Source organism: Arthrobacter sp. B3I4, from assembly GCF_030816855.1.
In the GTDB taxonomy this organism is placed as follows: Bacteria; Actinomycetota; Actinomycetes; order Actinomycetales; family Micrococcaceae; genus Arthrobacter.
In genome coordinates, this window is sequence record NZ_JAUSYK010000001.1 from 339,158 (window position 1) to 395,228 (window position 56,071).

The window sequence follows — 56,071 nt, forward strand, 5'->3', positions numbered from 1 at the left end:
CCACGATGAAGCCGCGGATGCCGCCGTCGGCCTCGTCCCGGGCCCAGACCAGCATGTAGTCACAGAACGTGCCGTTGCCGATCCAGCGCTTGGCGCCATTGAGTACCCAGTAGTCACCATCCGGACCGCCGGCGATCCGGCGCGCGGAAGTTTCCATGCCGCCGGCGACATCCGAGCCGTGGTCCGGTTCGGTCAGGGCAAACGCCCCGGTGGTGCGCAACGCCGCGGCGTCCGCCAGCAGCCGGGCCTTCTGCTCCTCCGACCCGAACCCGTGAAGCGACTCGACGAACAGGTCGTGGTGGACCAGGAAGAAGGTCGCCAGCGAGGTGTCCACCCGGGTGATTTCGGCGATGACAAGACCGGCAAAGAGGTTGCTGTAGCCGCGCTGGGCGGGGGTGCTGAGCTCCAGCGCCGCCAGTTTCGGCAGGATGTGAGCCGGGAACTCCGCCCGGTTCCACCATTCGGTGGCGAACGGCGCCACCTCCCGGGCCAGAAATTCGCGTAGCTCGGCCAGTTTTGCCTGTTCGGCGTCGCTGAGCAGGGATTCGAAAGCGAAGAGGTCTGCGCCCGGCAGGCCGTCGTCCGCTGGCCCTGCCGGAGTGGAACCTGCGTCCGCAGGCCCTGCGGGAGCGGCCCCGGCGGGAACCGGACCGGCAGGAGTGGAACCTGCGGCAGTGTCCACAGCGAGGGTCACTTCGGCCCCATCCGGATGGCGCCGTCCAGCCGGATGGTTTCGCCGTTGAGCATGGCGTTGTCGACAATGTGGGCGGCAAGGTTCGCGTATTCGGCCGGGCGGCCCAGCCGGGAGGGGTGCGGCACCTGCTGGCCCAGCGAGTCCTGAGCTTCCTGCGGCAGCCCGGCCATCATGGGCGTTTCGAAGATGCCCGGCGCAATCGTGACCACCCGGATCAGCGAGCGCGCCAGTTCACGGGCGATCGGCAGCGTCATCGCGGCGACGGCCCCCTTGGAGGCGGCGTAGGCGGGCTGCCCGATCTGCCCGTCGAAGGCCGCGACAGAGGCGGTGTTGATGATGACGCCGCGCTCGGGGCCACCCAGCTCGGTGGCGGCAGGTTCGGCGGCGGCCATCGCGGCGGCGGCCAGTCGGATGACGTTGAAGGTGCCGACGAGGTTGATCTGGATGACGCGGTTGAACGCCTCCAACGGCAGCACGCCGTCACGGCCCAGCACCTTGCCCGGGGTGCCGATGCCGGCGCAGTTCACCACGATCCGCAGCGGTCCGAGGGCGACGGCGGCGTCGACGGCGGCCTGCACCTGATCTTCGCTGGTCACGTCCGCCGGGACAAAGACGGCGCGGTTGGCCGGCTCCGTTGCCCGTGCGTTCAGCTCAGCGGCAAGGGCGTCCCCGGCCGAGCCCGGCAGATCCACCAGCACCACGGACGCGCCGGCCCCAAACAGGCGCCGCGCCGTCGCGGCCCCCAGCCCGGAAGCGCCGCCGGTGATCAACGCGACAGTACCCAAGACGTCCATGCATCCTCCTTGATGTGGAACCACGACCCTGGCGGAGAACCGCGCACAGCCCGCCGGCGCCGGGAACATTAGTTAGTACACGTTAACTGGAATCTGCCCGTAGCGCACGCCGTGCCCGGAAATCCGCCTCCGCGCCCCCGCCGCCACTACGCTTGTCCCATGACCGCAGCCGCCGCCCCTTCCCCTGCCCCGAACTGGCCTTTCCGCGCCGACGAAGCGGCGCGGTCGGTGACCCGGCTGTACGGGCAGCGCCTCTTCTTCCTGCCCGGAACCCACATCGCCGCCATTGCCCGCCCCTCCGGCGGGTTCAAGAACCTGCTCCGGCCATGGCACTACTGGTGGCAAGCACACTACGTCGACTGCCTCGTGGACACCGGGCGCCGGGAACTCGGCGGCGAGGGCCACACGCCCGCACGGTTCGACGGCGACAACCTCCCCAGCGCCGGCAACCTGGCTTCCCGGCTGGTGACCGGCATCCGGCTGCGGAACTTCGCCACCGTCGTCAACAACTATTACGACGACATGGCCTGGCTGGCCCTGGCCACGCTGCGGCTGGAGAAGCTCGCCGAAGACACCCGCAAGACGGCCGGCCGGCGACGCAACGCCAAGGTCCTGCAAAGCCTCACACTGCAGTTTGATTCGGCCTCGACCGACGACCTGGGCGGCGGCATCTTCTGGAGCAAGAAGCGGGACTTCAAGAACACTCCGGCCACGGCACCGGTGGCGCTGTACTACGCCCGGACCGGGCAGGCGGCCAAGGCCCAGGCCCTGCTCGACTGGCTCGACGGCAAGCTCTACGACCCGGAACAGGGCCTCTACCGGGATGGCCTTCGGATCTCCCCCGGCGGCGAACCGGTGCTGGAAAGTGCCATCTACACATACAACCAGGGCCCGGTGCTGGGCGCCCTGCTGGAAGTCGGCGGTGAGGCCAACCTGGCACGGGCTGCCTCGCTCGTGGCGGCCTCCGCCCGCAGCCTCACCGTCTCCGCACCGTTGCTGGGCCGTAAAGGCACGGTGCTGCGCTCCGAGGGGACCGGCGACGGCGGATTGTTCACCGGCATCCTGGTCCGCTACCTGGCGCTCGCCGCCGTCGACGAGCGGCTGCCGGCTGAGACGCGGGCCACCGCCGCCGCGCTGGTCACTGATACTGCCGAGGCGTTCTGGGAGGGCCGGCGCTTGATCGCCGCACGGGAACCCCTGGCGCGCCGGGGCGCCAGGGTCGTTTTCTCCGCCCGCCCCGAACTACCGGCCCGCCGGAGCTACCCGGCAGGTGCCGCCGTCGACCTCTCCACCCAGTTGCAGGCTTGGATGGTGCTTGAAGCCGCGGCTTCTATCGCCGCGAAACTGCCCCTGGTCGGGCCGCGCGCCGGGGCCGAAGCCGGCGGGGCCGTGGACGGCGCAGAAGGCGGGGAGCCGAGCTAGACGACGGCGCGGAAACGGCCCCGGGCACCCTCACCGGCAATTAGGTCACGCAATACTTTCCTAATTCGTGTGATCTCGCTCACATAAGGCGCTCTCGGCTTGGTTGCTTAGGTTTGGCTAACCTACAGTTTTTCGTAGTGAGCATGCCCTAACTTCCCGCTCACGGAAGCTAGGGACCTACGACCTTTTTCCTTGCAGAAAGCAGCCTCATGAAGATCCGCAACAATGCGCTGGCGAGCATCGCCCTCGCCGCCACTGCCGCGCTCAGCCTCGCAGCCTGTGGCTCGGGAGCCTCCCCTTCCGGAAGCACCGGCAGCACCGGCGCCGACGGCAAGCCGTCCGGCGAGATCACCGTCTACAACGCCCAGCACGAATCCCTAACCAAGGAATGGGTCGACGCGTTCACCGCGGAAACCGGCGTCAAGGTCACCTTGCGCCAGGGCTCGGACACCGAAATGTCCAACCAGATCGTCCAGGAAGGCGCAGCCTCCCCCGCCGATGTCTTCCTCACCGAGAACTCCCCCGCCATGGCGCAGGTAGAGAACGCCGGCCTCTTCGCGGACGTTGACCAGGCCACCGTCGGCCAGGTGCCGGCCGACTTCCGTCCCTCCACCAACAAGTGGACAGGCATCGCCGCCCGTTCCACCGTGCTGGTTTACGACAAGGCGAAACTGACCGAGGACAAGCTCCCCAAGTCCATGCTTGATTTGGCCAAGCCCGAATGGAAGGGCAAGTGGGCGGCCTCGCCGTCCGGCGCCGACTTCCAGGCGATTGTCTCGGCCCTGCTCGAACTCAAGGGTGAGGCCGCCACCGAGGAATGGCTCAAGGGCATGAAGGAGAACTACAAGTCCTACAAGGGCAACAGCACTGCCATGAAGGCTGTCAACGCCGGCGAGGTGGACGCTGCCCTGATCTACCACTACTACTACTACGGCGACCAGGCCAAGACGGGTGAGAACTCCAAGAACGTCACGCCGTACTACTTCAAAAACCAGGACCCGGGCGCCTTCGTGTCCGTCTCCGGCGGCGGTGTGCTCAAGTCCTCGAAGAACGCGGCAGCGGCGCAGGCCTTCCTGAAATTCATCACCGGCAAGAAGGGCCAGGAGGTGCTGCAGAAGGGCACGTCCTTCGAATACGCCATCGGTTCCGGCGTTCCGGCCAACGACAAGCTGGTCCCGCTCGCCGAACTGCAGGCCCCCAAGGTCGACCCGGCCAAGCTCAACTCCGCCAAGGTCACCGAGCTGATGACCAAGGCAGGACTGCTCTAACCAGTGACCAAAACGCTGGCGGCTCCCGGAACCACCGGAAGTACGACGACGGCGGGCCGGGGCAAGCGCCCCCGCCCGCCTTTCGGCGTCTCTGTGGTGGCCATCCTGGCGGTCCTGATCGCACTGTTCTCCCTCCTGCCGCTCGGCTACGTCGCCGTCATGACGGTCGCCACCGGCTGGGACACCGCCGTCGGCCTGATCTTCCGCGCCCGGGTGGGCGAGCTGCTGCTCAACACCGTGCTCCTAATGCTGATCACCGTGCCGCTCTGCCTGGTCCTGGGCGTCGGCGGAGCCTGGCTGGTGGAACGTACCAACCTCAAGGGCCACAAGTGGTGGGCCGTGCTGCTCGCCGCGCCGCTAGCGATTCCCGCGTTCGTCAACAGCTACGCCTGGGTCTCCGCGGTGCCTTCGCTGGGCGGGCTCTGGTCCGGGGTGCTGATCGCCACGCTGTCCTACTTCCCGCTGGTGTACATCCCGGCTGCCGCGACGCTGAGCCGGCTTGACCCGGCCATCGAGCAGTCCGCCGCCTCGCTCGGGCTCGGGGCCTGGCGGGCGTTCTTCCGGGTGGTGCTGCCGCAGCTGCGGATCGCCATGACCGGCGGTGCGCTGCTGGTCTCGCTGCACCTGCTGGCCGAATACGGCGCCTTCGCGATGATCCGCTTTGACACGTTCACCACCGCGATCATGGTCCAGTACCAGTCCACCTTTAACGGCACCGCCGGCAACATGCTCGCCAGCGTGCTCGTCTTCTTCTGTCTGATCCTCCTGGTGGTGGAGGTCCGCGGCCGCGGCACCGCCCGCTACGCCCGCGTCGGCTCCGGCGCCCAGGCCCGCGCGCTGCGTCTGCCGTTGCGCGCCTACCAGTTCCCCGCCCAGCTGTTCCTGCTGGCCCTCACCGCACTGGCCTTCGGGCTTCCGCTGACCTTCGTGCTGCGCTGGATCGTCGCGGGCGGGACGGACATCTGGGCTGCCGACGAGTTCGTTCCCGCGCTGCTGCAAACCCTCGGCTACGGCCTGGTCGGTGCGGCGGCCACCACCGTCGTCGCCTTCCCGATGGCGTACCTGGCGGTGCGGCGGCCCAGCTGGTTCAGCAAGGCCCTGGAGCTTTCCAACTACGTCACCAGCTCCATGCCCGGGATCGTCGTCGGCCTGGCGTTCGTCACCGTGAGCATCCGGCTCGCGCCGAACCTCTACCAGACCACCGCCCTGCTGATCGCCGCCTACGTGCTGTTGTTCCTGCCCCGGGCCCTGGTAAACCTGCGGTCCGGGCTCTCTCAGGCGCCCAAGGAACTTGACGAGGCCGCGCAGGCCCTCGGCAAACCTCCGCTGCTGGCGTTCCTCCGCGTCACCCTGCGCTTGACTGCGCCGGCAGCGGCAGGCGGCGCGGCGCTGGTGTTCCTCGCGATTGTGAATGAGCTGACGGCCACGTTGCTACTCTCGCCCAATGGGACCCGCACCCTGGCAACCGAGTTCTGGAGCAAGAGCAGCGAAATCGACTACGCCGGTGCCGCCCCCTACGCGTTGCTGATGATCCTGCTCTCGGCACCGATGACTTATCTCCTCTTCCAGCAGTCCAAGAAAGCAGCAGGACAGTGACCGAACAGAACCCCTCCCGGCTTCCGGAGCCCCGGATCGCCCCGTCCGTGGCACCCAGCACCAACAGCCACCTGGAGGTCGAGGCCGTCACCAAGAACTTCGGCTCCCAGTCGGTCCTCAAAGGCGTCAATCTCTCGGTCGCCAAGGGCGGGACGACGGCGATTGTGGGGCCGTCGGGTTCCGGCAAGACCACGCTCCTGCGGCTCATCGCCGGCTTCGAACACCCGGATACCGGCAGCATCTCGCTCAGCGGGAACAAGGTGGCCGGTGACGGCGTCTGGGTCCCGGCGCACAAGCGGCAGGTGGGCTACGTCGCCCAGGACGGCGCGCTCTTCCCGCACCTGAGCGTCGGCCAGAACATTTCCTTCGGCCTGGACGCCGGCAAACTCCCCGGCGGCCACCGCGGGATCAAGGCCCGGGTCGCCGAGCTGCTCGAGATGGTCGCCTTGGACCCGGCCATGGCCAGGCGCCGGCCCCACCAGCTCTCCGGCGGGCAGCAGCAGCGCGTTGCCCTAGCCCGCGCCCTTGCCCGCGAACCGGAACTGATGCTGCTGGATGAACCCTTCTCCGCGCTTGACGCCGGGCTCCGCGTCGCCACCCGCCGCGCCGTCGGCAAGGTGCTCCAGGACGCCGGGGTGACCACCATCCTGGTCACCCACGACCAGGCCGAGGCACTTTCCTTCGCGGACCAGGTGGCGGTCATGCGCGGCGGAAAGCTCGCCCAGATCGGCAACCCCTTTGTGGTCTACACCCGGCCGGCGGACCGGGCCACCGCGGAATTCCTGGGCGACGCCGTCATCCTTGACGCCTGGATGGAAGGCTCACTGGCCACCTGTTCACTGGGCGGCATACCGGTCCGCCGGCCCCCGGCGCAAGGCCGCGTGCAGCTCATGCTCCGGCCCGAGCAGATCCGGATCGCCGAGGACGGCCCGATCCGCGGCACCGTGGTGGACACCGACTATTTCGGCCCCGAAACTACCGTCAGGCTGCAACTGCCCGTACCGCCGGTCCTTGCCGAAGGTGACGTAGCCGACCACCGCTACCCGGGCGGCGGCGAAATCATCACCATCCGGCACTGGAACGCGTCCATCGCCCGGCCCGGCACCGAACTGCGGCTGCGCGTGGTAGGTGAGGCCGTGGCCTTCCCGATGGAGGACGCTGCCGAGGCCTGAGCCGCGCCGGCCGATCCGGGAGGCCACGGCACAGAAGGCCCCAGCAGGGAACGGCGCGGCACGGAACGGCGCGGCGGGCTGGGCCTAGGTCAGGCCCAGCGCCCGGCATAGGGTGGGCGCATGACAGTTCAGCCAGCCCTTCACCGCCAGCACTGTTCCGTGGCAGCCCCCACCCAGCTCTGGCTGGACGCTGACGGCCGTCTGGGTGGTGACGCGGCCGGCCCGTCCGGGAGCGGAGCCAGTCCGTCCGGCGGGCCGGATACCGGCGCCGGCGGGTGGTTCACCGGCCTGCTGCACGGCGATACCCGGATGCTGTGCCGCGCCGACGTGACAGTCAACGGGTTTGCGCCGGAACCGGCCACGGTCGAGGCTGCCGCGGGCGGCGTCCTCTATGTCCGCGGGCTGGTCCGCGGCATCGAGGGTCCCACCGAGGATCCCGCCGTCGAACTTCTGCAGACCTGGACCGTCACGCCCGGAACGGTCCGCGTCACCCTGCGGCTCAGCACCTCGCTCGATGCCCTGGACGCCGATATCGAAGTGCGGCTCGCCGCGGATTTCACCGACATGGCCGCCATCCGGCTCGGCCGCTTCCGCGAGCCGATGCGGCCCTCCGCGGCGGACGACTCGTCGTTGCGCTGGAGCGAGGGCGGCAGGACGCTGACCGTGGCCGCTCCCGGCCGGGTGGGCTCCGGGGAACGGCTGGTCTGGCGGGGAACGGTCCGCCGCGGCCGGCCGCTTGAGGTGGAATGGCAGGCCGCCGTCACCGACAGCGAGGACGCCGTCGTGGCAGCACACCTGCCCGCCGCCCGCCGTGTCCGTGCCCAGCCGGGCGGCCCGCTGGGCGCCCTTTTAGACAACTCGCTCGACGAACTCGACGGGCTCCGGCTGGCAACCCGCCAGGCGCAGGACGCGCCCTTCCTGGCCGCCGGGGCGCCCTGGTACTTCACGCTATTCGGCCGGGATTCGCTCTGGGCCGCACGGATGCTGCTGCCGCTCGACGCTGCGCTCGCCGCCGGTACCCTCCGCGCCCTCGCCGCCCATCAGGGCACCAAGACGGATGCCGCCGCCGCGGAGGAACCCGGCAAGATCCTGCACGAACTGCGGGCCAAGGAACTGGTGCTGGAGAGCCAGTCGCTGCGCCTGCCGCCGGTCTACTTCGGCGCCGTGGACTCCACCCCGCTCTGGTTGTGCCTGCTGGGCGAACTGGGACGTGCCGGCACGGACGACGCGGCAGTCCGGGCCCTGCTGCCCAACGCGGTCCGCGCTGCCGACTGGCTGCTCGCGGCCGGGGCGTCCGGCGGCTCCGCCGGCAACGGCGGCTTCCTCAGCTACCAGGACACCTCGGGACACGGCCTGAGTAACCAGGGCTGGAAGGATTCCCGCGACGCGATGCAGTTCCGGGACGGCCGCCAGGCGGACGGACCGATCGCGCTAGCAGAGGTGCAGGGCTACGCCTATCAGGCGGCCGTGGAGACGGCGGATCTTTTTGACGCCTACGGCGAACCGGGAGCCCGGGAGCTTCGCGACTTCGCGGAGGCCCTGAAGGGGAACTTCCGGGAGCGCTTCTGGGTACAGGACGACGGCGGCCGGTTCCCGGCGATGGCCTTGGACGGCCACGGCGAACCGCTGGACATCCCGGGTTCGAACATGGGCCACCTGCTGGGCACCGGGATCCTGAACGCCGGGGAGGCACTGCTCGTGGCGGACCGGCTGCTCAGCCCGGAGCTGTTCTCCGGCTACGGACTGCACACCCTGTCCCGGCGCGCGGCCGGTTTCTGGCCGTTCAGCTACCACTGCGGATCGGTCTGGAGCCACGACACGGCCATTGCGGCCCGCGGCCTGCTCAGCGAAGGATTCACCGCCGAGGCGCGGGTCCTTGCCGAGGGTCTGCTGGCGGCCTCCGCCGCGTTCGGGCACCGGCTCCCGGAACTGTTCGCCGGTGTCCCCGCGGCGGAGTCGGGCCGCGCGGTGCCGTACCCCGCTTCCTGCCACCCGCAGGCGTGGTCCTCAGCCTCCGCGGTGGTTCTCGCCCAGGCGCTCGGGGTGGCTTTCTAAGGCTTGCCGCGCGGTCCGGAGACCGTCTACCAGGACCACGATCCCGACCACGGCGACGGCCAGGCCCAGGGAGGCCACCACATCTGTCAACCAGTGGTAGCCAAGGTAGATCCGGCTGAAGGCAACCAGCAGCGTCCCGAGGACCGCTCCCGAGAAAGCCAGCACCGCCGTCGCACGTCGTACCGGGCGCGCCGCGGAACCGGGCCGGGCACTGCAGAGCAGTAGGTACACCAGCGCCAGCAGGAAGACGCCGGCGCCGAACGTGTGGCCGGAAGGGAAGGATAAAGCATCGTCAGGGCCCATCAGGAAATCGGCCGCTGAAGGCCTGGCCCGGGCGACCTCGTGCTTGATGAGCGTGGAAATCCCGAAGGTCGCCACCATCGCGCCGAGGAGCAGGGCCGGCCGCCAGATTTCCCGTTTCCGAAGCGCCCAGCCAAGCGCCAGCAGAACGCCGATGACGGTCAGCCACGTCGGGGAGGTCACCGTGCTGACTGCGGCCAGGACGGCCGTTGCCAAGGACGAGCGGTCCTCCACCAGGGCACCGTGGACTCCGCCGTCAAGGAGGGCGAGACCGGAGTTCGTTTGCACGGCGGCCAGCATCAGCCAGAACAGCGCCTCACCCGCCACCAGCAGGAACGCGGCGGCGAAGAAGACCGCGCGCTGCGACGGGCGGCGGAGCGAACCCCCGGACCGCTGGCGCTCAAGAATAGGCATTGGGTTACTGTGCCATATGTAACTGTCCGGAACCGGAACGCTTACTGGGAGTCCGCTGGAGGTCTGGGCTTTCTCTTTTGTGGATGCGGCGTCTCGTAGCGGGCGAGCATGTCCACGAAACCGGCGATTTTCCGCTCCCGTGTGGCGGCCTGCTTGACGGCGTTGGTCCGGTAGATCAGCGCGTACCGGTTCACCGAACTCAGGACCTCGAACATCGCCTGCGCCCGCGGCTCGGCGACGATGGCCGCCGCGAGGTCGGCCGGAACTTCCGCGTCCGCCTGCCCGGAGTAAGCGGCCTCCCACCGGCCGTCCGCTTTAGCGCTTTCGACGGCGGCCTGTCCGGCAGGTGCCATCCGGCCGGCGGCCTCAAGCCGGCCGATGCGCTCCACATTCCGGGCCGACCAGACACTTTTCGGCCCGCGGCGGGTCATCCGCTGATAGGAGGTCTCCTCGTCCCGGCGCCTTCCCTGGCCGTCGATCCAGCCGAAGCACAGCGCCTCCTGCAGTGCTGCCTCGTAATCGAGTTCCGTCACCGAGCCGCCCTTCTTGTGCAGCACCAGCCACACTCCGGGGCTCTCCGCGTGATGCGCTTCCAGCCAGGCGCGCCATTCCGCAGCGTCTTTCACCAGCAGTTCCCTCAGCTCAGCAGCCATGGCACCATTGTGCTCCCAGCCCCAGCCACGAGGGAGACCCCCATGTTGCGTGTCCGCCCCATCCATTTCACCTCCCATCTGGACCAGTGGGACCGTCTGCTGACCGATCTGGGCATGGTCAAGACCGTCGACGAGGCCACCTGGCGGGAGTTCGACGCCGGCGCGGGACGGCTGGCGCTGCACTTTTCCGAGCAAGGCGCCCCCGAGGACGGGACCACAGCTTTCGGGGTCGAGGTCGGCGACCTGGCCGAGTTTGCCCGCCGGACCAGCGAAGCCGGCGCCCAGACCGCCACCCCGGGCACCGCCGGTACCGCCGCGGAGCTCATCGACGCGGAGCACGGCCCCTCGTGCCGGATCACCGCGCCGGACGGGTTCACCTTCCTGGCCGACCCCGCCACGCGCGCGTCCGACGGCAGCTGGGCGACGGCGGCAGAGGCGGAACCGGCCCTCGCCGTCGTCGGCATCTGGTTCGCGCAGGACCCGGCGGCCGCGACGAGGGCCCTGCGTGACATCGGCGCGCAGCCCCGACCGGTACCCGGCGCGGACGATGCCGACACGTACGGGGAGGAAACCGAGACGTTCACCGCAAAAAACGGCGGCATCCTGATGGTCGGTGCCGCTGCCGGCGCCGCATCAGGAACCGGCAGCGCCGGCCTTGGCTTCGAATACGCCGGGAACCTTGACGGGCTGCGGCAGCGGCTCGCCGAGGCCGGGCACGAGGCAGCGCTGCTGGAGGACGGCCCCGTGCCGCTGCTGCACGTGGGCAACCCGGACGCTGGCGGCGCCGCCAGCCCCCGGACCCTTTGGATCTCCGCGGCTCCGACGGCGGGCTGAGCCGGTGAACCACGCCCGCCGTACCCGAATGGGGTAGAACTTAACCATGAACGTTCGCACCCCCGACCCCAATCCCGGCTGGCTCTCCGAAGAGGATCTGTTCGAAGCGCGGGGCCGGCTACCCATGGTCTACGTCGAGGCCGTGCCGGTCCGGCTGGATCCGCTCGGGTTTGTGAATGAGGTCGGCACACTGCTCCAGGCTGACGAGGACGGGACCATGATCCGGTCCCTGGTTTCCGGCCGGGTGCTCTACCGCGAGACCATCCGTGCCGCTCTGCTGCGCCACATGGAAAAGGACCTCGGCCCGCTCGCTTTTCCGCAGCTGCCGATCAGCCCGGTCCCCTTCACGGTGGCCGAATACTTCCCCTCGCCGTCGCACACCGGCTTCACCGACGACCGCCAGCACGCCGTGGCGCTGGCCTACGTCATCCCCGTCACCGGGGACTGCTCCCCTCGGCAGGACGCGCTGGAACTGACCTGGATGACGCCCGACGAGGTGATGGGCTCGGACGTGCAACTGGAGTTCAGCGGCGGCCGCGGTGCCTTGATCCGCCAGGCCCTGGCGTACGCCGGAGTGGGCCATTAGGCATCGCAGCACCGGAGCGACCGGGCCGCGCGGGGACGCCCCGGGCCGCCCGGCGTCCCCGACTTGGCGCACCTGTCTTTGTAGACTGGTGGGCGGACCGAAAAGACTTTAAGGACTCCAGATGACCCACCCCACAGCTTCCCTGAACTACAGCGAACGGCAGGCGGGATCACTGCGGACCGGGGATCTGCTACTCCTGCCTGACGCGACGCGCACCGCCGAAATCCAGCGCGTAGATATCGACAACGACGACTTCGGAACCCCCGCGCTGGTGCGGGCAACCCTCACCGGCGGCGGTGTGCTGCGGATTGCGGCGGGCTCCGTGGTCCTGATCCGGGACGCGGATAGCGAATTCCCGGCCGATGCATCGGAGCCTTCCGCCGGTACGCCGGACGACGGCGGCGCGGAGCGTGCGTCTTCCGTGCCCGCCGGGGACCCCAGCGCGCCGGCAGCACCCGCCGTCGTCGTTCCTCCCCCGCCCTCGGCGCCGCCGGCGGCCAGCGGACCCAGCGAAGCCGACCTTGCCCTCATCCCCGCCGCGGAGGGTACCCCGGAGTCGGTGGTGGAGGCCGCGGCCGGGGCGCACCCCGATGCAGCCGGCGTGCTGCTGCTCAGCGACCGGCTCACTAAAGGCATCAACACCAAGTCCGGCAGCTGCCTCAAGGACCTCAGCGACTTGGCCCACGAACTGTTTGTCGTCCTCGATGACGCCGACCATGCCCTCGCCGTCGCGGATCTGCTCAACGTGCTTCCTTTCGACGGAAACCCGGGCCGCTGGGCCTCGGTCGAAGCGTCGCTTGCCCTGTCCAGCTACATCTGCCGCCAGCGCAGGGAAGAAGACCGCGCCGCCGTCTACGAGAAGTTCTTGCGGGCACCGGATGCCATGGAGACGGACCCCTTCAAGGCCAGGATCAACGCGAAGGTGCGTCAGCGCTCGCTCAACGAGCCGAACCTGTACGACAAGGAAATCTTCCGCGCAATCGACAATTCCAACTCCGACGCCGAGCGGGAGTGGCGGCTGCTGCGGCTGGAGGCGCTCCTTTTCCTCCGCGCCCATGGCGGTTCGCAGACCATCGGCGGCGCAGAGCTGGAGCGCCGGATCGCAAACGAACTCGAGTCCGTCCGGCGCTGACCTGCGGGTGACCTGCAGGGTGTGACGCAGGTTCTCCCCCGGCGCCGGCTACGGCCCTTGCGGGCGCCGGTTGCGGCCCTGCCGGGCACTTGGCCCTACCCCGCCGTGGCCGGGCAGAGTAAATTCGCCCCATGACGAACAACCTGAGCGTGGTGGTCAACTCCGACGCGCAACAAGTCTGGACCATGCTGCGCGAGCCGGCGAAGGTGGCCCAGTGGCATGGCTGGGACGCCGAGGACCAGGCGGCGGAGATCAACGCGATCTACTTCAGTCCGAATGTGGTCGAGAGCGCGGACCATACCTCCCTGGTGGTCGACGGCGGCGATATTTTCACACTGAAGCCCGTGCCCACCGGCACTGAGGTTAGCGTGACGCGCGCCGCGGTGGACCACGACTCGGAGTGGGCCGCCTGGGATGAAGACATCACCCAGGGCTGGCTCACTTTCCTGCACCAGCTCCGCTTCGCCCTGGAACGGCACCCGCACGGCAAACGCCGGACGTTCTTCTTTTCCGTGCCCGGCACCGAAGGCTCGGCCATCGACAAGCTGGGCCTCGCCGACGTTCCGGCGGCGGGGGAACCGTATGACCTCACCCTCGCCACCGGAGAGGAAATCTCCGGCAAGGTCTGGTTCCGCAGCAACCATCAGGTGGGCCTGACCGTCCACACTTACGCCGAACACGGCGACGGCCTGGTGATCGTCGCGGACCAGCCTGCCATCGCCGAGGCCCGGCCACATGGCGGCTCCCTGGCCATCATCTCCACCTACGGCCTCGGCGCCCAGCAGCTGGAGACGATCCGCAGCTCCTGGGACCACTGGCGGGCTGAGAACTACCCCACATCCGAGCCGCTGCACTAAGGGTTGAGCCGTGTTAGCTGGCACACTTGAACGGTGCCAGCGAATCCTGAACCCACGTCTTTGCCCACGGCGGCCACCCTGCCGCCCGCCCGGCAATCCGAGTTTTCCTTCCGGGTGGGCAAACGCCTGAACGAAACCTGCGCGCCGTCGGCACAGCGGGTGGCGCAGAACGGCGGGGAGTTCCTGGGCCGGACCGGTACCATCACCACCCCGCACGGTGAGATCCAGACGCCCGCGTTCATCGCGGTGGGGACCAAGGCCACCGTCAAGTCGGTGTTGCCTGAGTCTGTCGCCGAGCTGGGGGCGCAGGCCGTGCTCGCCAATGCCTACCACCTGTACCTGCAGCCGGGCGCCGACGTACTGGACGAGGCCGGCGGCCTGGGTGCCTTCATGAACTGGCGGGGACCCACGTTCACCGACTCCGGCGGCTTCCAGGTGATGAGCCTGGGCTCCGGCTTCAAGAAGGTCATCGACATGAAATCGGTGGACCATTCGGGGCCGGACGACGCCGTCGCGCCCGGCAAGGAACGCCTGGCCCACGTGGACGAGGAGGGCGTGTGGTTCAAGAGCCACCTCAACGGCGACCGCCACCGCTTCAGCCCCGAGATCTCGATGAACGTCCAGCACAAGATCGGCGCGGACATCATGTTCGCCTTCGACGAGCTGACGACCCTGCAGAATTCCCGCGGCTACCAGGAGGAGTCCCTGGAACGCACCCGGCGCTGGGCCGAACGCTGCATCACCGAGCACTTCCGGTTGACCGACGAGCGCACCGGCAAGCCGTACCAGGCGTTGTTCGGCGTGATCCAGGGCGCCCAGTACGAGGATCTCCGCCGCAAGGCCTGCCGGGACCTGGGTGCAATGAACTTCGACGGCTTCGGCATTGGTGGAGCGCTGGAGAAGGAGAACCTGGGCACGATCGTGCGCTGGTGCAACGAGGAACTCCCGGAGAACAAACCGCGGCACCTGCTGGGTATCTCCGAACCGGACGACATCTTCACCGCGATTGAAAACGGCGCGGACACTTTCGATTGTGTCTCCCCCACCCGGGTGGCCCGGAACTCGGCGTTTTACCACCCCACCGGGCGGTACAACCTCTCCGGCGCCAAGTACAAGCGTGACTTTGGCCCGCTGCAGGAAGGCTGCGATTGCTACGCCTGCCAGAACTACTCCCGTGCCTACATCCACCACCTGTTCAAGGCGAAGGAAATGGTCTCGGCCACCCTCATCTCAATCCACAACGAGCGTTTCGTGGTGAAGATGGTCGACGACGCCCGCCTCGCCATCGAAGCCGGCACCTTCTTTGAGTTCAAGGACGAGACCCTCGCTCGGTACTACTCCTGAGTAGTGCTCCTAGGTGCGTCGGCTATCCTGACCGGATGTTCATCGAGATTCCTGCCGCTGACGGCACAGCCGAGGCCCTGATAGCCCGCCCCACGACCGGCGAGGGCCCGTTCCCGGGCGTCATCTTCTACATGGACGCCTTCGGCCTCCGCCCGCGCATCCAGGAGATGGCGCAGCGGATCGCGGACTGGGGGTACGTGGTCCTGGCCCCCAACGTCTTCTACCGCGAGGGAACGGCAGCGGAACTGGCACCGGCCGGGGACATGAGCACGACGGAGGGCCGTGAGGCAGCCGGCGCCGCAGCGTTCCCCCGCGTCGGGCGGCTCACCAGCGACAAGGCGCTGCCGGACATCGACGCCTGGCTGCGTGATCTTCGTGATCTCGACGGCGTCGCGGACGGCCCCGTCGGCGTCACCGGGTACTGCATGGGCGCGCGGCTCGCGGTCCGCACCGCCACCGCCCACCCCGAGGCTGTCGCGGCCTGCGGCGGGTTCCACGGCGGCGGGCTCGCCACCGACGAACCCGACAGCCCCCATCTGGCGCTCGGCGATGCCCGCGCCAGGTTCGTGTTCGGCCACGCCGACCACGACCGGAGCATGGGCCCCGACGCCGTCGCCCGGCTGGGCGAGGCGCTGGACGCTGCGGGCCTGAAGGCTTCCAATGAGGTTTACGACGGCGCCCCGCACGGCTACTCGATGGCGGACACCTCGGCGTTCCACCCGGAGGCCACCGAACGCCACTTCCGCGAGCTCCGCGAACTCCTCGACTCCACCCTCAAGGCCTGACCCACCGGCCCGTTGCTTCCGGCCAGCCGCGCCGTGCTGCTCGCGGGTTTCGTCCCGGCTCGACGTTTGCAAGCAGCGAGCGGGGCCGGAACCCGCGAGCCCGGGCGCCGGAACCGTGCTGTAACCGGCGAAGCGGGGCTACACGCCGTAGCTGGGTTCGCACTTCTTAACCCAGCCGATGACGAGCGAGGTCAGCGGCACAAACGCGAACTCCACCAAGGTTTTATAGACGAAACCCACCAGGACATAGTTCACGAACATCCCGGCGTCGCTGATTCCGATCACGGAGGCGGCGATGCTGCAGAAGATCAGCGTATCGACGAACTCGCCCACGCCGGAGGAGCCCATCAGGCGCGCCCACAGCGACTTCTCCCCGGTCCGGGCCTTCATCTTGACGAGGATCCAGGAGTTGATCGTCTGGCCGGCGAAGAAAGCCAGCAGCGACGCGAGCACGATCTGCGGGACCGGCCCGAGCGCGCCCTCCAGCGCCGACTGCTTGGCGGCCCCGTACTCGTCGTCGAAGCCGGGGAGGGCGATGATGATCCAGTAGCTCAGGGACGCGAACACGGATAGCGCGAAGCTGGTCATAATGGCCTTCCGCGCCACCTTGAAGCCGTACACCTCGCTGATGACGTCGCCCAGGATGTAGGCCAGCGGGAAGAGGAAGAATCCGCCGTCGGTAATGATCGGGCCGATCGCCACACCCTTGGACGCTCCGATGTTGGACAGGATCAGCACCACGGCCATCACAGCCAGCATGATGCCGAAGTACGGCGAGCCGATGGACGCGAACTTTGGCGGGGCAGCAGCGGGGACGGTCTTGGCGGAAGTCATGAGGAATCCATTCGTAGTGGTTCGCTCGGCGGGCCGGGACAGTTCTTGGCCCCGGTTGGCCGGCTGTATTAGCACTGAGGGCTCCGGCGGAACGCGCCGGGAGCCTCTCCATTCTCGCACCCGCGCGATCCACCCCGGACCCCGCCCGCGGGAACGGCACGCCCCCGACGTTAACGACGACGGCGGGCCGCCGGCTCCGGAACCGAAGTCCCCGAGCCGGCAGCCCGCCGTCGTCCGTCCTGCGCCGCTTAGCGGCGCGTGGCGTCCACAAGGTCCCGGCCGTCGTCCTCACCCCGGCCGTCGCCGCCCTCGCCGGCGGCGACGCCAGCGCCCGCACCGGCGGATACCGGGTGCCAGGCGTGGCCCTGCTCGTGGTCCAGGTGGGTGGACTTTTTGTTCTTCAGCGCGAAGATGTACACCACCAGCGAGATCGCAATGGCGACCGTGACGTAGGTGAAGAACAGGTCCTCGCGGCCTTCCTTCTGCAGCGCCGCGCCGATCAGCGGAACCGTGCCGCCGAAGAGCGAGTTCGCGATCGCGTAGCCGAGCCCGACGCCGAGGGCACGGATGGAGGCGGGGAACAACTCGGCCTTCACGAGGGCGTTGATCGAGGTGTAGCCGCCGACGATCAGCAGGCCGCCCATCATCAGCAGGAACGCCGTGAACGGGTCTTTGGTGCCGGCCAGCGCGGAGAGCAGCGGCCAGGTGAAGAGCACGCCGGTGATGCCGAACCAGAGCAGCAGCGGCTTGCGGCCCACCTTGTCGGAGATGATGCCGTAGACCGGCTGGAGCAGCATGAAGATGAACAGCGCCCAGAAGTTGATCACCGAGGTGTCGGTCTTGGCGATACCGGAAGTGTCATTCATGAACTTCAGGATGAAGTTGGTGTACGTGTAGAACGCGACTGTGCCGCCGAGGGTGATGCCGATGCAAATCAGCAGCGGCTTCCAGTAGCTGGTGAACAGCAGCTTCATGGTGCCGGGCTGGGCCTGGCCGGAAACGGCCGGAGCCTTGGCGGCTTCGATTTGTTCGGCCGAGACGGTTTCTTCCATCGACCGGCGCAGCCACAGCACCACGAGGGCCGCGACGCCGCCGATGGCGAACGGAATGCGCCAGCCCCACTCGCCCAGGTCCGACTTCGGCATCACGTTCTGCAGGACGACCAGGACCAGCAGGGCCAACATTTGGCCGCCGATCAGCGTGACGTACTGGAAGCTGGAGAAGAAGCCGCGGCGCTTGCTGGTCGCTGCCTCGGACATGTAGGTGGCGCTGGTGCCGTACTCGCCGCCGACGGAGAAACCTTGGATCACGCGGATCAGGACCAGCAGGATCAGGGCCCACAGGCCGATCTGCTGCTGGGTGGGCAGGACAGCGATCGCGAACGAACCGGCGGACATCATCGTCACGCTCAGCGTCAGCGCCGCTTTGCGGCCCTTGCGGTCGGCGTAGCGGCCGAAGAACCAGGCACCGATCGGGCGCATCAGGAACGACGTCGAGAAGACGGCCATCGCTTCGAGCCCCGCCTGCAGGTCGTCCTTGGAATTGAAGAAGTGCGACTGGAAATACGCCGCGAATACTGTGTAGACGTAGAGGTCGTACCACTCCACGAGGTTGCCGGCAGATCCTTTGAGGATATTGCCGACGGCTCGTCTGGTCTGTGCCGCTTCGGACAGCTGGGTGCTCATCAATGAACCTTCCTGGATCCGGCGCCGCAAGCAAGCAACACCGTCCGCCACCTTAGTCTCGGTGATCCAGAGCACTTGGGTTTTGGTCATATTGGTCACGGACGCCATCCGGGCGGCTTTCCCGGGGTGGCAGGATAGGCACATGACTTCTTACGCCGTGGACAACGTGACCTCCGACGCGAACCCCTACCCCGCCGTGGCCCTGACCATCGCAGGCTCCGAGGCGACCGGCGGTGCCGGAGCGCAGGCGGACCTGAAGACGTTCCAGGAGCTGGGCGTCTTCGGCATCGTCAACCTCACCTGCATCGTCTCCTTCGATCCGAAAGACAACTGGAACCACCGTTTCGTTCCGGTGGACCAGCAGGTCATCGCGGACCAGTTGGAGGCAACGACGGCGGCGTACGGTGCCGCGTCCGGCGCACCGTCCGTGCTGGACACGGTGAAGATCGGGATGCTGGGCAGCCCCGCAACCATTTCCACTGTGGCGTCGGCGCTGGCCGAGTCTGCGTTCCGGAACGTCGTGCTGGATCCGGTGCTGATCTGCAAGGGGCAGGAACCGGGCCATGCGCTGGACACCGACCAGGCGCTCAAGGCCCAGATCCTGCCGTTGGCCACCTTCGTCACACCCAACCACTTCGAGTCCGAGTCGCTCTCCGGGCTGGAAATCACCGACGTCGAGTCGCTCAAGGCCGCGGCCGTCCGGATCCATGAGCTCAGCGGCGCTGCCGTGCTCGCTAAGGGCGGGGTCCGGCTGGCCGGCCCGGACGCCGTCGACGTCTACTACGACGGCGAGACGCTGGAGGTCCTGTCCGCCCCGAAGGTAGGCGAGGTTGCGGTCTCCGGTGCCGGCTGCTCGCTGGCGGCGGCTGTAACCGCCGAGCTGGCCAAGGGCGCGACGCCGCTGGAGGCCGCCCGCACCGCGAAGGACTTCGTCACCGCCGGCATCCGCAACCGTGTGGCCTCGGGAGCCCCGTTCGACGCCCTCTGGCAGGGCGGCCCGCGCTAAACCTCACCCATCCCCAGGGCGCTCCCTCCGGGCGCGGGCGCTCCCTCACGTCCGCTGACGCTCCCTCACGTCCGGCAACTCCCCCACATAATGCGGGGCGGGACTAGCGCCGTGGGATGTTCCGCATGTTGCTCCTAGCCATGCTCACGGCCTCGCCGGCGCCACGGTTCAGCACCACCTTCGACATGGCCGTCGCGAAGCCCAGAACCTGGGCGCCCTTGATCTTCGGCGGCAGGGAGAGCGCCTGCGGGTCCGTCATCAGCTCCACCAGCGCCGGGCCGGGATGCGCAAACGCCTCCCGGTACGCTGCCTCGATGCGTGACGGGTCGGTGACCCGGACGGCGTGGAAGCCCAGGGCCCGGGCCACCGCTGCGTAGTTCGCGTCCGGGACGTCCACGCCGAAGTCGGGCAACCCGTCCACCAGCATCTCAAGCTTCACCATGCCCAACGTCGAGTTGTTGAAGACCACCACCTTGACCGGAAGCCGGTGCGCCGCGACCGTGATCAGATCCCCCAGCAGCATTGACAGGCCGCCGTCGCCGGATACCGACACCACCTGCCGTCCCGGGTAGGCCAGCTGCGCGCCGATGGCATGCGGCAGTGCATTGGCCATGGAGCCGTGCAGGTAGGAACCGATCAGCCGCCGGGTGCCCAGTGGGTTGATATACCGGGCGGTCCAGACGTTGCACATGCCCGTGTCAGCGGTGAAGATCGCGTCCTCAGCCGCCACCTGGTCCAGCAGCGACGCTGCATACTCAGGGTGGATCGGCGTCGTCTTCTCAACCTTGCGGGTATACGCGCCGACGGCCTTGTTCATCAGCCGGTCGTGCTTCTTGAGCATCGCGTCCAGGAAGCGGCGGCTCTTCTTCGGCTTCAGCAACGGCAGCAGGGCAGCCAGGGTCGGCAGCACGTCCCCGTGCACGGCGACGTCGACGTCGGTCCTGCGGCCCAGGTTCTGCGCCGCGCGGTCCACCTGCGCGGTGCGCGTCCCGGGTAGGAACTGATCGTAGGGGAAGTCCGTACCGAGCAGGATCAGCAGGTCAGCGTCCTCGATCCCCTCCGCCGCGGCGCCGTAGCCCAGCAGGCCGGTCATGCCGATGTCGTACGGGTTGTCGTACTGCATGAAGTCCTTGCCGCGGAGCGAGTGCCCGATCGGCGCGTTGACTGTTTCGGCCAGGGCAATGACCTCATCGTGCGCCCCCTCGACGCCGGCGCCGGCAAAGATGGCGACCTTCCCGGCGTCGTTGATGGCGTCGGCGAGTTCCTGCACGCTTTCGGGGGCGGGCACCAGCACGGCGGGCCGAAAGGCCGCCGGAGCCGGGGTCTCGGCGGCCACCTCCAGGCCGGCGATGTCACCGGGAAGGGTCACGACGGCGACGCCGCGGAGCGCGACGGCGTGCTGGATGGCGCTGTGCATCACGCGGGGCGCCTGTTCGGCGGTGCTGACCAGTTCGGAGTAGACCGAGCATTCGTTGAAGAGCCGGTCGGGGTGGGTTTCCTGGAAGAAGCTGCTACCGATCTGCTTGCTGGGGATATGCGAGGCGATGGCCAGCACCGGGGCGCCGGAACGGTTCGCGTCGTAGAGGCCGTTGATCAGGTGCAGGTTGCCCGGGCCGCAGGAGCCGGCGCAGACGGCGAGCCTGCCGGTCAGCTGGGCTTCGGCGGCGGCGGCGAACGCCGCGGCCTCCTCATGCCGGACGTGGATCCAGTCGATGCCGCCCTTGATGGCGCCTCCGGTTTTCCGGACGGCGTCAACGATGGGGTTAAGGCTGTCGCCGACGATCCCGTAGATCCGCTGCACACCGGCAGCCTGGAGTTGTTCGACAAGCTGGGTGGCTAATTCCTTGGCCATAGTGCACGCTCCCGCATGGTTGATCGATGAGCTGACACTGGCCACACTAGTCGGCCCGCCTTGGCGGCGGTTCCAAGTTGGGGAGCAACCGCGTTCTGGGATGGAGCGGCGAGGCCCTTTTTCCACATACGGCTGGCCGCCGTTGAGGCCCCGGGTTCCCCGCTCGTAGCGTTTTCATAGGTAGTCAATCGATTGCTGTTCGAACCGAAAGGATCGATTTTGGCCAAGAAATCCCGCCGTCAGCCAGCGCGTCAAAGCGCCCCCGTGCGCCGGGCCGGGAAGCCCCACGTCAGGCCCGTTTCCGTCGCGTTGCACCGAGATCAGGAAATGGGTTCACTGGTCGCACTCGTGCCCTGGCATCGCGAACACGGGGCCGTGCCAGAACTTTCCGTCCTGATACTGCTGACCGCGTTCTTCCCGGTTTACGCCGAATTCTCAGGCGGCGCCCCCGTGACCGCAATGGACCCCGGACCGATAGCCGCAATAGTCGAGGAGCTCAACAAACGTGATGCCGCCGTTGGCTCCTTTTTCTGCGCCTGCCTTTTTGAATATGTGCACTTTCTGCGGCACACGGGCCGCTGGTCCGGCGGCGAGGAACGCTACCGGAATTTGCTCCGCGTCCTGCATCGAGGGGTGTTCCAGGAGAACATTTCGCCGTAGAGCAACCGCGCACGGGACCTGCGCCCCGTGAGGGTCAGCTGCCGGAGTGGGCCTGCAGGAAGGAATAGACCTCGGTCTCGTCCACGCCGGGGAAGGCGCCGGGCGGCATGGCTGCCAGCAGGTGCGAGTGCGCGCGGGCCGAGGGCCACGCGTTGCCGGCCCATTCGGAAGCCAGGGCGACAGGCGGCCGCTTGCAGCAGCTCTCGTCCGGGCACGTCGACTTGGACCGCTCCGTGGTGTCCCGGCCGCGGAACCACTTCACCTGTGCGTAGGGCACCCCCACGGAGAGCGAGAATTCGCCGTTCGCGGAGCGCTCCGTCCGGGCGGTGCACCAGTAGGTCCCGGCCGGCGTGTCCGTGTATTGGTTGTAGGCGCTGAACTTGTCCGGCACGTCGAAGACCACCCGGGAGGTCCAGTTCTTGCAGGACGGCTGGCCCTCGATGGCGCCGGTGTGGTCCTGCGGGAACGTCACGCCGTCGTTTTCGTAGGCCTTGTAGATGATGCCGCTCTTGTGCGTCTTCTGGAAGTGCGTGCGCAAGTCCAGGTGCTGGGTGGCGAGGTTGGTGAAGCGGTGCGCGGCGGTCTCATAGGACACCGCGAAGGCGTCCCGGATGTCCTCCACCGCGATTTCCTTGGCCTGTTTGGCCTTCTGCAGGAATTCCACGGTGGCCTGTTCGGGCAGCAGCAGCGCAGCGGCAAAGTAGTTTGTGGCGACCCGCTGCATCAGGAAGTCGCCGTAATTGGTGGGCGTCTGGTGTCCCAGAACATAGTGTCCCAGGGCTTGCAGCAGCACCGACCGTGGGTCGTGGTCACTGCGGGCGTTCTGCGTGAGATAAATTCGGCGGTTCTTCAGGTCCGTCACCGAACGGGTGGAATGCGGCAAATCGCCCACGTGGTGCAGGCTGAAACCGAGGTGCCCGGCGATGTCCGCGATGACGTGGTGGGAAAGCGGGCCGGACGTGTGGCCCACCGACGCGAGGACCTTCTGCGCCTCGGCCTCGTACTCGGGGAAGTAGTTGTTCCGCTCCCGCATCATGGCCCGCAGTTCACCGTTGGCGCGGCGGGCTTCCTCGGGAGTGGCGACCTGTTCATTCAGCCGGCGTTCCAGCTCATGCTGCAGCCCCACCATGGACTCAAGCACATCCATCGGCAGCCGCGAACTGATGCGGATCTTTGGCAGGTTCAGGGACTCGTAAATCGGGCTGCGCTGGTACCGTTCCAACTCGATTTCCAGGGCCGCGCGGCGGTTCGGCGGTTCGGCGCCGAGCAGCTCATCAATGCTGACGCCCAGCGCCGCGGCGAGCTGCTGCAGCAGCCCAAGTTTGGGTTCGCGCTTGCCGTTTTCGATCAAGCTCAGCTGGCTCGGCGCGGTCCCGACGGCGGCACTCAGATCATCGAGCGTCAGGCCGGCCGCCTTGCGCAGATGTCGGACCCGGCGGCCCATGCTGATGACGTCGACCTCGGGTTCGGCCGGGAGGGAGGGCGTCGCGGTCTGTCGGTTCCAGCTGCTCGGATGCATTTATTGAGAATACGGGAAGAACTGCATTTCTTTCCAGACATTTCCTCTAGAAACCCCCTTGAAAGTCCAGAAAAGTAGATCTCACAGAAACATTCACCGCTCCGGATCATCCGGCGGGACCCCGCGAAGAGGCGTCCCCGCCGGCCCGGGCCACCAAAGGAGATCAGCAATGACCGCAGCATTTGAGCCCACCCAGCAGACGCCCGCAGAGCAGGCCGCCGCCCTGGAGCTCGAGTGGGCTGCCAGCCCGCGCTGGGAAGGTGTCACTCGGGACTACAACGCCTCCGACGTCGTCCGCCTTCGCGGCCGGGTCTCCGAGGAACACACGCTGGCCCGCCGGGGTTCCGAGAAGCTGTGGAAGCAGCTGACCGAGGAGCACAAGGAAGGCAAGTACACCAACGCTCTCGGCGCCCTCACCGGCAACCAGGCCGTGCAGCAGGTCAAGGCCGGCCTGCGCGCCATCTACCTGTCCGGCTGGCAGGTCGCCGCCGACGCCAACAACTCCGGCCACACCTACCCGGACCAGTCGCTCTACCCGGCCAACTCGGTTCCCACCGTGGTCCGCCGCATCAACAACGCCCTGCTCCGCGCCGACCAGATCGAGTTCTCCGAGGGCATCCAGACCGTCGAGGACTGGATGGTGCCGATCGTCGCCGACGCCGAGGCTGGCTTCGGCGGCCCGCTGAACGCCTACGAGCTGATGAAGTCCATGATCCAGGCCGGCGCCGCCGGCGTGCACTGGGAAGACCAGCTCGCTTCGGAAAAGAAGTGCGGCCACCTCGGCGGCAAGGTGCTGATCCCCACCCAGCAGCACGTCCGCACCCTCAACGCCGCCCGCCTCGCGGCCGACGTCGCCGGCACCCCGTCGGTCATCATCGCCCGCACCGACGCCGAGGCAGCCACCCTGATCACCTCCGACGTCGACGAGCGCGATCAGGAATTCATCACCGGCGAGCGCACCGCTGAAGGCTTCTACAAGGTCCGCAACGGGATCGAACCGTGCATCGCCCGTGCCAAGGCCTACGCCCCGTACTCGGACCTGATCTGGATGGAGACCGGTACCCCGGACCTCGAACTGGCCCGCAAGTTCGCCGAAGCCGTCAAGGCCGAGTTCCCGGACCAGATGCTCTCCTACAACTGCTCGCCGTCGTTCAACTGGCGCAAGCACCTCGACGACGCCACGATCGCGAAGTTCCAGCGCGAACTCGGCGCCATGGGCTTCACCTTCCAGTTCATCACCCTGGCCGGTTTCCACGCCCTGAACTACTCTATGTTCGACCTCGCCCACGGCTACGCCCGGGAAGGCATGAGCGCCTACGTTGAGCTGCAGGAGAAGGAATTCGCCTCCGAGGCACGCGGCTACACCGCCACGAAGCACCAGCGCGAAGTCGGCACCGGCTACTTCGACGACATCGCCACCGCGCTCAACCCGAACGCATCCACCCTGGCCCTGGTGGGATCCACCGAAGAAGGCCAGTTCCACTAACCTTTCGCCTTTCCCGCCCGTTGCTCTATCACTTTTGGTCCCCAACGGCCTCCCTTGGAGACCACAAGTGATAGGCAACAGCGGACATTTAAGGAGCAACTCCCATGAACAGCTTCACTGACAATTTCACTATCAACGGGGTTACGTTGACCGCACAACCGATTTGCCGGCAGAGCGAGGTTCTTACTCCGGACGCGCTGGCTTTCGTTGCCAAGCTGCACCGCGCGACGGCGGAGCGCCGGCAGGAACTGCTGCGGTCCCGGCAGGAACGCCGGCAGCAGATCAGCAAGGGCCAGGACCCCCGGTTCCTCCCGGAGACCGAGTCCGTCCGCAACGATCCGCAGTGGCGGGTGGCTCCCCCTGCTCCGGGCCTGGAAGACCGCCGCGTGGAAATCACCGGCCCCGTGGACAAGAAGATGACCATCAACGCGCTGAACTCCGGCGCCAAGGTCTGGCTCGCCGACATGGAAGACTCCTCCACCCCGTCGTGGCGCAACGTCATCCAGGGCCAGCTGAACCTCACCGACGCGCTGGAGCGCCGGATCGACTTCACCTCCCCGGAGGGCAAGGAGTACAAGCTCCGCGCCGCGGAGGACCTGCCCACGATCGTCGTCCGTCCCCGTGGCTGGCACCTGCCCGAGAAGCACATGCTCATCGACGGCACTCCGGTGGCCGGCGGCATCGTCGACTTCGGGCTGTACTTCTTCCACAACGCCCGCCGGTTGATCGCACAGGGCAAGGGCCCGTACTTCTACCTGCCGAAAATCGAGAACCACCTCGAGGCCCGGCTGTGGAACGACATCTTCGTCCTGGCCCAGGACCTGCTCGGCATCCCGCAGGGCACCATCCGCGCCACCGTGCTGATCGAAACCATCACCGCCGCGTTCGAGATGGAGGAGATCCTCTACGAACTGCGAGAGCACGCCGCCGGCCTGAACGCCGGCCGCTGGGACTACATCTTCTCGCTGATCAAGAACTTCCGCACCCGCGGCCCGCGCTTCGTCCTGCCGGACCGCGGCCAGGTCACCATGACGCAGCCGTTCATGCGCGCCTACACCGAACAGCTCGTGCGCGCCTGCCACAAGCGCGGCGCCATGGCGATCGGCGGCATGGCCGCGGCAGTCCCCAACCGCAAGGACGAGGAAGCCAACGCCGTCGCCTTCGAAAAAGTCCGTGCCGACAAGACCCGGGAGGCCGGCGACGGTTTCGACGGCTCCTGGGTGGCGCACCCGGACCTGGTGCCGGTGTGCCGCGAGGTGTTCGACGGCGTCCTCGGCGACCGTCCGAACCAGCTGGACCGCCTTCGCGAGGACGTCACGCCGGATGACCGTGCGCTGATCGACATTGCCTCCACCACAGGCACGATCACCGAGCAGGGCGTCCGGAACAACATCGAGGTCGGCATCCGCTACATCGAGTCCTGGTTGCGCGGCAACGGCGCGGTGGCCATCCACAACCTGATGGAGGATGCCGCCACCGCGGAAATCTCCCGCTCACAGCTGTGGCAGTGGATCTTCTCCCGGGCCATCACGGACGCCGGCGATGTGATTACCCGCGAATGGGTCGAGGACATGCTGGATGAGGAGTTCGCCAAGCTGGAGCGCTTCGAAGGAGACCGTTTCGCCGACGCGCGGGACATCTTCGAGGAGGTCACGCTCAGCAACGAGTTCCCGGCCTTCCTGACCCTTCCCGCCTACGACCGCTTCCTGCACGAAGCCCGCGACGGCAACGAGGTCAGCGGCGCGGATCTGGTGTGCGTCTAATCCCGTCCGGCTGACGGCCGGGCACCCCAGTGGTGCCCGGCCCAAGCCCGTTCAGAATTCCGTCCGCCGGGCTGCCACGCCCTTCGCAACAGGCTCCCCGAGATCCGGGGCGGCAGCCCGGCAACGGAACCCCTCCCCAGACTCGACAACGGCGTCGAGGTGGCAGTTAAGGCCCATGTTCCCCCTGAACATGGGCCTTAACTGTCACCTCGGCGCGTCCGGCAGCCTCTGCTCCACTGCGGCGCGCGTACGGTTCAGCGCGGCGCCGCTGCGGCCCGGGCTGTGGGAAATACGCCTAGTGCGCGGCCTTCGGAACGTGGCGCAGGGAGAGTGCGCAGCCCAGGATAAACATGGCGACCGATCCCAGAATCATCAGCAACGGCCCGGTCCAGGAGTCGGAGACGCCGTGCACGAAGCCCAGCAGGGTGGGCGCGGCGGCGCCGAAGCAGTAGCCGGCACCTTGGACGACGGCGGACATCCGCCCTGCCGAGGTCTGGTCCCGGGCCAGCCGGATGATGGCGATGAAGATCAGCGTGATGCCGCCGCCCTGCGCCACGCCGCCGAAGGATGACCACAGCCACCACAGCTCGGGCGCCAGCAGCAGTCCGAGCGGCACGGTGAGCCACAGCGCCCCCAGGACGAAGCTGACCGCCGTCGTGCTGGTAAAGCGCGCCACCAGCGGCACACCAAGGCTGCCCGCTATGGCCAGGATCTGGAACAGCGAGGACCCGGCACCGGCCGCGGAGGGGGCGAGACCCAGTTCATCGGCCAGCAGGCTCGGCAGCCAGGCGGTCACCCCGTAGTAGGAGAACGCCTGGCCGGCGAACCCGGCGGTCAGGGCCACGGTGATCCACCGGGACGCCGGGGCTCCGGCCGTCCGGGTCGGGTCTGCCCCCGGGATCGGCTCGGGCCGGTAGGAGCGGCTGCCGACGGCGAGCACCCACACGGCCGCCGCTGCGACCGCGAACAGGGCGGATGCCGCTATCGCGGGGCGCCAGCCGAGCAGCTCTGCCAGCGGTGCCGTGATCATGGAGGTGAGGAAGGACCCGACGTTCAGCGCTGCGGTGTAGGTTCCCATGGCTGCACCCTGCTTGGCGGGGCTGAAGTCACGCCGGATGATCAGCGGGACCACGATGTTGCCGATGGTGATGGCGACCCCGAGGATCACGGTGCCCAGCATCACCAGGCCTCCCCCGCCCGCGGAGCGGACAACGACGCCGACCACCACTCCAAGGAGGGTGAGCATGATGGCGAACTCGGGGCCCAGCTTGCGGCCCGCGAGCGAGGCCAGCGGCGCCGCGAGCGCGAAGCAAAGCACGGGGATGCCGGTCAGGAAGCCGATTTCAACCGGGGAGAAGCCCAGGTCCTGCCGCATGCTGCCCACCACGGGCGCGACGGCGACGAACGGGCCCCGCATGTTCAACGCGATGAGTCCGATTGCCACCATTATCAGCCAGGCGCGGGGGTTCTTGGCCAATGCGCTCACCTCGTCGTCCGCAGCCTAGCGGGTGGGCTGTTATATGTTTTCATCAGTCTCATTGCTATCACGCGGCGCCTGCGCCCGCTGGCGCCCCACGCAACTTGGGGGAACAACGCTTCATCAAGGCCCGGCACCGGCCCGACCGTGGCCGCGGCCCGCCCGGGGCCGTGTCAGCGCACGAGGCCGTCGGACCGCCGGGAATGACCCGGCAACGTTCTCGGTTATTGCCGGCATGAAGATTGAGATCTGGTCCGACGTGGCCTGCCCCTGGTGCTATATCGGCAAGCGACGCTTTGAAACTGCCCTTGCGGCCTTCCCGCACCGCGATGACGTACAGGTGCAGTGGCGCAGCTTCCAGCTGGACCCCACCTTGCCGGAACACTACGACGGCACCGAGCTGGAGTATCTGAGCACCCGCAAGGGCATGGATCCGGCCCAGGTTGCCGGCATGTTTGAACACGTCGCGGCCCAAGCCGGCGACGAGGGCCTGGCGTACCGGTTCGACGACGTCGTCGTCGCCAACAGCTTCATGGCCCACCGGCTGATCCACCTGGCCGCCGCGCACGGAAAGCAGGACGCTGCCAAGGAACGGCTGCTCAGCGGCCACTTCGAGCACGGCCGGGACATCGGCAGCCGCGAGTACCTCACGTCGCTGGGCCTTGATCTCGGGATCGACGCCGGTGAACTGGACGAACTCTTCAGCTCCGACAAGTACGCCGAGGACGTCCGCCAGGACTTCGCGGAAGGCCGCGCGCTGGGCGTCAGCGGGGTGCCGTTTTTCGTCATCGACCGCAAGTACGGCATTTCCGGCGCCCAGCCCGCGGAGACCTTCAGCGCCGCCCTGGAACAGGCCTGGCAGGAAAGCCGCCCGCTCGTGATGGTCGACGCCGGCACCGCGGACACGGCGGGCGCCGCCTGCGGCCCGGACGGCTGCTCCGTCTAACGCCGCTCCCCGGCCCGAACGGACACCTGCGGCCCAAGAAGCCCCCACGGGCGGGGCCGCAGTGTCCGTTCGCGCTCCGCGGCGGCGCGGTTACCGTCGTGTGCCGCCTACGGGGGCACCGGCTTCGGCGTCGTCGGCGGTGATCAGGATGTTGCCCTCCGCGATGGATTCGGCCATCACGTCGTGCTCGACGGCCGTGGCCAGCGGCTTTTCCTTGATGAAACACATCAGCAGCGCGGCGGCCAGGGCCAGCGGAACCATCCAGATGAAGATCGGGGTCAAGGCGTCGTTGTAGGAGGACACGATCGCCTCCTTCAGCGGCGCGGGGAGCTTGCCGACGACGGCGGGTGTCAGTGAGTTCGACCCGCCCGGCGCGCCTCCGCCACGTGCCGCAGCCGGGAGCCGTTCGGTGAGCAGTTCGGCCAGCCGGCTCGCGAAAAGGCTGCCAACGACGGCGGAACCCAGAGTGGCGCCGATCTGGCGGAAGAAGTTGTTCGAAGCCGTTGCGGTGCCGACTTCGCGCAGCGGGAAGGAGTTCTGCACGATCAGGACCATGATCTGCATGCTCAGACCCAGACCCAGGCCCATCACGGCGAGGTAGGCGCAGATTTCCCACAACGGGGCTCCAGGTTTAAGTGTGGAGAGCAGCACCAGGGCCACGGCGACCAGAACACCTCCAGCGATCGGCATCCACTTATACCGGCCGGTGCGGCTGACCAGCTGGCCCGAGACCACCGAGGCCGCCAGCAGGGCGCCCATCATGGGGATCATCAGAAGGCCGGACTCCGTGGCGTTGACGCTGAATGCCATCTGGAGGTACGTGGGCAGGTAGCCGATGGCGCCGAACATCGCGACCCCGATCAGCAGGCCGGCGATCGTGGCGAGGTTGAAGTTGAGGTCTTTGAACAGGTGCAGCGGAATGATCGGCTCGGCGGTCCGGCTCTCCACCAAAACGAACGCGGCGGCGCTGGCGACGGCACCGGCGATCAGGCCCAGAATGATCGGGTCGTTCCACTCATACTTGCTGCCGCCCCAGGTGGCAAACAGCACCAGGCACGTGGTGGCGATGGCAACCAGCACCATGCCGCCAAGGTCCAGCCGCGGCCTGCCGCTGTGCTTGGGCAGCTTCAGGAAGAAAACGGCGCCGGCAAGGGCCAGCAGCCCCAGCGGGATGTTGATCCAGAACACCCAGCGCCAGCCCGGGCCTTCGGTGAACCAGCCGCCAAGCAGCGGTCCGGCGACCGAGGCGATCGCGAAGACGCCGCCCATCATGCCCATGTACTTACCGCGTTCCCGCGCCGGAATGACGTCGGCGATGACCGCCTGCGACAGGATCATCAGGCCGCCGCCGCCCAGCCCCTGGATTACGCGGGCGACAATCAGCATGCCCATGTCGTTGGCCAGGGCACCGACGACGGAGCCCGCCATGAAGAGCAGGATGGCCGCCATCAGCAGGGCCTTGCGGCCCATCAGGTCACCGAGCTTGCCGTAGATCGGCATGGTGACCGTCGAGGCGAGGATGAAGGCGGTGATGACCCACAGCATCTCGTTGACGCCGTGCAGCTCGCCGACGATGGTGGGCAGCGCGGTGCTGAGCACGGTCTGGTTCAGGGACGCCAGGAGCATCGAAAGCATCAGCCCGACAAACAGCAGGACGATGTGCTGCTTCTGTTCGGGCTGTCCTGCGGTGGGGACGGCTGGGGTGGCCATAGGTAATCCTTTGTCAGCGGCGTACAGTGACGGGGCGCGGTACGCCATGCGGCGCGGGCGGTTGCCCACAGCAACGGCCTCAGTCTTTTTGTCTGCGCCGGGCCCTGTCAAGAGTGGTGGGTCTCGAAGGGTTCTGGCAAGTTCTTGCATCGCAGCAACGTTGCGCCGGTGTACAGACTCAGGTCGCCGGTCAGGTGAGCGCCGCCATGGCGAGCGCCCCGGTCACGCCCAAACCCAACACGGCGAAGCCTACGGCTACGAGCACGCCCCGGGAACGCCCCGCGAACCATGAGCATTGAGGGCAGGCTTCCTGCAGACCGTGTCGTAGCGGGCCGCACCCGGCGGGGGCAGCGACGGCGGCCGGCGACCGCCCTCGCTTGCTGACAGATCGCGCTAAAGTGTCCGTATGCCCAGGATTTCGGCCGTCAGTAACGCCGCCCAACGTGCCGAGACCCAGCGCCGCATCCTCACCGCCTTCGGCGAGCTGCTGTTCACCCACGGGCTGCCCGGTCTGACCATGACCGACGTCGCGCGGCATGCCAGGATCGGCCGCACGGCCGTCTACAACTATTTCGCGGACATCGAAGAGCTCCTGATCGCCTACGCCCTCGACGAGACGGAGCGCTTCCTGGTGGAACTGCGCGAGGCCCTGGCGTCACTGGAGAATCCGGTGGAACGCCTGGCCTTGTATGTCCGCGCGCAGGTCGCGGACCTGAGCCGGCGCCACCTGCCGCCGGGGCCCGCCATGGGGGCAGTCCTCTCGCCGGCGTCCTTTGCCAAACTGGCGGACCATGTGGGCGAACTGAGCCTCCTGCTGCAGGGCATCTTGCGCGACGGCATGGCCGAACACTACTTCCCGGAAGCCGACATCGCCGAGCTTGCCCAGCTCATCCACGGCACGCTGTCCTCAAGTGCGGCGCGGGGCGACGGGGCGGGGGCGGACGCGGAGTCCGAAGCCCGGATTGCCCGCACCGTGCGGTTCATCCAGCTCGGCGCCGGGGCCAGGTTCGACGACGCCGGCCGTCCGCTGCGGTTGGCCGCATAGCCACGCTGCCGCGCCCTCGCGGACGCAGGCCGCCGGCCGCTCAGGGGTTCGGGCTGACCGGCACGATGGTCGGCACCACCGGCAAGTTGGGGTTCTCTACCTCGCGGCGGCTCTCCCGGGGACAGCTGAGCTTCCCCGGCGTCTGGTCCACGAGTCCGGGCTTGGTGAGGTCCTTGAAATCCCCGGTCAGGATGACGTCCACGCTGGAATCGTTGCGGCCGTCCTGGACGTAGTCCGACCCAGGCAGGTTGCGCTGCACGCTGAGCGCAGCGGACTGGCCGGCGGCGCCGGAGACCACCAGCGCAACCCCGCGGTAGCCGGACTGGGCGTTGCCCACGGCGCCCACAACAAATTTGCGGGCCAAGAACTCGTCCGCCACGGTCCGGGCCAGTCCCGGGCGGCCGGTGGAGTTGTAGACATTCAGTTTGATCTTGTCGGGCGGCACGTAGTCGTACGTGGCGTCCGGGCACTGCGACACCGCAGCCTGGCTGGGTTTCGGCGTCGGGAGCTTGATCTGGCCGTTGATGACGGCCAGGGCCACCACGGCGGCGGCGGCGATCAGCGCCACCAACAGCCCCAGGACCACCCCGTGCAGGATGCGCCGCCGCTTCCGTGCCCGGCCATCGAGCTCATCTTGCTCCACAAAGACGGCGCGCAGGTCCGTGCCGGTGATGACGTGGTGACCGTGCAGGACGGCAGGGTCCTTCGGCTTCCTAGCCATTGATCACCAGCACGCGGGCGTGGATCGCTGTGCGCTGGTGCAGGGCTGTGCGGACCGCCCGATGCAGGCCGTCCTCGAGGTACAGCACGCCGCGGAACTCCACCACGTGCGGAAAAAGGTCGCCGAAGAAGGTGGAATCCTCAGCCAGCAGCGCCTCGAGGTCGAGGGTCCGCTTGGTGGTCACGAGTTCATCCAGCCGGACCGGTCGCGGCGGCAGCGCCGCCCAGTCCTTGGGCGTGTGGAAACCATGGTCGGGGTACGGGCGTCCCTCGCCCACAGCTTTGAAGATCACCCTGCAAGACTAGGGAACATCCAGGGCCAGGAGAATCAAAGTCGCCCCGGCGCCGGAGGTTGTGGCCAAACAGTGACCTTTCGTCCCGGGGCCGGGGGCGACGCCGGGATCCCGTGTCAGGCTGAGACAATGGCGGTATGACTGCACGTGAGACTACTTCCGCTTTGCCGCCGTCGGCGCCGCCGTTGGCACTGCTGCTCGACGTCGACGGTCCGGTGGCCAGCCCGCTCACCCGCACCGTCCAGCCGGGCATCATCGCGGACCTGCTGGCTCTCGCTGCCGCGGGGATTCCGGTGATCTTCAACACCGGCCGGTCCGACGCCTTCATCCGCGAGCAGGTGATGGACCCGATGATCGCCGCCGGGATGCCAGAGGGGCTCTTGGTCCACGCCATCTGCGAAAAGGGGGCCGTGTGGTTCAGCTACACCGCCGCCGGCCGGCCCGGCCCGGTCCACGTGGACCGGGAACTGGCCATCCCCAAGGCGTTCGGCGACGACGTCCGCCGGCTCGTGGCCGAGGACTACTCGGCGCACATGTTTTACGACGAGACCAAACGGGCGATGGTGTCGGTGGAACAGCACGTCGCCGTCACCAACTCCGACTACCGCGAGGAACAGGCCCTTTTCGACGCCGACGCGATGGAACTGATGGGCAGGCACGGGCTGGGGGTGACGCGGCTGGACCATCACGCCCCGGACAGCGACGACCGGATTGACTACCGTGTTGACCCCACCATCATTTCCACCGACATCGAATCCATCCGGCTGGGCAAGGATCTGGGCGCCAGCCGCGCCGTGGAACTGCTCGCGAGCCAGGGCGTCACGCCGCTGGCCTGGCGGACCGTGGGCGACTCGCGCACGGACTACGCGATGGCCGACTGGCTGCACCACAATGACCACTCCGTCAAGCACGTGGATGTCCGGCCCGCGGACGGCATTCCGGTCAAGCCGTACCCGGTTCTCACCGCCGGCGACTTGGGGCTGGGCGACGAGGTCATCCACGACGACGCCGGAGCGGCGTTCCTGCGTTCGTGGCGGGAAGCTTTGGCCGGCTGAGCACCGGTTGGAAGCCCGTTTCCGGGGCGTTTTTGCACCCCGGGTTATCATGCAAGTAGAGACGAACGCACTTTAAAGGCTCGGAGAAACAAGATTACAGACGCATTGATTCAGGACGAGATTTACTACGGCAGCCAGGCCAGCGAGGACGACCATGCCCACGCGGAGGTCACGTCGGCGGCTGCCGTCGCGCGGCTCCGCACCCGCCCCGACGTCGTGCGCCGCCACGGCCGGTATGCGCTGATCAATGAAAACCACACGCCGTACCAGTCCATGGTGGAAGACCTGCTGTTCCTGCGCGCTGTACTGGCCGACGCGAAGCTGGACTACCTGCTGGTGCGCGGCAACAACGACCGTCCGGTGATCGCGGTGGACTGGAAGAACCGCCGCCAGCTCCGCGACGCCCTGGTCGAGGCCTGCCGGGATGAGCCGTTCTACTCCATGACCGTGGACGCCAAGAAGAAGTCCTGGGTCCTGGTGGCCGACGGGGAGCTTTCGCCTAACCGCCAAGCACGGATCTTCAGGCTCTACCGGCCGCGGGTGGAGCTTCAGGGCGGCCTGGAATTCGGCGCGTCCGCAGGCGTCCAGCTGGAACTCTGGAGCTTTGAAGGCGACCAGCTGATCCTGCCGATTGAAAACTCACTGACCCGGCGGACGCTGCTGGCGCAGGATGCGGTGCGCGGCACCGTCGAACGCTACGGCCACACCTGGCCGACGATCGAGAACATGTTCGCCGACCACGCCAGCGACATCAACTTCGACATCGATCTGGTGTTCTCCTGGGTGGACGGGAGCTCGCCCGAGTACATCGCGGCCCGCCGCGCCCGGATGGCCGGCGTCGTCGTGGGCGAAGGGGACGACCACGAAGCCCGCTTCCGCCAGATCAACGAACTGAAGTACGCGCTGCGCTCTGTCTACATGTTCGCCCCCTGGATCCGCCGGATCTTCATCGCCACGGACTCCCCCGCGCCGGAATGGCTGGCGGAGCACCCGGGCGTGACGATCGTGCGCAGCGAGGAATTCTTCGCCGATCCTTCGGTGCTGCCGACGCATAATTCCCAGGCGGTCGAATGCCAGCTCCACCGCATCGAGGGCCTTTCGGAGCACTTCTTGTATTCCAATGACGATATGTTTTTCGGCCGTGCGGTGCGTCCGGACATGTTCTTCACCCCCGGCGGCATCACCAAGTTCATCGAGGCTGAGACGCGCATCGGGCTTGGGGACAATGACGCCGAACGCAGCGGTTTCGAGAATGCGGCGAGGGTCAACCGCAAGTTGCTGTGGAACCGTTTCGGGCGGATCACCACCCGCCACCTGGAGCACACCGCCGCGCCGCTGCGGCGCAGCGTGGTGGAGCAGATGGAGCAGGAGTTCCCGGACGAATTCGCGAAGACGGCGGCCAGCAGGTTCCGTGCCGCGGACAACATCTCGGTGACGAATTCGTTTTACCACTACTACGCTCTGCTGACCGGGCGTGCCGTCACGCAGACCGCCGCCCGGGTCCGGTACATCGACACCACGGCCCGCGCGGGTCTGAACTACCTGCCCAAGCTGCTCGCCAAGCGCCACATGGATTTCTTCTGCCTCAACGACGGCAGCTTTCCGGAGGTGCCCGCTGAGGAGCGTGCCGAAATCGTCACGGACTTCCTGGAAAAGTACTTCCCGATCAAGGCACCGTGGGAGAAATAAGGCCAGGGGCGGGCTCAGCTAGTTGAGCGTGGTCATCCGGCGGTCGTCGGTCGCCGATGCCCTCGCTGCCGGCCCTGCCTGCCGCGGGATACGGATGCCGGCGGCGGCGATCCGGCGCTGGGCCTCCTGCGCCGGCACGAATTCACCCACGGAGGGCAACGTGTCGCCCAGTTGCACCACGGAGTGCACAATCGTGTCTTCGTAGACGTGGACCAGGTTGAAGGACTGACCGCTGTCCCGCCCCCGGCTACCGCCCACCGGGACGTTCAGGTCCTGGGTGTAGCACGTGGCGGAGGCGACTGAGACGGGGATCCCGGCGAACATCGCCGTCGTGGAGTAGTGGAGGTGCCCGGCCAGGATGGCCCGGACATCGGAATCGCGCAGGACGTCCGCGAGCGCCGCCTGGCCGCGAAGTTCGACCAGCACAGCGAGGTCCAGCACCGAAGGAACCGGTGGGTGGTGCAGGGCGAGGATCGTGCCTTCCGGCGCGGGGATGGAGAGCTCTTCAGCCAGCCAGTCCAGCTGGCCGGGGCTCAGTTCGCCGTGGTGGAACCCCGGCACGGAGGTATCCAAGGTGATGATCCGCAGGCCGTTGAGGAAGTAGCTGCGGTCCACCGGGGCTGTGCCGGGAGGTTCGTCCAGCAGAGCGGCCCGGAAGTTGGCCCGGTCGTCGTGATTGCCCATCGCCCAGATCACCTTCGCGCCCATCGCCCTGCAGGCGGGTTCTGCAATTTCGCGCAGCTTTGCGTAGGCCTCCGCCTCGCCGCGGTCGGCCAGGTCGCCGGTGAAAATCACGGCCTCAGGCCTCGCACCGGAGGCGCGGACTTCATCAAAGAGTTCCCTGAGCCGGGAGTCGCTGTCCACCACCCCGTGCAGCCGTTCGGTCCCGCCCAGCAGATGGGCGTCGCTCAGGTGGAGTAGGAAATGCCGCGGCCGGGGGTGTTCGGCCTCGATGAGCTCCATTGCAACCTTCCTGGTTGGGTGGAGGCGTCGTCTCCAGTGTCCCTCTCAGTAAGATCTATCCAACCAGAACTTCGGCCGGCCATGGGCAAACTCAGGTAGGCATGTTTGAAAAAAGAGCAACCGGCGAGTAGTCCGGCGGACAACATACCTGCACACGCATGTGCCGGTGTGCGCCCGCCGGACGGGAATTACTCGGGTTCCTGATCGGCTAGCTCAGGTAGCCGTTGGGGTTGAGGACGTACTTGGTGGCGGCGCCGGCATCGAACTCGGCGTAGCCCTTCGGTGCGTCCTCCAGCGGAATAGCCTTGGCGTTGACGTTTTTCGCGATGTGAACCTTGTCGGCCAGGATGGCCGACATCAACTGCCGGTTGTATTTCATGACCGGACACTGTCCCGTGGTGAAGCTGAGCGACTTTGCCCAGCCGGTGCCGAGGCTGAGGGAGAGCGCACCCTTCTTGGCTGCCTCGTCGATGCCGCCCGGATCGCCCGTGACGTAGAGCCCTGGAATGCCGAGGGCGCCGCCGGCGGCGGTGATGTCCATCAGTGAGTTCAACACCGTTGCAGGCGCTTCCTTGGCCCCAGAACCGTGACCCTTGGCTTCGAATCCGACCGCATCGACGCCGCAGTCGACTTCGGGAACGCGGAGGATTTGCTCGATTTGCTCGGCTGGACCGCCCTTCGTCAGGTCGATGGTCTCGCAGCCGAAGCTGCGCGCCTGGGCCAGACGCTCCTCATTCATGTCTCCGACGATCACGACGGAGGCACCCAGGAGCTGAGCGCTCGTCGCCGCAGCGAGACCGACGGGTCCCGCACCGGCGATGTAAACGGTGTTGCCGGGGCCGACGCCCGCGCTGACGGCGCCGTGGAAGCCGGTCGGGAAGATGTCCGAGAGCATGGCCAGGTCCATGATCTTTTCCATGGCCTGGTCCTTGTCCGGGAACTTCAGCAGATTCCAGTCGGCGTAGGGCACGAGGACGTAGTTTGCCTGGCCGCCGACCCAGCCGCCCATGTCCACATAGCCATAGGCACTGCCCGGGCGGTCGGGATTGACGTTCATGCAGATGCCCGTCTTGCGTTCCTTGCAGTTCCGGCATCGTCCGCAGGCGATGTTGAACGGGACGGAGCAGAGGTCCCCCACCTTGATAAATTCGACGTCCGGCCCGACTTCCACCACCTCGCCGGTGATCTCGTGGCCAAGCACCAGATCTGTGGGGGCCGTCGTGCGCCCACGGACCATGTGCTGGTCCGAGCCGCAGATGTTCGTGGCGACGGTCTTGAGGATGGCGCCGTGGCGCACCTGCCGTCCCACGTTGGCCGGGTTCACGCCGGGGCCGTCTTTGAGTTCGAAAGTGGGGTAGTCAATGTCGATCAGTTCGACTTTTCCCGGCCCCTTGTAGGCAACGGCTTTGTTTCCTGTCATCACTTTCCTCCTGGTTTCACGGACCCCAATGCTGAGTGCCCAGTTGTGATTCACGAAGCGTTCTGATGCGCCCTCCACAGGCCCCGCGCCGGCTGCGATGCCGGCGGGCTGGCGCGGGAGCGCCGCGGACAGGCCAGGAATGTCGGAAGGTTTGGCCAGTCTAGGACGGGGGTGAACTGGGGAACATGGGCCGTTGTCCCCTTGCTTTATCCATTTCCTGCCGTAATTCGACGCGGCTAGGGCGGTCGGGGCCCACGCGCCGGGGCTTAGTGCTCCGAGAATCCAGGCGTGGGCCTGGTGCGCAGGGGCATAAGTCGGCCGAGGTCAGGCCAGCGCCTGGGCCCGGCTCACGGGCGGACCGGTTCAGGCCAGCGCCTTCCGGATGGCTTCGACGACCTCCGGGGCGTCGGGTTCCGTCGTGGGCGCGAAGCGGGCCACGACCTTGCCTTCGCGGTTTACCAGGAATTTCTCGAAGTTCCACTTCACGAGCCCCGGGAGCAGGCCGTTCTTGAAACGTGTCAGCTGCGCATAGAGCGGGTGCTGGTTCTTACCTCGAACGTTGGCCTTGGTGGTCAGCGGAAACGTCACGCCGAAGTTCCGTTCGCAGAACTCCGCGATTTCGGCGTCAGCGCCGGGTTCCTGCCCGGCGAACTGGTTGCACGGGACCCCCAGGACGGTGAAGCCTTCGTCGCGGAACTTGTTGTAGAGGGCTTCCAGACCGGCATACTGCGGGGTGAAGCCGCATTGGGAGGCCACGTTGACGACCAGCACCACCTGGCCCTTGTACCGGCCAAAGTCCGTTTCGGTGCCGTCGTTGAGCGTCAGGGGAATACTGTGCAGATCTGTCATGGCGCGGTCCTCGTTTAGTCGGTAATGAAGGTCGTGACTACTTCGGGAATCAATCCCAAAGTGGTCACGACCTTCATTCGATACCAACGCGCGAGGGTATGGGTTGGTGCCTGCTAGGGGCCGGCAGTCCCGGACGGCTGGGGCGTCGCCGAAGGCAGGACAGTCTCCGGGGGCAGCGGCGCAGCTGTGGGCTCAGGCGCCGGCGGAGCGAGTGTGGGAGCTACCACCGAAGGCACGACCGTCGGCTCCACCACAGGTGCCGGCGGGGGCGCCACGACGGGTGGCGGGGCCGGTTCGACGACGGGCGGCGGGGCCGGTTCGACGACGGGCGGCGGGGCCGGTTCGAGGACGGGCGGCGGGGCCGGTTCGAGGACGGGCGGCGGGGCCGGTTCGACGACGGGCGGCGGGGCCGGTTCGACGACGGGCGGCGGCGCGGACGGGCTGGTCGGCCCGGGATCCGACGTCGGCGGCGGAACCGTCCCCGGATCCGACGTCGGCGGCGGAACCGTCCCCGGATCCGACGTCGGCGGCGGAACCGTCCCCGGATCCGACGTTGTCGGCGGAACCGTCCCCGGATCCGACGTTGTCGGCGGAACCGTCCCGGGGTCGGACGTTGTCGGCGTGCCGCTGGGCGGCTGGGAGTATCGGGGCGAATCGGTCCCGCCCGAGGCGTAGCTCGGGGGCTGGCTGGCTCCGGTTGTCGGATCGCTCTGCTTCCTGGTCGGAGATAGGCCGTCCCAGACAGACGGAGTGGGCGAGGGCGAATAGGCGAACGGCGTCTGTGGCATCTCCGCGATGGGTACTTCTTGGTAGCCGCCGGTGACTTCGTGCCGTCCGTCGTCGGAGACCGGAATGGCCCAGCCCAGGGAAGCGTTGGAGGGCAACCCGGCGTCGGGAGCATAGCTGGTCATCTCGATGGTGCCCAGTTGGTCGGTCTGCTTAATCGGAATGAGTATCCAGTCGTGCGGGTCCTTGTGGACTCCATTAAGGATCGTCTCGAAGTGCAGGTGGCAGCCGGTGGATGAACCGGTGGTTCCCACCCGGGCGATGACCTCGCCGACCCGCACCGAATCGCCCTTCTTGACGGCGATCGCTTCAAGGTGGTTGTAGGTGGTGATCAATCCGTTGCCATGGTCAATTTCCACGCGGTTCCCGCCGCCCCAGGGATGCCAGCCGACGGCCCGCACCACGCCGGCGTCCGCAGCGTAGACCCGCGTTCCGCAGTCCGCGGCGTAGTCCTGACCCCAGTGAAATTCGCCCGCGGACCCGGAGAGAGGGCTCGTCCGCAGGCCGAAGGGCGAGGATTCGTGCAGGGACTCGAGCGGGGCCATGAGGAACCCTTCCGCGGGCCGTTTCAGCTCAGCGGACGCCACGTTTAGCTCCGCTGGCACACCGTCCTTGGACGCCGTCCGGACTGCCGACCGGGCATAGGCCACCAGCGCATGGGCGTCTGTCGTGAAACCTGCACCGGGCAGCGGACCTTCGGCCCCGAACGCTGCAGAGCTAAAGGCAGTGACGTCGGCGGAGCCGAAAGCGGCGTTGCCCACGGCCGCGGAAAGTCCGGCAGCGGGGCGGCCTACGCTGGCTGCCGTACCAAGGGTGGGCTGCGCGGCAACGCCGGCAGCCGAGATTCCGGCAGTAACGACCGGGGCTCCCGTACCGGACACCCCTTGGACTCCGAAAGTCAGCACTGCCAACGAGAGGCAGAAGCCGCCCGAAAGACAGCGCACCGCAAGAATCCGGTTTTTAGTTGATTGTTCGCTCGACGAGTTACCCCAGTGTTTACCCACGATTTGTTCCCCGCATCCTCAGTCTCCGCTTCCGCGGACTGCCGCTTTTATACGACCACAATCGGTCGTGGCTGTGAACGGTCCGAACTACCCCTCTTCAAACTCGAGTGGTATCCCCAGTAGCCAGGCGTAAGGGGGCAAGTAGGGGTCCCAGCGGCGGTAGGCGAGAATGGAGTATGCGCAATGTCCTGAGGGAGTGGCAGGCCGAACTCAAGCAGACGTTCACCGGCACCCGGGACGCCGTCCCGGAGTGGGTGGGACGCCTGGCCGAGGGCGACGACGCCGGCTATCACCACCCCGGCTCAGCTGTCTGGGCAGTCCACGGAGGGATGGCCACGATTGTGGCCGGCATTCGCGCCCTGCTCATGCAAGCGCTGCACCCTGGTGCACTGGCGGGGGTGCACGACCACTCCCGCTTCCGGGAAGACCCGCTCGGCCGGCTCGCCGGGACAATACGCTGGATCTTCACGGTCACTTACGGATCCACCGGAGCGGCTCAAGCCGCCTCCGGCTGGGTATTGCGCCTGCACGAGTCGGTGCGCGGGGATTATGTCGACGCCCACGGCGTTCGCCGGCCGTACGCGGCGAACGACCCCGAACTGCTCCGGTGGGTACACATTGCCTTCACCGACGCGTTCCTCTCCGCGCACAAGATCTGGGGCGGACCGATTCCTGGCGGCCCGGACGCTTACGTCCGCGAGTGGGCTCAGGCCGGAGCATTGATGGGGGTGGATTCACCGCCATTGAGCGAAGCGGAGATGCGCCGGCAGCTTGACCGCTGGTACGACGACGGCGAACTCATCTCCGACGACAAGGTGGCCGAGACGGTGGCCTTCATCCGCAATCCGCCGCTCCACCCGGCGCTCAAACCGGGCTACCGGGTGTTGTTCGCCGCGGCTGTGGCCAGCCTCGAGCCGAAGTACCGGCAGATGCTGGGACTGCGGACTCCGCGGCTGGGACCGGTCCCCCTGCCGGTGAAGCTGACAACGAAGCTCACGCTAGGCGTCGTCCATCTGGCCTTGGGTAAAGTCGGTCCCAGCGAGCAGGCGGCACGACAACGGCTCCGCCGCCTGGGCCTGGCGGGCTAGACACTGGCGGGAGGGGCGGTCAGGTGCCACGCACCGTGGTGCTTTTCCGGGCCGAACGCAAAAAGGCCCCGGTCCAGGACCGGGGCCAAGCGCGGAGAATGGGGGATTTGAACCCCCGAGGGCGTTAACCCAACACGCGTTCCAGGCGTGCGCCATAGGCCGCTAGGCGAATTCTCCAGTAGCTTTTGAATCAAAAGCAGATACTAGACTACCTGAACTTCGCGGCTTCGCCCAATTGGACCGTCAGGCCGCGGTCGGGAGGCCGATTCGGGGCAGGCCCGATCGTCGGGTAAAGTAGTCGACGGCCCCTCATGTGGCGTCATCCTGTTGAACTCCCCCAGGACCGGAAGGTAGCAAGGGTAAATGGGCTCTGGCGGGTGCATGGGGGGTCTTTTATGTCCGTGCCGATTGGTAGGGTTTAGCTGTGACTGTAACGACCGCCCTGTACCGCAGATACCGCCCCGATTCGTTCGCGGACGTCATCGGACAGGAGCACGTCACGGAGCCGCTGATGACGGCTCTGCGGAAGAACCGTGTCAACCACGCCTACCTCTTTTCCGGACCGCGCGGTTGTGGAAAAACCACCTCGGCCCGTATCCTGGCGCGCTGCCTGAACTGCGCCGAGGGCCCCACCGACACCCCTTGCGGAGTTTGCCCCAGCTGTGTGGAACTGGCTCGCGGCGGCGCAGGTTCACTCGACGTCATTGAAATCGACGCGGCCAGCCACGGTGGTGTCGACGATGCCCGTGACCTCCGCGAACGCGCCACCTACGCCCCCGTCCGGGACCGCTACAAAATTTTCATTATTGACGAAGCCCACATGGTCACATCGGCCGGCTTCAACGCGCTGCTCAAGATCGTCGAAGAGCCGCCGGAACACATCAAGTTCATCTTCGCCACCACGGAGCCGGACAAGGTCATTGGCACCATCCGGTCCCGGACCCACCATTACCCCTTCCGCCTCGTGCCGCCGGAACCCCTCATGGCGTACCTGGAACTGCTCTGCCGGCAGGAAAACGTGGCCGTGGCTCCGGGCGTGCTCTCGCTCGTCATCCGCGCGGGCGGCGGTTCGGTGCGCGACTCGCTCTCAGTCCTGGACCAGCTCATGGCCGGCGCTGGCCCCAACGGACTGGACTATGAGCTGGCCGTGGCCCTGCTGGGCTACACCCACGCCTCCCTGCTCGACGACGTCGTCGAGGCGGTCGCCGCCTCGGACGCGGCGACCGTGTTCCGCGCCGTGGACCGGGTCATCCAGACCGGGCATGACCCGCGCCGCTTCGTGGAGGACCTGCTCGAGCGTTTCCGTGACCTCATCATCGTCCAGGCCATGCCGGAGAGCGCCCAGTCGATCCTGCGCGGCATGCCCGCAGACCAGATTGCACGGATGCAAAACCAGTCGCACAACCTCGGCGCCGCCGAACTGTCGCGCGCGGCAGACGTCACCAACACGGCTCTCACCGAAATGACGGGCGCGACCTCTCCGCGGCTGCACCTTGAACTGCTCTGCGCGCGCATTCTGCTGCCCAGCGCCGAGCAGACCGAGCGCGGCATCGCCGCCAGGATCGACCGGGTAGAGCGGCGTCTGAATTACGCCGGAAACGACGTTAGCGCGCCCGCACCTGCAGCTGCAGCTCCCGGCCAGGCCCCCCAGGAAGCCGCCCGCCCGGCGGAAACCCAGCGTCCAACAGCGGCTCCGGCCGGCCCGCCAGCCGCGAGTCCCGGTCACGCTGCCGCCGGCCGCGAAGCGCAGCCGGAAAGAGTGCCCCTGGTAACGCCGCGGGTCAGCACCAACGACTGGCCGGTGGACGGTCCCGCATCCCCCACCGGCGCTACACGCCCGGAGCCGGTTTCTGCTCCGGAGGCACAGCCGTCCTCGACCAACCGCCCGGAGCCGACGCCGCACACCCCCGCACCGAAAGCCCCCGCCCCGACGGCACCCGTGCACGCCGAACGCCCGGCCGCGGACGTGCCTGCAACGGCACCGGGCGCCGCCCAAAGGCCTGCTTCGGCTCAGGCCCAGGCTCCCGCATCAGCCCCCGCCCCCGCCCCGGCACAGGCCCCCGCTCCCGCATCAGCCTCTGCTCCGGCGTCGGGCTCCGGTCCGGACGTCGAGGTCTTGCGCCGCGCCTGGCCCGACATCCTCCAAACCCTTACCAAGATCAAGCGCAGCACCTGGGCGCTGGTTGAGCCCAACGCCCAGGTCGGCCACTTCGAGGGCCAGGTGCTTACCTTGTCCTTCACCACGTCGGGGCTCGCCGGGGCCTTTGGCCGCGCCGACCACGCCGAGAACCTGCGGCAGGCGATTCACAAAACCATCGGTATCGACTGCCAGATCACCGCAGTCGCTGGCGGAGCCAACAGCACAGCGAGCTCTGAGCCAAACCCAAAAGCTCCTACTAGCCGGGAGGCCACGGCGAGCTCGGCCGACGTGGCCTGGGGCCTGGCGCCCGCCGACGTTGCGGCAGCACCGGACTCCCCGCCCAAGGCCGCCGACGGCGCCGGCGAGCAGTCCGCTGCTGCCCAGTCCGCTGCTGCCGCTTCCTCCGCCGTTGTGCCGCAGGCTGCGCCCGGCGCCCCTGGCCGGCCCGCCCGGCAGGATGTGCCCGCACCCGAACCTGCCCGACAGTCCACGGAGCCGCCCGCCACGGTACCCGCAGCCGCGCCTGCTGCACCCGCTGCACAGACCGGCGCCCCGGCCTGGTCCTCCCCGGGCGCCGGCTCCGACGACAGCGGCTCCTACTCCTACCCGGACGACGACTGGGGCCCGCCGCTGGACGAGGATGCGCCGCCGCTGGACGAAGAGCCGCCGATGGACTGGGTTCCGTCGGCTCCGGCACCGGTCCGGCATGCCGCCGTTGACGCCCCCGCCCCGGCGCCGACCGCACCGCGGGTCCGGTCGGGCAGCAGCGTCGTTGGGACGGCGGCCGGTGCCCCCGTCGCCCCCGCCCAGCCTGCCCATGACCCTTCCGAGGACCCGTGGGCGCGTGCCGTCGAGCAGTCACCCGGGGTCTGGACTGTCGGCACGGAACTGAACGTGGGGCGGCGCGCTCCCGTGGACGCGGCCGCCGAAGTCCCGCAGCCAGGCCCTGAGCCGGAGCGGCCACACTACGAGCCCGCCGCCGCCCAGATCCCCGAACCCGTCGGTGCATTGTCCGCAGTCTCCAACTCCGGGTACGCCGGCGGCTCTGGGGAGCGCGTTCCAGCGACGCAGCGGGAGCCGGTACCTGCCAGCCCTCCCGCGACGCGACTGGAACCCGCGGCCGCCGGCGGAACCGCCCCCATCACTGCGGCAGCTTCTCCGGTCGTGGCCACCGCCTCTGTTGGGGCTCCTCCGGCTACCGGACGGCAAAGCCTCTATCAGCGCCTGTCCAACAGCCCGGAAGCGGAAGCCGGACGTGCAAAGGCCCCCGCACGCGCCGCCGTTGCAGCCACCGCCTACGAGCAGGACATCCCCAGCGCCGACGATGAAACCATCGAGGAATCGGGCGTCTTCGGCCGCGCCGCCGTCGAGCGTATCCTGGGCGGGAAACTGCTCGAGGAACGTTCCCTGGACGGAAGCCCGCTGGCGCCGCGCTCCTAGCCTTCCCGGCGCCGCCCATCCCGGCCGCCGAGCCCCCAAACGAATGAGGAAATTGTGTACGAAGGTGCAGTCCAGGAGCTGATCGACGAGCTCGGCCGGCTTCCCGGCGTAGGGCCCAAGTCCGCGCAGCGGCTCGCGTTCCACATTCTTGAAGCCGACCCCCAGGACATGAAGCGGCTCGTAGAGGCGATCACTACCGTCAAGGAACGGGTCAAGTTCTGCACGGTCTGCGGCAACGTCACCGAGCAGGAACTGTGCAACATCTGCCGCGACCCCCGACGGGACCCGTCTACCATCTGCGTTGTGGAGGAGTCCAAGGACGTCCTCGCGGTGGAGCGCACGCGGTCCTTCCGTGGCCGGTACCACGTGCTCGGCGGGGCCATCAATCCGATTGCGGGTATCGGCCCGGAACAGCTGCGGATCCGCGAACTGCTCACCCGGCTCAACGACGGCGCCATCCAGGAAATCATCATCGCCACCGACCCCAACCTGGAGGGCGAGGCCACGGCGACGTACCTCGCTCGGATGCTGAAGTCGATCGGCATCGCCGTCACCCGGCTCGCGTCCGGTCTGCCCGTGGGCGGAGACCTTGAGTATGCCGACGAAGTAACGCTTGGCCGCGCCTTCGAAGGCCGCCGCAACGCCCTGAGCTAACCGGCAGCCAGCGGCCGCGGAAAGAGCATGCTCCCAAGAACGGGACCTGAAGCCCGGTTGCCAGGGTCCGGCATTTGGTTACAATTCAACTCCGGGTGCCGGGCGGCGATAAACTCGACGGAGAAAGTCGCCGTCGCGCCGTTTGGTTGCTTGGCCCAGAACCCCGATGATCCAGTGAGGGTGCGCGCATGAGTCTGTCCACTACTGAAGTCCACCCCGGCCCGCTGCCGCAGGTGTTGCCCGTTGTTCCAGCATCCACCAAGCACCTTGTGGTGAAAAAGTTCGGCGGTTCGTCCGTGGCGGATGCGGACGGAATTAACCGGGTCGCCCGCCGCGTCGTGGACGCCCACAACGCCGGCGACGAGGTCGTCGTCGTGGTTTCCGCCATGGGCGATACCACGGACGAACTCCTTGATCTGGCCGCCCAGGTGACCAACGCAGCTCCGGCCCGGGAAATGGACATGCTCCTCTCTGCCGGGGAGCGCATTTCCATGGCCCTGCTCGCGATGGCCATCAACAAGTACGGCGCGTCGGCGCAGTCCTTCACCGGTTCCCAAGCCGGCATGATCACCGACGGCATCCACGGCAAGGCGCGGATCATCGACGTCGATCCGCACCGGATCCGCACCGCCCTGGACAAAGGCCACATTGCGATTGTCGCCGGTTTCCAGGGCATGAGCCGTGCCACGAACGAGGTCACCACCCTGGGCCGCGGAGGCTCCGATACGACGGCGGTGGCGCTGGCCGCCGCCCTTGGCGCTGACGTCTGCGAGATCTTCACCGATGTTGACGGAATCTATACCGCAGACCCGCGCGTTGTTCCGTCGGCCCGGAAAATCGACCGCATCTCCAGCGAGGAGATGCTAGACCTGGCTGCCTCCGGCGCCAAAATCCTGCACCTGCGTTGCGTGGAATACGCGCGACGCTTCGGAGTCCCCCTGCACGTCCGCTCTTCATTCAGCCAGAACGAAGGCACCTGGGTGTTGCCCAGTGCCGACGACAAGATCACGATTCAAGAGGGAGTTGCCTTGGAGCAGCCAATCATCTCCGGTGTTGCACACGACCGTTCCGAAGCCAAAGTCACGGTGGTCGGCGTTCCGGACATCCCCGGCAAGGCTGCAGCCATCTTCCAGGTCATCGCCGACGCAAACTCCAACATCGACATGATCGTGCAGAACGTCTCCACGGAGGGGACCGGGCGGACAGACATCTCCTTCACGCTGCCGATGGTTGAAGGCGCCGACGCCCTTGCCGCCCTCCGCGCGGCCCAGGCGGAAATCGGCTTCGAGAACATCGAATACAACGAAAAGATCGGCAAACTGTCGCTGATCGGCGCGGGCATGCGCTCCCACCCCGGTGTTTCGGCGCGCTTCTTCGCCGCACTTTCGGAGGCTGGAATCAACATCAACATGATTTCTACCTCGGAGATCCGCATCTCCGTGGTCACCCACGCTGACATGCTGGACGACGCGGTCCGCGCCATTCACAAGGCGTTCGACCTGGACACCGAGGACGAAGCCACAGTTTACGGCGGCACCGGCCGCTAGAACCCGGCAGGACACAGCGAAGGGTCGGCAGGGCACACACGGCGAAGGGAGCGGCATCTGCCGCTCCCTTTTCCTTTGCCTCCAACCGGCTGCACTCCGTCCGGCTGCCGGTCAGACCTGTTCTTTCGGAAGATCCTCCCGGCGTACGGCGTAGTGGTGTCCCTGCCCGTCGGTCTCTACTTCGAAGCCGGCGAGTTCGGCCTCGGACGCCAACTCAAAGTCATCGTGCTTATGCACGACCGGTGCGGTGTAATCCCCCCGTGAAGCGGGGCCGAATAGGAACCTCGCCCAGGACGACGGGTGCAGGCGCTGCCTGAAGGCCGCCATTTTCAATGCATCCGACATATTTTCCACCCCCTCTCCTGCTGACAGCTACAGTTCAACAGTGTGGCGCGGGGGGCGCCATGCCCTCATTTTACGCCCGACGGCGGCAAAAGGCAGGAGCCGCCGGCCAGTGCCGAGGGGCCCGCCCGGAGCGGACGGAGGCTGCTCTACCGCAACGACTTGTCGTTCGGGTTGCGGGGCACGACGTAGGTGCTGCCGTCCGCGCGGCGGATGGTCTCCCACTGCTGCGTCTCGGCCTGGCGCTGGGCCAGCAGCTGGCGGTTCTCCTCCGTCATCTCATGCTGCAGAGAAGTACGGCTGGCAGGCCCAAAAATGGCCCTGAGCTTGCCGGTCGTGCGCATGAACCGATCGGCGTTGTTTCCCTTTGCCATTCCCACTCCTTCTAGCCACTCCTTCGAGAGGATGTAAGACCAGTGTACACTAATCATTAGCACACTAACTATCAGAAGAAGGGTCCTTTTATGAGCGATGCCGTGACCGCCGGCCCTGCCGACGCTGCTCAGGTCGAGGAGGACCTCCTGCTGGAGCGCCAGCTCTGTTTCGCCCTGACGGTCGCGTCCCGCAGCGTCGTCGGCGCCTACAAGCCCGTTTTGGACAGGCTGGGCCTCACCCACCCGCAGTATCTGGTGATGCTGTGCCTGTGGGAGCGCAGCCCCCGCACCGTCCGGGATATCAGCAATGCATTGGCATTGGAGCCCGCCACGATTTCGCCGCTGCTTCGGCGGCTTGAAGCGGCGGGTTACATCACTCGGGAACGGGCCGAGGGCAATGAGCGGAGCCTGGCCGTCGGGCTGACCTCCAGCGGAGCGGATTTGCGGCAGCAGGCCACGGCGGTTCCGGGGGCCATGATGGCCCGGCTCGGCCTGGACCGTGAGCAAGTCGGTGAACTGCACGCCGCCATGATGCGGCTCATTGCCGCCACCCGCCTGCCGGACCCCGGCGCCGCCGCTTTCCCGGCGCCGGCACCGCCGGCCGACGATTCAGCCCCGGGGTCGACGGGCCGGCCCCAAAGCAATCGACCCATCCCGGTAGTGCGACGCTAGACTTATCTCGAACTGAGGAGATTCGCCCATGCGCCAGCCCCTGATGCCCACCCTGCTCGTCCTGCTGACCGCCGTCGGGCTGGCTGCCTGCTCACCCGGCGGCGGGTCCGCGCAGAGCACCGCTCCGACCGCGCCCCCCTCGGCTACCGCCACACAGCCGACCAGCAGCGCGAGCAGTGCCAGCGCAACCCCCTCCGCGGACACCGAAACCACCGCAGCGGCACCGTCGCCCTCCGCCGCCGCGCCGACCGCCGGTCCCGGGCAGGGCAACGCGGAACTGGCCATCACGGTAAACCCCGGCGACGGCGGACAGACCGTAAATTACACCCTGGTGTGCCAGAACGGCGTCCCGGCCGCAGAGAGCCAGCACCCTGCGGCCGCAGCCGCCTGCGTCGCCTTGAAGGAGAACGCTGCACTGCTCAGCCCAGCCCCCCGCCCCACAGACAAGGTCTGCACCCAGCAGTTCGGCGGCCCGGCGGAGGCCACCGTCACCGGCTCCGTGAACGGCCAACCGGTCGACGCCTCCTTCACTCTGCGGGACGGATGCGCGATCGCCCAGTGGAAGGCCGCCAAGGATGTTCTGGGCTTCTCCAGCGGGGCTGTCTAAACTGCACCATCTTCAGCAGGACGAGTGGCAACGGCGCGAAGCCGGCCATCAGCAACGCGTCTGGGCCTACGCCGACCCCTACCTTGCCCGAAGGTCCACCGGCCAGAAGCACCCCGTTGAGGACTTCCTCTTCACTTACTACACCCAAAAACCGGGTCAACTACTGCGCTGGCACCCGGGCGCCGGCGTCGTGCTGTCCGGACCGGCAGCCACCGCCCGCTCCGGTTGGAAGTATTACCGCGCTCCCGACGCCGGGGAGCTGGCCGCCGCGGGCCTGCGCCCGGGCAGTGACGCTGTGACTGTCGACGTCGAACGCTTCCTCGGCGAGCGGCGCGAGGCGCTGCAGTTCGCCGGCGTTATCCTGGCCGGGACGGCGGCGCGGCCGGCGCAGTTCGGCTGCTTCGGGCTGCACGAGTGGGCAATGGTCTACCGGCAGGACAAGTTTGAACTCCGGCACGAGTATTTGAAACTGCGGCTCGGCTCTGAACGGACGGACCAGGTGGTCGAGGATAACCGGATCCGGTGCTCGCACTTCGACGCGTTCCGCTTCTACACCCCGGACGCCGTGCCGTTGAACAGTCTGGCGCCCAGCCGGGAGAACCAGCGGACGATGGAGCAACCCGGCTGCCTGCACGCGAACATGGACCTCTACAAATGGGCCTACAAGCTGGCGCCGGTGCTGCCGAGCGAGCTGGTTATGGACTGCTTCGAGCTGTCCTGGCGGATCCGCGCCATGGATATGCGTGCCTCGCCCTATGACCTCAGCGAGTGGGGCTATCCGCCCATCAGGATCGAGACGGTCGAGGGCAAGGCCGAATACGTCGAGCAGCAGCGGGACTTCGCCGCCGCCTCCCAGGAGCTGCGGCAACGGCTGCTGCTCGAACTTACCCCGCTGCTGGCAGCCGCCAGCCCGGCTTCTTCCCCGATGCCCGTGCCCCTGCCCGTGCCCCAGAGAGGACGCCCATGACCGACTCCCCCGTGCCGCATGATTCCCACGACATCGACCTCACTATCCGCCTAAGGGAAGCACCGGGTGCTCCGGAAACCGAGTTCCGGCTGACCGCGGACGGGGCAGGCGCATTGGCTGAATCCACCCTGCCCGACCCTGCCGCTGCCCTCGAAGCTCTCCGGTTGCACGCCGAGGCTGTCTTTTTCCCCCGGCCAGGACCGCCCCAACTGTGTACGCAGCAGTACGGAGGTCCGCAGGTTGCCGTAGTCACCGGCCGGTACTTGGGCCGGGACGTGGACCGCGAGTTCAGTCGCACCGACGGCTGCGAAATTTCCCGCTGGCGCGCCATGGCACCCCTGTTGGGCGGCACCGCAGGCTCCACGGGCGCCGTGTAGGTCGAACTTAAACAGCAATGGCCGGCGGTCAAAACCGCCGGCCATTGCTGTTCGCGTGTTGCTAAACGGCGTTGTTCGGAGCCTGCGCCGGGTCCTGGTTCACGACCTTGGCTTGCTCTTTCTTCACCTTTGCGCCCTTATCCAGGTGGGCGGCGTCGCCTGTGCCGGCTTCGTCACCGGGGCCAGCGTTGCTTGCCTGGTCCTCGGAGGTGGGGGCCACCGCGGTGGCGCCTGCCGGCGTCACGATGACGCTGACGAACGTCGGCTCGCTGGCACCCGCGAACGTGATCCGACCGATGTAGGATCCGGCGGCGAGGCCGGTCCAGTTCAGCGTGACCGTGCCGGCCTTGCCGTTGGTCAGCTTCAGCGGGTTCGGCGAGAGCGTCGCGTTGCCGACGTTGGCGCCGAGGACTGCGGCATCGACCGAGGCCTTGCGGGCCTTGCCGTCGGGGCTGGAATACAGGTTCGCGTAGATCGTGTACTTGCCGGCGGCCGGGTTGGCGATGGACAGCGTCTCACTGGAAGAAGACGTCGCCACCTGCTCGACACCGCGGGGGGTGACGACCCACATGTCGAAGTCGGCGTTCGGGTCGGAGGAGAGAACGGAGAACTTAGCCAGCGGCACTCCGGCCGGCACCTGGACCGTCTTGACGAAGGTGGAGGCGTCGGCACGGCCGGTGAACGGACCCGGGACCAGCTCCACGGCGGACGAATCCGCCTTGGAAAGACCGTCCAGGGTCATGCTGACCGGGCTGTTCGTGCCGGACACGACCTTGATGTCACCGGAGCCGGTGGCCGACTCGGTGGTGAGAGTGACATCCTTCGGAGCGACAACGGACTGCGGGCGGACCGAGATCGGGGAGGAGACGGTCTTGCCGGCGCCTTCCCAGGTCAGCGAGCCCATGGCGAACTTCCCGAGCGGTGCACCCTGGTTTTCAAAGGTGACCTTGAAGGTGCGCTGTTCGCCCGCTGCCTTGAAGTTCAGTGCGGCAGGGGCCACGCTGACCTTGATGCCGGGAACGTTGGCCGAGACCTTGTAGACGCCCGGAGTCAGGGCGGTCACCGTACGGGTGACCTCGACCTTGCCGGTGAGGTTGCCCAGCGCGAACGACGGAACATTCATGTCCCGCGACTTGGTGCTGGACGGCAGACCCAGGTCCACGCCGGTGCCCTGGATGAACTTCAGGTAGTCCTCGTAACCGGCGTCGTAAACCAGGCCCGGATCGACCATGCGTGCCGGATCGACCTCGCCCGCGCCGGTGGCGTGGACGTCGGTGTCCTTGGAACCGTCGGCGAGCTTGACCTCGGAGGCGGTGGTCATCATGGCGGACTTGACCGTGGCCGGCGACCAGGTCGGGTTCTTGGCCAGGAGCAGTGCGCCGAAGCCGGCGACATGCGGTGCAGCCATCGAGGTGCCCGACATAAAGCCGAACTTGGCACCGCCGGAGCCGATCGGGGAGACACCCGCCAGGACGGCAACGCCGGGTGCGGCAACGTCCGGCTTCAGCAGGTCCGAGCCGGTGGCCAACAGCGGCCCGCGCGAGGAGAAGCCGGCAATCTGCGGCTGGGCCTCCAGCGGCAGTCCGGTGGTGTCCTTGTTAACCAGGGATACCTTGATGGCCGGGTTGGCCGTGACCTTGTCCTTGATGGCCTGGGTGGCCGGCGGGTTCACGTGCACGGTGGGGACAGCGTGCTGGTCGGTGTCCAGCGAGGAGTTGCTCAGGTTGACCAGGATCATGCCGACGCCGCCGCCGCGGGCTACTTCGGCACTCTTGGCGACACGATCGAAGGTGCCGCGGTCACAGACCACGACCTTGCCGGCAACCTTCGCCGGGTCCAGGGTGTCCGGTCCGCAGAGGGCCGCGTTCGGGTTCCCGGCGGTGGCGGCGGCGGTGGCAGCCAGCACGACGCCGGCGTCCTTGACCTCGCGGTTCATGATGCTGGCGCCGCGGTACTTGGCGCCGTCGGCGAACTCAACCGTGCCCTGGAGCTCCTGGGAGAAGGTGCTGGCCGCGACCGTCGTGACCCAGGGTGCGCCGTGGTTGACGGTGCTGGCGGTGGGGCCGGAGTTGCCGGCGGATGCGGAGACGAAGATGCCTGTTGCGGCGGCGTTCAGGAACGCGACCGACACGGGGTCGATGACCGACGTCGTGGAACCGGAGATCGAGTAGTTCAGGACGTCCACGCCGTCCTCGATGGCCTGCTCGACGGCGGCGACGGAGGAGGAGCTGTAGCAGCCGCCGGTGTTGGGGTCGGTGTCTTCCCAGCACACCTTGTAAACGGAGAGCTTTGCGGCGGGTGCGATGCCGCTGGTCAGGCCGAAGCTGCGACCGTCGACAAAGGTCTCGACGTTGGCGTTGCCGGCCGAGGTGCTGGCCGTGTGCGTGCCGTGGCTGGCGACGTCGACCGGGGAAAGTTGCTCCTCGGGCGCACGGTCGCCGGCGGGAACGTAGCGCAGGAAGTCGTCTGCGAAGTAGTGCGCGCTCAGGACCTTGGAGTTGCAGGCCGAGCCGTCAAAGGATGCACCGGTTCCGGTGCCCTTCTGGCATTCACCGACGAACGTCTCGCCGTCGGCCTTGAGCATCGCGATCTTGCCGTCGGCCGTGCGGTAGGGCACGCCGACGACGGGGTTGCCCACGAGCGGCTTGACCTCCTCGCCGGCGAAGAAGGCGCTGTCGGGCGTGTAGCCGGTGTCAATGACGCCGACAACGACGCCCTTGCCCGCGTTGTCCAGGCCACCGAACTTGGTGTTCCAGGTGCCGTTGGCGCCGCTGAGCTTGAGGAAGTCGGTGCTGGAGTAGTCCGGAGCGTTTTCCGTGTCCGGGGCGACCACCAGGACGCTGGAGTCCTTCGCGAGCTTGATGGCCTGGTCTGTGGTGAGGGTGGCGCTGAAGCCATTGACCGCGGCCGAGAACTGGCGCTGGATCTGGACGTTCTGCTTGGCAGCAAGCGCGGCCTGCTTCTGTTCCAGGTGGGCCCGGTACTTCTTGACCTCACCCTTGTTGGGGTCAAGCTTCTTGCCCTTCTCGGGCTTGGTTGCCGGCAGTCCGTCGGTCGAGCCGTCATACGTCGCTGCGGGCTGACCGGCAAGGAGGACGATGTAGCGGCCGTCGGGGTAGCTGGCAGGGTCCAGATTCTTCTGGGCGACACCGGCAACGGTGGAACCCTGGGCCGGCGCGGCGGTGGCCGGCGCAATGGCGACAGTGGAGAGGAGAACCGGCAAGCCCAGGGTCAGTGCCGCGGCCCTCCGGAGTCCCCCGCTTCGAAGGAAGCTCTTTCCTGGTGATTTCACGAGTGGTTTGAACCTTTCAGAAGGTACGATCCCGGCGCCTTTGCCGGGGACAACGGCCGGTGACAGGGGCAAGAGCTGACTCTCGTCCCCGGCGGATACCAGCCGATTCATACAGTACAGACTGAGAGCCGAATATGACATAGGCCACAGCGGACTGATCCCAATTAGTCATATGACTCAACAAGGGTCGCGTTTGGAGAAGGGCTTCCGGGCATGGGAAAGCCGGGACGGCGCAGCCGCCCCGGCTTCAAACAGGTTCTAAAAAGGCTTGTAGCTCGCCGCTGCAGACAGCTACTGGCGCGGCGTCCGCACGACCTCGCTGATCCATTCCCTGGTTTTGTCGTCCAGCGGACCGGCCACGTTGGTCGACCTGGCGGCGCGGTCCAGCTTGATCTTCTGCAGCACCATGCGGCCAAGGCCTGCAAAGACAGCGGCGGCGATGACGGGGAGCAGTACGGATTTAGGTTTCTGAGCCATTTACCCATCCTAGTGAGCGCAGCACGCCAAACTCTAGCCCACCACCGTGGCAGGACGGCACTGTCACGAATGCGGGTGGCGTCCTGCGGCCGGTAGAATGGGAGTGCAAGCTCGCGGAGCGCCCGAACATGTTGTTAGCAACTCTGCTGTCGTCAGTACACAGCAGACCGGCGTGAGACGGCACCACTCCGCTGCGCCCTTACCCAACGCTCACGCACAGGAGTTGCCGGATGCCCCGGATCGTTGTCGATGTCATGCCCAAGCCCGAGATTCTCGACCCGCAGGGGAAGGCCATCGTGGGTGCGCTGCCCCGCCTGGGCTTCACCGCGTTCAGCTCCGTCCGCCAGGGCAAGCGCTTCGAACTGACCGTCGAGGGCGAAGTGACCGAAGAGATCCTGACCCAGGCACGGAACGCAGCTGCAACCCTGCTGTCGAATCCGGTCATCGAGGACGTCGTCAACGTCGAGGTCGTCGAGGCCTGAGATGACTGAACTCCCCCTGATCGGTGAGGCCGTCGCTGTCGCCGCCCACCCCCAGCTCGCCGGCGCGAAGATCGGCGTCGTCACCTTCCCCGGCACGCTGGACGACCGTGACGCCGCCCGCGCCGTCCGCCTGGCCGGCGCCACCCCGGTGGCGCTCTGGCACGCAGACACCCACCTGGCCGACGTCGACGCCGTCGTCATTCCAGGTGGTTTCTCCTACGGTGACTACCTCCGCGCCGGCGCCATTGCCCGGTTCGCCCCGCTGATGGCCAGGATCATCGACGCCGCGAACTCCGACGCCAGGCTGCCGGTTCTTGGCATCTGCAACGGCTTCCAGATCCTGACCGAGTCGCACCTCCTGCCCGGCTCGATGATCAAGAACGACCACCTGAAGTTCCTCTGCCGCGACCAGGTCCTGCGGGTCGAAAACAACAGCACCGACTGGACCGGCGACTACGCCGCCGGGCAGGAAATCACCGTGCCGCTGAAAAACCAGGACGGCCAGTACATCGCGGACGACAAGACGCTCGATGCCCTGGAGGCGGAGGGCCGCGTGGTGTTCCGCTACGTCGGCTGGAACCCGAACGGCTCGCGCCGCGACATCGCCGGCATCTCCAACGCCGCCGGCAACGTTGTGGGCCTCATGCCGCACCCCGAGCACGCCATCGAACCCGGGTTCGGCCCCGAGACGGGCTCCGGCACCGAGGGCCTCGGCTTCTTTACCTCTGTCCTGAACAAGATCGTGGGAGACAACAAATGACGGAGACGCCCGCAGTGGCAGCGCCCGCGGAGACCGCCAAGAAGTTCAACATCGACACCGTGGAGAACGCGGCCCACACGCCGGACACCGAACTCCCCTGGGCCGCACTGGGCCTGAAGCAGAACGAGTTCGACGAGGTCGTCAAGGTCCTGGGCCGCCGCCCCACCGGCGCCGAGCTCGCGAT

General features: G+C 67.4%; 50 protein-coding genes, 1 tRNA gene and 1 other RNA gene (2 of these 52 cut by a window edge). 31 read left to right on the forward strand and 21 right to left on the reverse strand.

Annotated elements, in window-relative coordinates; all coding sequences use genetic code 11:
* Positions 1–574 carry the 5' portion of an acyl-CoA dehydrogenase family protein gene (locus QFZ61_RS01580; RefSeq protein WP_307037947.1) on the reverse strand. Its footprint begins 593 nt before the window's first position, so 574 of the gene's 1,167 nt are visible here — the first part of the coding sequence; it begins with the start codon at positions 572–574; its stop codon lies beyond the left edge, outside the window.
* Positions 575–690: 116 nt separating this feature from the next.
* Positions 691–1,488 carry an SDR family NAD(P)-dependent oxidoreductase gene (locus QFZ61_RS01585; RefSeq protein WP_307032689.1) on the reverse strand — a complete coding sequence of 266 codons (798 nt, stop codon included), beginning with the start codon at positions 1,486–1,488 and terminating at the stop codon, positions 691–693.
* Positions 1,489–1,647: 159 nt separating this feature from the next.
* Between QFZ61_RS01585 and QFZ61_RS01590 the strand changes: the two genes are divergently transcribed.
* From QFZ61_RS01590 to QFZ61_RS01610, 5 genes are all read left to right on the forward strand, one after another.
* Positions 1,648–2,910: a glycoside hydrolase family 76 protein gene (locus tag QFZ61_RS01590; protein ID WP_307032692.1), complete on the forward strand. Its 1,263-nt coding sequence runs from the start codon at positions 1,648–1,650 to the stop codon at positions 2,908–2,910.
* Positions 2,911–3,119: 209 nt separating this feature from the next.
* Complete coding sequence (locus QFZ61_RS01595; RefSeq protein WP_307032693.1) at positions 3,120–4,178, forward strand: iron ABC transporter substrate-binding protein; 1,059 nt, start codon at positions 3,120–3,122, stop codon at positions 4,176–4,178.
* A gap of 3 nt (positions 4,179–4,181) precedes the next feature.
* Positions 4,182–5,774, forward strand: coding sequence for an iron ABC transporter permease (locus QFZ61_RS01600; protein ID WP_307032695.1), 1,593 nt, complete (start codon positions 4,182–4,184; stop codon positions 5,772–5,774).
* On the forward strand, positions 5,771–6,946 hold the full coding sequence (locus tag QFZ61_RS01605) for an ABC transporter ATP-binding protein (RefSeq protein WP_307032697.1): 1,176 nt from the start codon (positions 5,771–5,773) through the stop codon (positions 6,944–6,946). Before QFZ61_RS01600 ends, QFZ61_RS01605 begins: the two co-directional genes overlap by 4 nt.
* 120 nt (positions 6,947–7,066) lie before the next feature.
* Positions 7,067–9,001, forward strand: a complete 1,935-nt coding sequence (locus QFZ61_RS01610; RefSeq protein WP_307032699.1) for a glycogen debranching N-terminal domain-containing protein — start codon at positions 7,067–7,069, stop codon at positions 8,999–9,001.
* Here the strand turns inward: QFZ61_RS01610 and QFZ61_RS01615 are convergent.
* Together QFZ61_RS01615 and QFZ61_RS01620 are read right to left on the reverse strand one after the other, a co-directional pair.
* On the reverse strand, positions 8,954–9,715 hold the full coding sequence (locus tag QFZ61_RS01615) for a phosphatase PAP2 family protein (protein ID WP_307032701.1): 762 nt from the start codon (positions 9,713–9,715) through the stop codon (positions 8,954–8,956). The genes QFZ61_RS01610 and QFZ61_RS01615 overlap by 48 nt on opposite strands.
* Before the next feature lie 41 nt (positions 9,716–9,756).
* A complete protein-coding gene (locus QFZ61_RS01620) occupies positions 9,757–10,368 on the reverse strand; it encodes a YdeI family protein (RefSeq protein WP_307032703.1) in 612 nt (203 codons plus the stop codon).
* Positions 10,369–10,410: 42 nt separating this feature from the next.
* On the opposite strand from QFZ61_RS01620, the gene QFZ61_RS01625 reads away from it, so the two are divergent.
* The 6 genes from QFZ61_RS01625 to QFZ61_RS01650 all read left to right on the forward strand — a co-directional run bounded on the left by QFZ61_RS01625 (position 10,411) and on the right by QFZ61_RS01650 (position 15,906).
* Positions 10,411–11,202: a VOC family protein gene (locus QFZ61_RS01625; RefSeq protein WP_307032705.1), complete on the forward strand. Its 792-nt coding sequence runs from the start codon at positions 10,411–10,413 to the stop codon at positions 11,200–11,202.
* 46 nt (positions 11,203–11,248) lie between these two features.
* Positions 11,249–11,788: an NUDIX hydrolase family protein gene (locus QFZ61_RS01630; RefSeq protein WP_307032707.1), complete on the forward strand. Its 540-nt coding sequence runs from the start codon at positions 11,249–11,251 to the stop codon at positions 11,786–11,788.
* A 121-nt stretch (positions 11,789–11,909) separates the two neighbouring features.
* Complete coding sequence (locus QFZ61_RS01635) at positions 11,910–12,920, forward strand: DUF6707 family protein (RefSeq protein WP_307032710.1); 1,011 nt, start codon at positions 11,910–11,912, stop codon at positions 12,918–12,920.
* A 131-nt stretch (positions 12,921–13,051) separates the two neighbouring features.
* Complete coding sequence (locus tag QFZ61_RS01640) at positions 13,052–13,777, forward strand: SRPBCC domain-containing protein (protein WP_307032712.1); 726 nt, start codon at positions 13,052–13,054, stop codon at positions 13,775–13,777.
* A 33-nt stretch (positions 13,778–13,810) separates the two neighbouring features.
* Entirely contained in the window at positions 13,811–15,121 is a 1,311-nt protein-coding gene (tgt, locus tag QFZ61_RS01645) for a tRNA guanosine(34) transglycosylase Tgt (protein ID WP_307032714.1), read from the forward strand.
* 35 nt (positions 15,122–15,156) lie between these two features.
* Positions 15,157–15,906 (forward strand): dienelactone hydrolase family protein, encoded by a 750-nt coding sequence (locus QFZ61_RS01650; protein WP_307032716.1) that lies wholly within the window; start codon positions 15,157–15,159, stop codon positions 15,904–15,906.
* Positions 15,907–16,044: 138 nt separating this feature from the next.
* On the opposite strand, the gene QFZ61_RS01655 is transcribed toward QFZ61_RS01650, so the two are convergent.
* Positions 16,045–16,740 (reverse strand): queuosine precursor transporter, encoded by a 696-nt coding sequence (locus QFZ61_RS01655; protein WP_307032718.1) that lies wholly within the window; start codon positions 16,738–16,740, stop codon positions 16,045–16,047.
* 248 nt (positions 16,741–16,988) lie between these two features.
* Entirely contained in the window at positions 16,989–18,425 is a 1,437-nt protein-coding gene (locus tag QFZ61_RS01660) for an MFS transporter (protein ID WP_307032720.1), read from the reverse strand.
* 142 nt (positions 18,426–18,567) lie between these two features.
* Between QFZ61_RS01660 and QFZ61_RS01665 the strand changes: the two genes are divergently transcribed.
* Positions 18,568–19,431: a hydroxymethylpyrimidine/phosphomethylpyrimidine kinase gene (locus QFZ61_RS01665; protein ID WP_307032722.1), complete on the forward strand. Its 864-nt coding sequence runs from the start codon at positions 18,568–18,570 to the stop codon at positions 19,429–19,431.
* Positions 19,432–19,534: 103 nt separating this feature from the next.
* On the opposite strand, the gene QFZ61_RS01670 is transcribed toward QFZ61_RS01665, so the two are convergent.
* A complete protein-coding gene (locus tag QFZ61_RS01670; protein ID WP_307032724.1) occupies positions 19,535–21,283 on the reverse strand; it encodes a pyruvate dehydrogenase in 1,749 nt (582 codons plus the stop codon).
* A gap of 219 nt (positions 21,284–21,502) precedes the next feature.
* Between QFZ61_RS01670 and QFZ61_RS01675 the strand changes: the two genes are divergently transcribed.
* The gene (locus QFZ61_RS01675; RefSeq protein ID WP_307032726.1) at positions 21,503–21,943 is read left to right on the forward strand and encodes a hypothetical protein; all 441 of its coding nucleotides are present in this window, start codon (positions 21,503–21,505) and stop codon (positions 21,941–21,943) included.
* A gap of 34 nt (positions 21,944–21,977) precedes the next feature.
* On the opposite strand, the gene QFZ61_RS01680 is transcribed toward QFZ61_RS01675, so the two are convergent.
* Positions 21,978–23,462, reverse strand: a complete 1,485-nt coding sequence (locus tag QFZ61_RS01680; protein ID WP_307032728.1) for a helix-turn-helix transcriptional regulator — start codon at positions 23,460–23,462, stop codon at positions 21,978–21,980.
* A gap of 169 nt (positions 23,463–23,631) precedes the next feature.
* Between QFZ61_RS01680 and aceA the strand changes: the two genes are divergently transcribed.
* Both aceA and aceB read left to right on the forward strand, forming a co-directional pair.
* Positions 23,632–24,948 (forward strand): isocitrate lyase, encoded by a 1,317-nt coding sequence (aceA, locus tag QFZ61_RS01685; RefSeq protein WP_307032730.1) that lies wholly within the window; start codon positions 23,632–23,634, stop codon positions 24,946–24,948.
* A gap of 104 nt (positions 24,949–25,052) precedes the next feature.
* A complete protein-coding gene (gene aceB, locus QFZ61_RS01690) occupies positions 25,053–26,711 on the forward strand; it encodes a malate synthase A (protein ID WP_307032731.1) in 1,659 nt (552 codons plus the stop codon).
* Positions 26,712–27,006: 295 nt separating this feature from the next.
* Here the strand turns inward: aceB and QFZ61_RS01695 are convergent, their stop codons facing one another.
* Positions 27,007–28,158 (reverse strand): CynX/NimT family MFS transporter, encoded by a 1,152-nt coding sequence (locus QFZ61_RS01695; RefSeq protein WP_307037948.1) that lies wholly within the window; start codon positions 28,156–28,158, stop codon positions 27,007–27,009.
* A 265-nt stretch (positions 28,159–28,423) separates the two neighbouring features.
* Between QFZ61_RS01695 and QFZ61_RS01700 the strand changes: the two genes are divergently transcribed.
* Entirely contained in the window at positions 28,424–29,134 is a 711-nt protein-coding gene (locus QFZ61_RS01700; RefSeq protein WP_307032734.1) for a DsbA family oxidoreductase, read from the forward strand.
* Positions 29,135–29,224: 90 nt separating this feature from the next.
* Here the strand turns inward: QFZ61_RS01700 and QFZ61_RS01705 are convergent, their stop codons facing one another.
* Positions 29,225–30,844, reverse strand: coding sequence for an MDR family MFS transporter (locus QFZ61_RS01705; protein ID WP_307032736.1), 1,620 nt, complete (start codon positions 30,842–30,844; stop codon positions 29,225–29,227).
* Between the two features lie 406 nt (positions 30,845–31,250).
* Here QFZ61_RS01705 and QFZ61_RS01710 point away from each other — a divergent pair, with 406 nt between their 5' ends.
* Complete coding sequence (locus QFZ61_RS01710) at positions 31,251–31,889, forward strand: TetR/AcrR family transcriptional regulator (RefSeq protein WP_307032738.1); 639 nt, start codon at positions 31,251–31,253, stop codon at positions 31,887–31,889.
* A gap of 40 nt (positions 31,890–31,929) precedes the next feature.
* Here the strand turns inward: QFZ61_RS01710 and QFZ61_RS01715 are convergent, their stop codons facing one another.
* Together QFZ61_RS01715 and QFZ61_RS01720 are read right to left on the reverse strand one after the other, a co-directional pair.
* Positions 31,930–32,610, reverse strand: coding sequence for a LytR C-terminal domain-containing protein (locus QFZ61_RS01715; protein ID WP_307032739.1), 681 nt, complete (start codon positions 32,608–32,610; stop codon positions 31,930–31,932).
* On the reverse strand, positions 32,603–32,902 hold the full coding sequence (locus QFZ61_RS01720; RefSeq protein WP_307032741.1) for a type II toxin-antitoxin system VapB family antitoxin: 300 nt from the start codon (positions 32,900–32,902) through the stop codon (positions 32,603–32,605). The genes QFZ61_RS01715 and QFZ61_RS01720 overlap by 8 nt, the downstream gene beginning before the upstream one ends.
* Before the next feature lie 137 nt (positions 32,903–33,039).
* Here QFZ61_RS01720 and QFZ61_RS01725 point away from each other — a divergent pair, with 137 nt between their 5' ends.
* Both QFZ61_RS01725 and QFZ61_RS01730 read left to right on the forward strand, forming a co-directional pair.
* Complete coding sequence (locus tag QFZ61_RS01725; protein ID WP_307032743.1) at positions 33,040–33,957, forward strand: hypothetical protein; 918 nt, start codon at positions 33,040–33,042, stop codon at positions 33,955–33,957.
* Between the two features lie 273 nt (positions 33,958–34,230).
* On the forward strand, positions 34,231–35,646 hold the full coding sequence (locus tag QFZ61_RS01730) for a stealth family protein (RefSeq protein WP_307037949.1): 1,416 nt from the start codon (positions 34,231–34,233) through the stop codon (positions 35,644–35,646).
* 18 nt (positions 35,647–35,664) lie between these two features.
* Here the strand turns inward: QFZ61_RS01730 and QFZ61_RS01735 are convergent, their stop codons facing one another.
* The 4 genes from QFZ61_RS01735 to QFZ61_RS01750 all read right to left on the reverse strand — a co-directional run bounded on the left by QFZ61_RS01735 (position 35,665) and on the right by QFZ61_RS01750 (position 40,545).
* Positions 35,665–36,609, reverse strand: coding sequence for a phosphodiesterase (locus tag QFZ61_RS01735; RefSeq protein WP_307032745.1), 945 nt, complete (start codon positions 36,607–36,609; stop codon positions 35,665–35,667).
* 208 nt (positions 36,610–36,817) lie between these two features.
* Positions 36,818–38,029 carry a formaldehyde dehydrogenase, glutathione-independent gene (gene fdhA, locus QFZ61_RS01740; RefSeq protein ID WP_307032747.1) on the reverse strand — a complete coding sequence of 404 codons (1,212 nt, stop codon included), beginning with the start codon at positions 38,027–38,029 and terminating at the stop codon, positions 36,818–36,820.
* Positions 38,030–38,392: 363 nt separating this feature from the next.
* Positions 38,393–38,878, reverse strand: coding sequence for a glutathione peroxidase (locus tag QFZ61_RS01745; protein WP_307032749.1), 486 nt, complete (start codon positions 38,876–38,878; stop codon positions 38,393–38,395).
* Positions 38,879–38,991: 113 nt separating this feature from the next.
* A complete protein-coding gene (locus QFZ61_RS01750) occupies positions 38,992–40,545 on the reverse strand; it encodes a M23 family metallopeptidase (RefSeq protein ID WP_307032753.1) in 1,554 nt (517 codons plus the stop codon).
* Positions 40,546–40,844: 299 nt separating this feature from the next.
* Between QFZ61_RS01750 and QFZ61_RS01755 the strand changes: the two genes are divergently transcribed.
* Positions 40,845–41,756: an oxygenase MpaB family protein gene (locus QFZ61_RS01755; protein WP_307032755.1), complete on the forward strand. Its 912-nt coding sequence runs from the start codon at positions 40,845–40,847 to the stop codon at positions 41,754–41,756.
* Between the two features lie 92 nt (positions 41,757–41,848).
* On the opposite strand, the gene QFZ61_RS01760 is transcribed toward QFZ61_RS01755, so the two are convergent.
* Positions 41,849–41,933, reverse strand: a tRNA-Ser gene (locus QFZ61_RS01760).
* 123 nt (positions 41,934–42,056) lie between these two features.
* Here QFZ61_RS01760 and ffs point away from each other — a divergent pair.
* The 4 genes from ffs to QFZ61_RS01780 all read left to right on the forward strand — a co-directional run bounded on the left by ffs (position 42,057) and on the right by QFZ61_RS01780 (position 47,537).
* Positions 42,057–42,153: signal recognition particle sRNA small type (ffs, locus tag QFZ61_RS01765), an RNA gene on the forward strand.
* Between the two features lie 27 nt (positions 42,154–42,180).
* Entirely contained in the window at positions 42,181–45,336 is a 3,156-nt protein-coding gene (locus tag QFZ61_RS01770; protein WP_307032757.1) for a DNA polymerase III subunit gamma and tau, read from the forward strand.
* Positions 45,337–45,390: 54 nt separating this feature from the next.
* Entirely contained in the window at positions 45,391–45,990 is a 600-nt protein-coding gene (gene recR / locus QFZ61_RS01775) for a recombination mediator RecR (protein WP_307032760.1), read from the forward strand.
* A gap of 188 nt (positions 45,991–46,178) precedes the next feature.
* Complete coding sequence (locus tag QFZ61_RS01780; RefSeq protein WP_307032761.1) at positions 46,179–47,537, forward strand: aspartate kinase; 1,359 nt, start codon at positions 46,179–46,181, stop codon at positions 47,535–47,537.
* A gap of 111 nt (positions 47,538–47,648) precedes the next feature.
* Here the strand turns inward: QFZ61_RS01780 and QFZ61_RS01785 are convergent, their stop codons facing one another.
* Positions 47,649–47,864: a hypothetical protein gene (locus tag QFZ61_RS01785; protein ID WP_307037950.1), complete on the reverse strand. Its 216-nt coding sequence runs from the start codon at positions 47,862–47,864 to the stop codon at positions 47,649–47,651.
* 164 nt (positions 47,865–48,028) lie between these two features.
* Positions 48,029–48,253: a hypothetical protein gene (locus tag QFZ61_RS01790; RefSeq protein WP_307032763.1), complete on the reverse strand. Its 225-nt coding sequence runs from the start codon at positions 48,251–48,253 to the stop codon at positions 48,029–48,031.
* 90 nt (positions 48,254–48,343) lie between these two features.
* Between QFZ61_RS01790 and QFZ61_RS01795 the strand changes: the two genes are divergently transcribed.
* Genes QFZ61_RS01795 through QFZ61_RS01810 form a run of 4 tightly spaced genes read left to right on the forward strand, consistent with a single transcriptional unit; the run spans position 48,344 to position 50,876 of the window.
* Complete coding sequence (locus QFZ61_RS01795; RefSeq protein ID WP_307032765.1) at positions 48,344–48,925, forward strand: MarR family winged helix-turn-helix transcriptional regulator; 582 nt, start codon at positions 48,344–48,346, stop codon at positions 48,923–48,925.
* 28 nt (positions 48,926–48,953) lie between these two features.
* On the forward strand, positions 48,954–49,532 hold the full coding sequence (locus tag QFZ61_RS01800; protein WP_307032767.1) for an SSI family serine proteinase inhibitor: 579 nt from the start codon (positions 48,954–48,956) through the stop codon (positions 49,530–49,532).
* The gene (locus QFZ61_RS01805) at positions 49,501–50,499 is read left to right on the forward strand and encodes a 3-methyladenine DNA glycosylase (protein ID WP_307032769.1); all 999 of its coding nucleotides are present in this window, start codon (positions 49,501–49,503) and stop codon (positions 50,497–50,499) included. The genes QFZ61_RS01800 and QFZ61_RS01805 overlap by 32 nt, the downstream gene beginning before the upstream one ends.
* Complete coding sequence (locus tag QFZ61_RS01810) at positions 50,496–50,876, forward strand: serine protease inhibitor (RefSeq protein WP_307032770.1); 381 nt, start codon at positions 50,496–50,498, stop codon at positions 50,874–50,876. Before QFZ61_RS01805 ends, QFZ61_RS01810 begins: the two co-directional genes overlap by 4 nt.
* Positions 50,877–50,937: 61 nt before the next feature.
* On the opposite strand, the gene QFZ61_RS01815 is transcribed toward QFZ61_RS01810, so the two are convergent.
* Entirely contained in the window at positions 50,938–54,111 is a 3,174-nt protein-coding gene (locus QFZ61_RS01815) for a S8 family serine peptidase (protein WP_373427180.1), read from the reverse strand.
* 348 nt (positions 54,112–54,459) lie between these two features.
* The gene (locus QFZ61_RS01820) at positions 54,460–54,645 is read right to left on the reverse strand and encodes a hypothetical protein (protein WP_307032774.1); all 186 of its coding nucleotides are present in this window, start codon (positions 54,643–54,645) and stop codon (positions 54,460–54,462) included.
* 230 nt (positions 54,646–54,875) lie between these two features.
* Between QFZ61_RS01820 and purS the strand changes: the two genes are divergently transcribed.
* The 3 genes in view from purS to purL are tightly spaced (at most 1 nt apart) and all read left to right on the forward strand, a layout consistent with a single transcriptional unit that may run on beyond the window.
* Positions 54,876–55,127, forward strand: a complete 252-nt coding sequence (gene purS / locus QFZ61_RS01825; RefSeq protein WP_307032775.1) for a phosphoribosylformylglycinamidine synthase subunit PurS — start codon at positions 54,876–54,878, stop codon at positions 55,125–55,127.
* Between the two features lies 1 nt (position 55,128).
* The gene (purQ, locus tag QFZ61_RS01830; RefSeq protein WP_307032777.1) at positions 55,129–55,887 is read left to right on the forward strand and encodes a phosphoribosylformylglycinamidine synthase subunit PurQ; all 759 of its coding nucleotides are present in this window, start codon (positions 55,129–55,131) and stop codon (positions 55,885–55,887) included.
* Positions 55,884–56,071, forward strand: the 5' portion of a protein-coding gene (gene purL, locus QFZ61_RS01835; protein WP_307032779.1) for a phosphoribosylformylglycinamidine synthase subunit PurL. The gene runs 2,146 nt beyond the window's last position; the window shows 188 of its 2,334 coding nt (coding positions 1–188); its start codon is at positions 55,884–55,886; the stop codon falls past the right edge of the window. The genes purQ and purL overlap by 4 nt, the downstream gene beginning before the upstream one ends.

What these genes read in the sequence shown, in the direction of transcription:
- purS (WP_307032775.1), top strand. Translation starts at nt 54,876, where the DNA reads ATGCCCCGGATCGTTGTCGATGTCATGCCCAAGCCCGAGATTCTCGAC.
- QFZ61_RS01610 (WP_307032699.1), top strand. Translation starts at nt 7,067, where the DNA reads ATGACAGTTCAGCCAGCCCTTCACCGCCAGCACTGTTCCGTGGCAGCC.
- fdhA (WP_307032747.1), bottom strand. Translation starts at nt 38,029, where the DNA reads ATGACAGGAAACAAAGCCGTTGCCTACAAGGGGCCGGGAAAAGTCGAA.
- QFZ61_RS01655 (WP_307032718.1), bottom strand. Translation starts at nt 16,740, where the DNA reads ATGACTTCCGCCAAGACCGTCCCCGCTGCTGCCCCGCCAAAGTTCGCG.
- QFZ61_RS01590 (WP_307032692.1), top strand. Translation starts at nt 1,648, where the DNA reads ATGACCGCAGCCGCCGCCCCTTCCCCTGCCCCGAACTGGCCTTTCCGC.
- QFZ61_RS01715 (WP_307032739.1), bottom strand. Translation starts at nt 32,610, where the DNA reads ATGGCTAGGAAGCCGAAGGACCCTGCCGTCCTGCACGGTCACCACGTC.
- QFZ61_RS01660 (WP_307032720.1), bottom strand. Translation starts at nt 18,425, where the DNA reads ATGAGCACCCAGCTGTCCGAAGCGGCACAGACCAGACGAGCCGTCGGC.
- QFZ61_RS01635 (WP_307032710.1), top strand. Translation starts at nt 11,910, where the DNA reads ATGACCCACCCCACAGCTTCCCTGAACTACAGCGAACGGCAGGCGGGA.
- QFZ61_RS01820 (WP_307032774.1), bottom strand. Translation starts at nt 54,645, where the DNA reads ATGGCTCAGAAACCTAAATCCGTACTGCTCCCCGTCATCGCCGCCGCT.
- QFZ61_RS01710 (WP_307032738.1), top strand. Translation starts at nt 31,251, where the DNA reads ATGCCCAGGATTTCGGCCGTCAGTAACGCCGCCCAACGTGCCGAGACC.
- QFZ61_RS01670 (WP_307032724.1), bottom strand. Translation starts at nt 21,283, where the DNA reads ATGGCCAAGGAATTAGCCACCCAGCTTGTCGAACAACTCCAGGCTGCC.
- QFZ61_RS01595 (WP_307032693.1), top strand. Translation starts at nt 3,120, where the DNA reads ATGAAGATCCGCAACAATGCGCTGGCGAGCATCGCCCTCGCCGCCACT.
- purQ (WP_307032777.1), top strand. Translation starts at nt 55,129, where the DNA reads ATGACTGAACTCCCCCTGATCGGTGAGGCCGTCGCTGTCGCCGCCCAC.
- QFZ61_RS01800 (WP_307032767.1), top strand. Translation starts at nt 48,954, where the DNA reads ATGCGCCAGCCCCTGATGCCCACCCTGCTCGTCCTGCTGACCGCCGTC.
- QFZ61_RS01615 (WP_307032701.1), bottom strand. Translation starts at nt 9,715, where the DNA reads ATGCCTATTCTTGAGCGCCAGCGGTCCGGGGGTTCGCTCCGCCGCCCG.
- QFZ61_RS01785 (WP_307037950.1), bottom strand. Translation starts at nt 47,864, where the DNA reads ATGGCGGCCTTCAGGCAGCGCCTGCACCCGTCGTCCTGGGCGAGGTTC.
- QFZ61_RS01790 (WP_307032763.1), bottom strand. Translation starts at nt 48,253, where the DNA reads ATGGCAAAGGGAAACAACGCCGATCGGTTCATGCGCACGACCGGCAAG.
- QFZ61_RS01620 (WP_307032703.1), bottom strand. Translation starts at nt 10,368, where the DNA reads ATGGCTGCTGAGCTGAGGGAACTGCTGGTGAAAGACGCTGCGGAATGG.
- QFZ61_RS01625 (WP_307032705.1), top strand. Translation starts at nt 10,411, where the DNA reads ATGTTGCGTGTCCGCCCCATCCATTTCACCTCCCATCTGGACCAGTGG.
- QFZ61_RS01745 (WP_307032749.1), bottom strand. Translation starts at nt 38,878, where the DNA reads ATGACAGATCTGCACAGTATTCCCCTGACGCTCAACGACGGCACCGAA.
- QFZ61_RS01665 (WP_307032722.1), top strand. Translation starts at nt 18,568, where the DNA reads ATGACTTCTTACGCCGTGGACAACGTGACCTCCGACGCGAACCCCTAC.
- QFZ61_RS01630 (WP_307032707.1), top strand. Translation starts at nt 11,249, where the DNA reads ATGAACGTTCGCACCCCCGACCCCAATCCCGGCTGGCTCTCCGAAGAG.
- aceA (WP_307032730.1), top strand. Translation starts at nt 23,632, where the DNA reads ATGACCGCAGCATTTGAGCCCACCCAGCAGACGCCCGCAGAGCAGGCC.
- QFZ61_RS01805 (WP_307032769.1), top strand. Translation starts at nt 49,501, where the DNA reads ATGTTCTGGGCTTCTCCAGCGGGGCTGTCTAAACTGCACCATCTTCAG.
- QFZ61_RS01795 (WP_307032765.1), top strand. Translation starts at nt 48,344, where the DNA reads ATGAGCGATGCCGTGACCGCCGGCCCTGCCGACGCTGCTCAGGTCGAG.
- QFZ61_RS01640 (WP_307032712.1), top strand. Translation starts at nt 13,052, where the DNA reads ATGACGAACAACCTGAGCGTGGTGGTCAACTCCGACGCGCAACAAGTC.
- QFZ61_RS01755 (WP_307032755.1), top strand. Translation starts at nt 40,845, where the DNA reads ATGCGCAATGTCCTGAGGGAGTGGCAGGCCGAACTCAAGCAGACGTTC.
- QFZ61_RS01650 (WP_307032716.1), top strand. Translation starts at nt 15,157, where the DNA reads ATGTTCATCGAGATTCCTGCCGCTGACGGCACAGCCGAGGCCCTGATA.
- QFZ61_RS01695 (WP_307037948.1), bottom strand. Translation starts at nt 28,158, where the DNA reads ATGGTGGCAATCGGACTCATCGCGTTGAACATGCGGGGCCCGTTCGTC.
- QFZ61_RS01705 (WP_307032736.1), bottom strand. Translation starts at nt 30,844, where the DNA reads ATGGCCACCCCAGCCGTCCCCACCGCAGGACAGCCCGAACAGAAGCAG.
- QFZ61_RS01725 (WP_307032743.1), top strand. Translation starts at nt 33,040, where the DNA reads ATGACTGCACGTGAGACTACTTCCGCTTTGCCGCCGTCGGCGCCGCCG.
- aceB (WP_307032731.1), top strand. Translation starts at nt 25,053, where the DNA reads ATGAACAGCTTCACTGACAATTTCACTATCAACGGGGTTACGTTGACC.
- QFZ61_RS01730 (WP_307037949.1), top strand. Translation starts at nt 34,231, where the DNA reads ATGGTGGAAGACCTGCTGTTCCTGCGCGCTGTACTGGCCGACGCGAAG.
- QFZ61_RS01810 (WP_307032770.1), top strand. Translation starts at nt 50,496, where the DNA reads ATGACCGACTCCCCCGTGCCGCATGATTCCCACGACATCGACCTCACT.
- QFZ61_RS01780 (WP_307032761.1), top strand. Translation starts at nt 46,179, where the DNA reads ATGAGTCTGTCCACTACTGAAGTCCACCCCGGCCCGCTGCCGCAGGTG.
- QFZ61_RS01700 (WP_307032734.1), top strand. Translation starts at nt 28,424, where the DNA reads ATGAAGATTGAGATCTGGTCCGACGTGGCCTGCCCCTGGTGCTATATC.
- QFZ61_RS01585 (WP_307032689.1), bottom strand. Translation starts at nt 1,488, where the DNA reads ATGGACGTCTTGGGTACTGTCGCGTTGATCACCGGCGGCGCTTCCGGG.
- QFZ61_RS01680 (WP_307032728.1), bottom strand. Translation starts at nt 23,462, where the DNA reads ATGCATCCGAGCAGCTGGAACCGACAGACCGCGACGCCCTCCCTCCCG.
- QFZ61_RS01735 (WP_307032745.1), bottom strand. Translation starts at nt 36,609, where the DNA reads ATGGAGCTCATCGAGGCCGAACACCCCCGGCCGCGGCATTTCCTACTC.